Source organism: Aeromonas allosaccharophila, assembly GCF_000819685.1.
In the GTDB taxonomy this organism is placed as follows: domain Bacteria; phylum Pseudomonadota; class Gammaproteobacteria; order Enterobacterales; family Aeromonadaceae; genus Aeromonas; species Aeromonas allosaccharophila.
The window spans coordinates 1-57,671 of record NZ_CDBR01000019.1 but is presented as its reverse complement, the minus strand read 5'-3'; the positions used below and the strand labels follow the sequence as shown (position 1 = coordinate 57,671).

The window sequence follows — 57,671 nt, the reverse complement described above, 5'->3', positions numbered from 1 at the left end:
GGAGAGGGCCAGCACGGCAAGGCGGCCAAGGTGTGGGAGGCCCGTCACTACCGCAACTTCAGCGACGACTCGCCGCTTGGCCAGCGCGCTATCCAGCTGGCACTGCGCAAACTCAGGCGCTGGGTGCGCAAGGGCAATCCCGACGAGCTGGATCTCGACGACACCATCAGCAGCTCTGCCCGCCAGGGCTGGCTCGATGTGAAGCTGCGGCCCGAGCGCCACAACGGGGTCAAGCTATTGGTCTTTTTCGATGTAGGGGGCTCCATGGATGCCCACGTGGCCAAGGTGCAGCGCCTCTTCTCGGCCCTGCGCCACGAGTTCAAGCATCTGGAGTACTTCTATTTTCACAACTGCCTCTACGACTTCGTCTGGAAGGATAACGAGCGCCGCGTTGAAGAGCGGTTCGATACCCTGCGCCTGCTGCGCACCTACGGCAGCGACTACCGGGTGATTTTTGTGGGGGATGCCACCATGGGCCCCTACGAGATCACCTGGCCGGGCGGCAGTGTCGAGCAGTGGAACGAGGAGTCAGGTCAGGTGTGGCTTACCCGCTTGCAGCAACACTTTCCCAAACTGGTGTGGATCAACCCCACCCCGCGCCGGGAGTGGCTCTGGCACCCCTCGATAAAATTGATGAATGATGTGGTTGGCGGGCGGATGCATCCGCTGACCCTGGCGGGTCTCGCTGCGGCGATCGACCAGCTATAACCTTCTCACCCCTATAAACCGACAAGCCGGGAACGCACCCGGCGAGGAGCAAAGATGACCTCTATCGTGATCAGTGGCTCAGGCCTCTATACCCCACCCTTTGCCGTCAGCAATGAAGAGCTGGTGGCCGCCTTCAACCAGTATGTGGATCTCTACAACGAGGAGAACGCCTCCGCCATCGACGCCGGCCAGCTCTCCGCCAAGCAGCATTCCAGCTGCGAGTTCATCGAAAAGGCCTCCGGCATCAAGAGCCGTTATCTGGTGAGCCGCGAAGGGGGGCTCAACCCAGACATCATGCAACCACTGCTGGCGGAGCGGCCCGATGAGATGCCCTCCATCATGGTGGAGATGGCGGTGGCCGCCGCCGAGCAGGCGCTGATCGCCGCCGGTCGCGAGCCGGGGGAGATCGATCTGGTCATCGTCGCGGCGTCCAACATGCCGCGTCCCTATCCGGCGCTGGCCATCGAGCTGCAGCACTATCTGGGGGCGAGCGGCATGGCGTTCGACATGAACGTGGCCTGCTCGTCTGCCACCTTCGGCATCAAGACAGCCGCAGACATGCTGGCGGCAGGCACCGCCCGACTGGCCCTGGTGGTGAATCCCGAGATCTGCTCGGGGCACCTCAATTTTCGCGATCGGGATAGCCACTTTATCTTTGGCGATGCCTGCACCGCGGTGCTGCTGGAGCGGGAAGCCGATTGCAAGGTGGCCAATCCGTGGCAACTGGTGGCCAGCAAGCTGGTGACCCAGTACTCCAACAACATCCGCAACAACTTCGGCTTTCTGAACCGGCTCAGCCCGCGTACCCGCTACAGCGACGACAAGCTGTTTCGCCAGCAGGGGCGCAAGGTGTTCAAGGAGGTGTTGCCGCTGGTGTGCGACCAGATTGCCAGCCAGCTCGATGAGCAGGGCTGGGCCGCTGACTCCCTGAACCGGCTCTGGCTCCATCAGGCCAACCTCACCATGAACCAGTTCATCGGTCGCAAGCTGCTGGGCCACGATGCCAGCCAGCAGGAGGCGCCGGTCATTCTTGATAGCTATGGTAATACCAGCTCGGCGGGTTCCATCATCGCGTTTCATCTGTACAATCGCGACCTTCCTGCGGGAGCCCGCGGCGTACTTTGCTCATTTGGTGCTGGCTACTCCATCGGTAGTCTGCTGCTGCGGCGCCTGTAATGGCGGGCCTCCCGCCGACATAACAATAACCAGCAACATGGGTGGGAATATGCAGAGGATCACGGGGCGCTGCGCCCTGCACTACGGGGTAACCCTGTCACTATTTTGTCTCTATGGCTGGCAGGTCTGCCCGTTTCTCGAGAGTCTCACCCTGCCCCAGTTGCTGGGGCCGACCCTGGTGACGTTCGCCATCATGTTCGCCGTGCGCAATTGGCTGCTCTCAAGGCGGCCCCTGCCGCGCAACGAGCTGAACAGGTTCGGCCTGGAGGTCGGTTTCTACCTGCTGGGGGCGCTGCTGCTCTCGTGCTACAACGCCCTGACCCACGACTTTCCGCTGGAGAGCCACCTCAAGGTGCTGCTGGGGATGACCACCCTCGGCTTTCTGGTGGCCGCCGATCTGACCCTGGAACGGGGCTGGCATCGGGCCAGAGCGCGGCAAACCGAGCTGAGTCTGGCGCTGAGCCACCCGCTGGCCATGCCGCTGCCACGCAAGTTCACCCTCTTTACTCTGGCGACCCTCACCCTGCTGGGAAGCGTCTTCTTCTTGCTGTTCAACAAGGATCTGGAGTGGCTAGTGACGGTGGAGCGCAGCCTGCCGAGGGTCGATGCCCAGCACTACATCCTGTGGGAGATCGCCTTCGTAATGACGGTGACCTTCTGCTATCTCGCCCTCATCATCCACGGTTATGGCCGCAATCTCGGCCTCTCCCTGCGCCAGCAGACCCGCACCATGGCCAGAGTGCAGTGCGGTGACTTCGACGCCAGGGTGCCGGTCACCCGGGATGACGAGTTCGGCCTGATTGCCGCCAGCACCAATCAGATGATCGGCGAGCTGAAATCCCGCAGCGACGAGCTCAACCTGACCCGTGATGTGGCCATCCTCGGCCTCGCCTCGCTGGCGGAGACCCGGGACAACGAGACCGGCGCCCATATCATCCGCACCCAGCACTACGTGAAGGCACTGGCGCAATATCTCAGTCGCAACGACCGGGATCGCTACCCGCTCGATGACGCCACCATCGACCTGCTGTTCAAATCGGCGCCCCTGCACGATGTGGGCAAGGTGGGCATTCCAGACGCCATCCTGCTCAAACCGGGCAAGCTGACCGACGAGGAGTTCGCCATCATGAAGCGCCACCCGCAGATAGGCGCCGATGCGCTGGCCAGTGCCGAGGCGCAGCTGGGCTCCAACTCCTTCCTGCGGCTGGCCCGGGAGATCTCCCTCACCCATCACGAAAAGTGGGATGGCAGCGGCTATCCGGCAGGGCTGGCGGCGGAGGATATTCCTCTCTCCGGGCGCTTGATGGCGGTGGCGGATGTCTACGATGCGCTCATCTCGAAGCGGGTCTACAAACCCGCCTTCAGCCATGAGGAGGCGAAGGAGATCATCGTGAAGGGGAGCGGCAGCCATTTTGATCCCGGCATCGTCGCGGCTTTTCTCGCCTGCGAGACGCAGTTCAGGGAGATTGCCGCACAGTTTCAGGATCACCACTGAGCAGGGGCATCCCGACCCGTTGCCGTGATCGCTGACAGGGCAAAAGTGTCATAAACATGCGCGCAAGCGGCATGTGCTACATCGGGCCGATATTGATATTTCCCTTTATTTACAGATGTTTTTTGTCATTTTGTGATCCGGGTTCGTACCGATGACGCAACCGGGATCACAAGATGGCAGTAAAAGGCCGCAATTTGCCCTCCTGCGCCAATGATGGCTTCCAATGAAAGCGAGGTTTGCTATCATCCGGAGACATTTTTCATCTGTCGCCGGCTACAAAAGAATACCCTCATGTACACACAGTTCTTCGGCCTCTCGGAACATCCGTTTTCCATCTCGCCCAATCCCAAATACCTCTATATGAGCGAGCGCCACGGCGAAGCCCTTGCTCATCTCAACTATGGATTGCAGGATGGCGGCGGCTTTGTGCTGCTGACCGGCGAAGTGGGCACCGGCAAGACCACCGTCTCCCGCTGCCTGCTGCAACAGCTGCCCGCCGAGACCGAGATCGCCTACATCCTCAACCCCTCCCTGACCGAACGGGATCTGCTGGCCGCCATCTGCGACGAGTTTCAACTCCCCTATCCCGAAGATGCCGGGATCAAGCGGCTGTTCGACCTTATTCGCGATCACCTGCTGGCCAACCTGGCGGCAGGCAAGCGCAGCGTGGTACTGGTGGATGAGGCGCAGCACCTGCTGCCCGGCGTACTGGAGCAGCTGCGTCTGCTCACCAACCTCGAAACCGACGAGCGAAAACTGCTGCAAGTGGTGCTGATCGGTCAGCCCGAGCTGCAACAGATGCTGCGCCAACCCCTGCTGCGTCAGCTGGCCCAGCGCATTACCGCCCGCTATCACCTGCTGCCGCTCTCCCACAGCGACGTGGATGCCTACGTCCGCTTCCGGCTGCAGGTCGCAGGCTGCGTGCAACCCATCTTTACCCCTCGCGCCATCAAGACGCTCCATCGCCTGAGCGGCGGCATCCCCCGTTTCATCAACCTCATTTGCGACCGCGCCCTGATCGCCGCCTTCGCCCGTGGCAGCTACAAGGTGGTCCACGGCGATATCAGCCAGGCCGCCTTCGAGGTCAATGGCGTTCGTGACGAGGGGAGCTGGGTCTCCGGTCTGGTGGTGACGCTGGCAGGCGCCCTGCTGGTGGCTGCTGGCTGGTGGGGCTGGCAATTTTTCGGCGTGTTCCCCACCCGCCCGGTGGTCAAGGTTGAGGTGCCGGTCACCATCGACGAAACCGACGAACAGACAGAGCAACTGACCGAGGCGATCAATCAGGCCCTCGACCCCGACAGCGCCATGCAGAATCTCTACAAGGTATGGGGCTACGAGGCCGAGCCGTTCGAGGCAACCTGCGACAACGCGCCCCGCGCCGGCCTGCGCTGTCAGGAGGGAGAGGCGAGCCTCGACGAGCTGCGCGCCCTGCAGCATCCCGCCATGATCACCCTAACCGACGACACCGGCGGCCTCTACTACGCGACCCTGGTCAATCTGGGGCCGGGCAAGGCCAGCCTGATGATCGGCGACCAGAGCTGGCAGGTGGATCGTCAGTGGCTCAGCGACAACTGGGGCGGCAGCTACACCCTGCTCTGGCGCATGCCGAAAGGGGGCGTCAGCCTGATCGCCAGCAATGCCGGTCAGACCCAGATCCAGTGGCTCGACAACGCCCTGAGCCGTGCGCTGCAACAACCCGAGCGCAAGGTGCGCCGTTTCGATGACCAGCTCAAACACAAGCTGCGCCAGTTCCAGCAAGACCAAGGCCTGACCCCTGATGGCATCGCTGGCAGCAACACCCTGCTGCGTCTCAACGCCCTCTCCGGTGAACCCATGCCCAGACTGGAGGAGGCCTCCTGATGTCTACCCTGCTAAAAGCGCTGCACCGAGCGCAGCAACCGCAACAGAGCGCCCATATCCCGGCCATGGGCTTGCCCATGCCCCGGGAAGAGGCGCGTACCTCCCGCCGCATCGGCTGGCTGCTGGCCCCTCTGGCCCTGCTGCTGGGGGCGGGCGCCAACTATGGTTGGCACCTGATCCACCTTCGCCCCATCGAGGAGAAGGTGGAGATAAAAGAGGTGATCACCCCGCCCTTCGTGCGGGTCGAACCCAGGGCGATGGTGACTCGCCCGCTGCCCCCGCCCCTGCCGGAGCCGGTGGTACAACCCAGAGCCGTGGCCAGAAACGAAGGGGCCAGCCAGGGGAATCCCCCCGATCTGAGTCTGGCCGAGCAGCTGATGCGGGCACTCAATGAAACGCCATTGCAGGAGACGCCGAACGCCGCCAGCCAGAACGTGCAACCGGCCCAGTTAATGGCGCTGGGTGCCGCTCCGCAGTCGGTGCGCCAACAGGTGCCGCAACTGAGCTACGGTTCTCATGTTTTCTCCTCCAACCCCGCCAAGCGGGGCGTGGTGCTCAATGGCCGCGAATACCGGGAGGGGAGCGAGATCGCCCCCGGGGTGTGGCTCACCAGCATAGAGCAGCAATCTATCGTGCTGCAGGTCGCCGGGCAGAGTGTGGCCCTCAAGGCGTTGCAGGATTGGACCCCGTGAGCCATCACCGGCAAGGCTGCCCTGTCGGATGCCGCATAAACAATCACCACACAGTGCGGTTATGACCAGTGCCGCGACTGAGGGTTGCTACTTTTGTCAGCACTCATTCAGTCCAGATGTGATGAAATATGCATTTTTGCGCATTGGAGTGCCCGGAGCCGTTGTATCGCGGCAAACCGCCGTACACAATACGCAGCCGCACCAGAACCTGGAATTTGTTGATTAATATGACATTACGATTCAGGGATGACATTTTGACCACGCTGCTGGCCCAGTGCCGGCGGCTACCCATGACCAGAGTGACTCAGGTGCTCTTTCTGGCGCTGCTGATCATGCTGGCGCAGCAGAGCGCCGCGCTCACCTGGCGTCTGCTCACTCTGGCAAGCCCGCCAACCAGCCAACCGTGGCAACCGTCCGCCGTGGCGGCCAGCAGCCAAGGCAACCCGCGCATTGAACTGGGCGAGGTGACCCGGCTGGGGCTGTTTGGCAAGGCGATCCCCAAGGCGCAGGCCAAAGCCGCCGCCGTGGCCGCCAATGCCCCGCGCACCCAGCTCAATGCCCAGCTCAACGGGGTGTTGGCCAGCTCAGATCCCGCCAAATCCATCGCCATCATCGCCATGTCCGGCATTCAGAACTCCTACGGGGTCGGTGACATGATTGACGGCACCCAGGCGCGGATCCGACAGGTCTATCCGGATCGGGTGATCATCGAACGGGATGGCCGCGACGAGACCCTGATGCTGGACGGCGAGGAGTATGGCAAACCGCTGCCGCAAACCGCCAACGCAGCCCCCCTTGGTTCCCTGCGCAGCGAGCTGATGGCCGATCCGGGCAAGATCACCGATTACCTCAATATTTCACCGGTTCAGGTGGATGGCCGCATGACCGGCTATCGCCTCAATCCGGGCAGCAATCCTGAGTTTTTCAACCAGAGCGGGCTGCAGGCCAATGACCTGGCCATCAGCATCAACGGGCTGGATTTACGGGACAACATGCAAGCCATGCAGGCGATGCAGCAGATGGCTGGCGCAACGGAAATGACAGTGACCGTCGAGCGACAGGGCGAACAGTTCGACATCTATGTGCGCTTGTCAGAATAATGATTTGGAGTCGTACCAATAATGACAACTAAAGGGAAAGGCTGGCGTCTAGCCACTGTCGCAGCGGCACTGATGATGGCGGGCTCAGCCTGGGCCACCGAATATTCAGCCAGTTTCAAGAACGCCGAGATTGAAGAGTTCATCAATACGGTGGGCAAGAACCTCAATAAAACCATCATCATAGAGCCCTCGGTGCGCGGCAAGATCAACGTGCGCAGCTACGACCTGCTCAATGAGGAGCAGTACTACCAGTTCTTCCTGAGCGTGCTCGACGTCTACGGCTTTGCCGTGGTGCCGATGGACAACGGGGTGCTCAAGGTGTTGCGCTCGCGGGATGCCAAGACCTCAGCCATTCCGGTGGTGGATGGCAGCAACCCGGGCATGGGCGACGAGATGGTGACTAGAGTAGTGCCGGTGCGCAACGTCTCGGTCCGTGAACTGGCGCCGCTGCTGCGCCAGCTCAACGACAACGCCGGTGGTGGCAACGTGGTGCACTACGAGCCCTCCAACGTGCTGCTGATCACTGGCCGCGCCGCCGTGGTCAACCGTCTGGTGGAAGTGGTGAACCGGGTCGACCGCGCAGGCGATCAGGATGTGGACATCATCAAGCTCAAGTTCGCCTCGGCGGGTGAAATGGTGCGGCTGGTGACCAACCTCAACAAGGATGGCAACCCACAGGGCGGTACCGCCTCCCTGCTGCTCTCCCCCAAGGTAGTGGCCGACGAGCGCACCAACTCGGTGGTGGTGAGTGGTGAGCCCAAAGCGCGCGCCCGCATCATCCAGATGGTGCGCCAGCTCGACCGCGACCTGCAGAGCCAGGGCAACACCCGGGTCTTCTACCTCAAATATGGCAAGGCCAAAGATATGGTCGAGGTGCTCAAGGGGGTCAGCTCCAGCATCGAGGCCGACAAGAAGGGCGGCGGCGCAACCACAGGTGGCGCCAGCATCGGCGGTGGCAAGCTGGCCATCTCCGCCGACGAGACCACCAACGCACTGGTCATCACCGCCCAGCCGGATGTGATGTCCGAACTGGAGCAGGTGGTGGCCAAGCTCGATATCCGCCGCGCCCAGGTACTGGTGGAGGCGATCATCGTCGAGATGCAGGATGGCGATGGCCTTAACTTCGGCGTCCAGTGGGGCAATGCCAACGGCGGCGGTACCCAGTTCACCAACACTGGTGTCCCCATCACCGGTGCTATCGCTGCGGGTAAGGATTACCAGAATGGCAAGACCGACAGTGCCGCCAAATTGCTAGAGAGCTTTAACGGGATGGCAGCCGGTTTCTATCACGGCGACTGGGCCATGCTGGCCACAGCGCTGGCCTCCAATACCAAGAACGATATTCTCTCCACCCCGAGTATCGTCACCATGGACAACAAGGAGGCCTCCTTCAACGTCGGTCAGGAGGTCCCGGTCCAGAGCGGCTCACAGACCTCCACCACCAGCGATCAGGTGTTCAGCACCATCGAACGCAAGACGGTGGGCACTAAGCTGACGGTCACGCCGCAGATCAACGAAGGGGATTCGGTGCTGCTCAACATCGAGCAGGAGGTCTCGAGCGTGGGTAAACAGGCGACAGGAACAGACGGTCTGGGACCCACCTTCGATACCCGCACCGTCAAGAACTCAGTGCTGGTAAAGAGTGGCGAAACCGTGGTGCTGGGCGGCCTGATGGATGAGCAGACCAAGGAGGAGATCTCCAAGGTACCGCTGCTAGGTGATATCCCGGTACTGGGCTATCTGTTCCGCTCTACCGCCAATAGTACCTCCAAGCGCAACCTGATGGTCTTTATCCGGCCCACCATCTTGCGCGATGCAGACGTCTACTCTGGCATCTCCAGTAACAAGTACAGTCTGTTCCGCGCCGAGCAGCTCAATGCCGCCTCGCAGGAGGGGTATCTCACCTCCCCCGCCCGTCAGGTATTGCCTGCCTATGGTCAGGATGTGATGGTGTCGCCCGAGCTGCAAAAAGAGATCCAGAAGCAGATCAGCGAGATGCAGAGCAGACAGCAGAACACTGTCGAGACCACCACTCCGTTTGTGCAGAGTAAACCCTGATGAGTGCCTACCATCTGGATGGAAGCGTCGGGCCTGCGCAACTGCCCGAGCTCCCCTTTGTCTTTGCCCGCAACTTCGGGGTGATCCTGATTGAGCGGGACGGTGCCCCCGTGCTGCAGTGTCGCCCCGGCGTCACCCCGCAGGCCCTGCTGGAAGTGCGGCGGGTAGCCGGTTGCAGCTTCGCGGTGGAGCAGCTCGACAACGACGCCTTCGAAGAGCTGCTGATGGCCCACTACCAGCGCGACTCCTCCGAGGCGCGCCAGCTGATGGAAGATCTCGGCAACGAGATGGACTTCTTCGCGCTGGCCGAAGAGCTGCCGCAGAGCGAAGATCTGCTGGATGCCGATGACGACGCCCCCATCATTCGTCTCATCAACGCCATGTTGAGTGAGGCGATCAAGGAGGAGGCCTCCGATATCCATATCGAGACCTTCGAACGGGCACTGGTGATCCGTTTTCGCATCGATGGGGTGCTGCGGGAGATCCTGCGCCCCCATCGCAAACTGGCCTCGCTCTTGGTCTCGCGGATCAAGGTCATGTCACGGATGGACATCGCCGAGAAGCGGGTGCCGCAGGATGGTCGAATCTCCTTGCGTATCGGTGGCCGTGCCGTCGACGTGCGGGTCTCCACCATGCCGTCCAGCTACGGCGAGCGAGTGGTATTGCGTCTGCTCGACAAGAACAACGTGCGCCTCGAGCTCAAGCAGCTCGGCATGACCAAAGCCAATCGCACCATCATCAGCGAGCTCATTCGCAAGCCCCACGGCATCATACTGGTGACCGGCCCGACCGGTTCAGGTAAATCCACCACCCTCTATGCGGCGCTCTCCGAGATCAACTCGCGGGATCGCAACATCCTGACCGTCGAAGACCCCATCGAATATGACCTCGAAGGGGTGGGCCAGACCCAGGTCAACACCAAGGTGGACATGACCTTCGCCCGCGGCCTGCGCGCCATTCTGCGTCAGGATCCGGATGTGGTGATGGTGGGGGAAATCCGTGACCTCGAGACCGCTCAGATCGCGGTGCAGGCGTCCCTCACCGGTCATCTGGTGATGTCGACCCTTCACACCAACACCGCCATCGGTGCCATCACCCGGATGCGGGACATGGGGATCGAGCCCTTCCTGCTCTCCTCGTCCTTGCTGGCGGTGCTGGCCCAGCGGCTGGTGCGCACCCTCTGCCCCGATTGCCGCGCCCCGCGCCCCATTACCGAGCAGGAGCGGCTGGCCATGGGCATCGAACTGGCCCCCGATCAGCAGGTGTGGCGCCCGGTGGGCTGCGAACAGTGCAACCACACCGGCTACCGCGGTCGAACCGGCATCCACGAGCTGGTGGTGATCGACGAAGCGGTGCGTGAAGCCATTCACAGTGCCAGCGGCGAGCTCGCCATCGAGCGGCTGATCCGCGGCCACACCCCCAGCATCCGCCGTGACGGCATCGACAAGGTGCTCAAGGGGCAGACCAGCCTCGAAGAGGTGCTGCGCGTGACCCGGGAAGATTGAAATGGCGGCATTCGAATACAAGGCCCTCGACAACAAGGGGCGCAGCAAGAGCGGCGTGATGGAGGGCGACTCGGCCCGTCAGGTACGCCAGCTGCTGCGCGAACAGGGGCTCACCCCCCTCGAGGTGAACGAGACCACCGAGAAGGCCAAACGGGAGGCGACCCGCTTCGCCCTGTTTCGTCGCGGTGCCTCCACTGCAGAGCTGGCCCTGATCACTCGCCAGCTGGCAACGCTGGTGGGGGCTGGTCTCACCATCGAAGAGGCACTCAAGGCGGTGGCCGAGCAGTGCGAAAAGGCCCACTTGCGCTCTCTGGTGGCGACCGTGCGCAGCAAGGTGGTGGAAGGTTATTCGCTGGCCGACTCGCTGGGTGCCTTCCCCCATGTGTTCGACCAGCTGTTTCGCTCCATGGTGGCGGCCGGTGAAAAGTCGGGTCATCTGGAGAAGGTGCTCAACCGCCTCGCCGACTACACCGAGCAGCGCCAGCACATGCGCACCAAGCTGCTGCAGGCGATGATCTACCCCATCGTGCTCACCTGTGTCGCCATCGGGGTCATCTCGATCCTGCTTACCGCCGTGGTGCCCAAGGTGGTGGCCCAGTTTGAACACATGGGCCAGCAGTTGCCGGGCACCACCCGCTTTCTCATCGGCACCAGCGAGCTGATGCAGGCCTATGGCCTCTGGTTCCTGCTGCTGATCTTCCTCGGCAGCTTTGTCTGGCGCTGGTGGCTCACCGATGAAAAACGCCGCCGACGCTGGCATCAAGTGTTGCTCGGCCTGCCGGTGATTGGCCGGGTCAGCCGCGGCCTCAACACCGCCCGTTTCGCCCGTACTCTAAGCATCCTCAACGCCAGTGCGGTACCGCTACTGGAGGGGATGAAGATCTCCGGCGAAGTGCTCTCCAACGACTTTGCCAGAATGCGCATTCTCGAGGCCGCCGAACGGGTACGCGAGGGGACCAGTCTGCGCAAGTCGCTGACCGAGACCAAAATTTTCCCGCCCATGATGCTGCACATGATCGCCTCCGGCGAGCAGAGCGGCGAGCTCGACAGCATGCTGGAGCGGGCAGCGGACAACCAGGATCGGGAGTTTGAATCCCAGGTCAATATCGCCCTCGGGGTGTTCGAACCCATGCTGGTGGTCTCCATGGCCGGGGTGGTGCTGTTTATCGTGATGTCGATCCTGCAGCCGATCCTCGAGCTCAACAATATGGTGAATATGTAAGGTTCGGACGTCCGAATACGCGACCCTATTAGAACCTGCCAATCCAATCGATCCCGCAGGTTCGCTTAGCCGACAGGCGTCATCGAACGATTGCGGTTTAACAATTTATCGTTGATGGTTCATGCCATCTCATTTCGTTAGGGAGTAACTCATGCAAAAGCGTCGTCAATCCGGTTTTACCCTGCTGGAAGTCATGGTGGTCATCGTGATCCTCGGCATTCTGGCCAGTCTGGTGGTGCCCAACCTGATGGGCAACAAGGAGAAAGCTGACCAGCAGAAAGCGGTCTCCGATATCGTGGCACTGGAAAACGCCCTCGACATGTACAAGCTGGACAACAACCGCTACCCGACCACCGAACAGGGTCTGGATGCACTGGTGACCAAGCCCTCCATCGATCCGGCGCCGCGCAGCTACCGCGATGGCGGCTACATCAAGCGCCTGCCGCAAGATCCCTGGGGCAACCCGTACCAGCTGCTGAGCCCGGGCCAGTTCGGCAAGATCGACATCTTCTCCATGGGTCTGGATGGTGAAGCCGGTACCGATGATGACATCGGCAACTGGAACCTGAAGGATTTCCAATAAGTGATGTGCCACCAGCGCATTCACTCCGCCTTGCTGGAGCAGCCTGAATGAGGGCTGCGCCATCTGCTCATCGCCAATCCGGCTTTACCCTGCTGGAGGTGCTGCTGGTTGCCATGTTGATGGGTCGGCTTGAGGCTACCGCTATGCAGTTGAGGCTGGCGCCATGAAACAGAGTCGCCAAGCCGGTTTTACTCTGCTGGAGGTGCTGCTCGTCGCCATGCTGATGGGACTGGTAGCCACCGCTGTCACCCTCAGCATGGGAGGCGCCAGAGGGGATCGGGAGCTGGACAAGCAGGCGCGTCGCCTGATGGCGACCCTGCAGCTGGCGCAGGAGTATGCGGTGATGGATGGTCGGCTGGTGGGCATTCGCATCGAGGATAACGGCTGGCAGTTTATGCAGCGTCAGGCCAAGGATCGCAAGTGGCTGGCCCTGACTGGCGACAAGCAGCTGGGGCCGGTGCAACTGGCCGAGAACATGACGCTGGCACTGGAGCTGGAAGGCTTTGGCTGGCAGCCCGATCCCGACGAGAAAACCGAACAGAAGCGCGACGAGAAGGAGCGCACGCCACAGTTGCTTATCTTCCCGGGCGGCGAGCTGAGCCCGTTCGTGCTCACCTTCACCCAGCAGGATGACGATGCCCGCTACACCCGCATCGTCAAGGGGGACGAGTTCGGCCGCCTCACCCTGCTCACCGGCGATGAAGATGAAGAGGTGAGCGAATGAACGCCCGTGGCATGACCTTGTTTGAGAAAGGAGTCATGGTGGCGCTACTTCTGTGCCAACCACACCCTCAGCAGGCGGCACTATGAACGCACGTGGCATGACACTACTCGAAGTGATGGTAGCGCTGGCGGTCTTTGCCATCGCCGGTCTCGCGGTAATGAAAACCGCCAGCGAACACCTCTCCGCCCTCAACTATTTGGAGCAGAAGACCCTGGCCACCTGGGTGGTGGAGAACCAGCTGGTGCAGCAAAAGCTCGAGAACAAGTGGCCCGGCGACAGCTGGGTGGAAGGGGACGAGCAGATGGCCGGGCAGACCTGGTACTGGCGCTATCGCGGTGTCGCCACCGCCGACAACAACTTCCGGGCACTCGATATGGAAGTGCGCACCGAGGCCAAGGCCGAGAACCCGGTCGCCATGATGCGGACCTTTATCAGCCGATGACCCAGCTCTCCGTCCGCACGCCTCACCCTGTCCGTCACGCCGGTTTTACTCTGCTAGAAATGCTGGTGGCCATCGCCATCTTCGCCAGCCTCAGCATGGGCGCCTATCAGGTGCTGCAGGGGGTGCTCACCAGCGACGAGGTGGCCAAGCGAAAAGAGGCCCGCCTCAACGAATTGCAGCTCGCCTTTACCCTGCTGGAGCGAGACGTCACCCAGATGGTGCCGCGCAGCGGTCGCATCGAGGGGGAGAACAACAAGGTGCTGCTGGCGGCCTCCCGTTTCGGCCAGCAGAGCGATGACTGGGGCATGGCCTTTATGCGCAGCGGCTGGCTTAACCCGGACGGCATGCTGCCCCGCTCCCATCTGCAGCGGGTCGGCTGGCGCCTCAAGGATCAGAAGCTGGAGCGCCTGAGCTACCTCTATCCGGATCCGGTGATCGGCACAGAGCCGCGCATTCAACCGGTGCTGGCAGGGGTCACGGCGTTTCGCCTCTACTTCTTCGACAAGGGCAACTGGAAGGAGGAGTGGAGCCAGCGCAGCGTGCTGCCCCACGGACTGGCGGTAGAGCTGGATCTGGACGATTACGGCACCATTCGCCGTCAGTTCCTGATTGGTGCAGGAGGCCAGCGCGCCGAAGAGAACAGCCAGAGCAGCAACCCCGACCAAGGGGGTGGCAGCGACAGCAATAACGGGAACAACGGCGGCAACAACAATACCAACGGCGGTAATGGTGACAGCCAGAACGGCGGGGGTGCCAATGCGGGCTAATCTCACCGCTCCCGGTCGCCAGCGCGGCATGGCGCTGCTGGTGGTGCTGCTGATCCTCTCGGTGATGGTGATCATCGCCAGCAACATGAGCGGCCGCCTGCAGCTTGAGCTGCGCCGCACCGCCAACATCACCACCGGCAAACAGGCGTGGTGGTATGCCCTCTCGGCGGAAGCGCTGGTGAGCAAGGTGCTGACACAGGATTTCAAGGACAACCCCGAGGTGGTCAACCTCAGCCAGAACTGGGCCCGCAAGAACACAGTGTTTCCGGTGGACGATGGCCAGCTCAAGGGCGAGGTGACCGACCTGCAATCCTGCTTCAACCTCAACAGCCTGAGCGTGGCCTCCAAGGCGGGGAGCGGCGAGGAGCTGGAACAGCAACCCTATCCGGTGCAGGTGTTTCGCGAACTGCTCAAGCAGCTGGCGATGGATGATTACGAGGCTGCCCAGCTAACCGACGCCATCCGTGACTGGACCGACAAGGATACGGTGCTGGTCTCCAGCCTTGGCGCAGAGGACGCCTATTACGAGGGGCTCAAGCCACCCTACCTCACCGCCAACCAGTGGATGCTGGGCAAGGATGAGCTGCGGGCGGTGCGCGGGGTGACAGCCAGGGTCTATGCCAAGCTGGCCCCCTACGTCTGCGCCCTGCCCAACGACAAGTTGAAGATCAATATCAATACCCTGGCGCCCGAGCGCCCCGAGCTGCTGGTTGCCCTCTATCTGGGCAAGATAGGGCAGGATGATGCCAAACGGGTATTGAACGAACGACCGCAGAAAGGGTGGAAAGAGAGCAAGCTGATGACGGACTTGCTCGCCCCGCCCGATACGGTCAAAGGACTGAAAGAGGCGCTGGTGGTGAAAAGCGACTTCTTCGAAGCCCGCATGGTGGCGGAAGTGGGCGATAACCGGGCCTGGCTCGAGACCCTGTTCCAGCGGGGCAAGGACAATAAACTGGTCATGCTGCGCCGCCTCAGTAGCGGCGCCGAATAAACAGCGCACCTGCGAGCCCTACGCCCGCGGGTACGAGAGATGTTGGATGCAGCCTGCGGGCTGCGCACCGGTTGCCAAGGCGCACAACGCCCTTTGCAAACCGGTATCGCAGGAGAGAGATGCGTGAGCGAAAGTCTGGTCATCCGACTGGGGACCAATAAACAACAACCCGTGGCCTGGCTGGTCTGGTCCGGTCAGGAGCAGGAGATCATCGCCTCCGGCACCCTGCCCTCGGCCGATGCCCTGGGCGAGCTGCAGGAGCGGGCCGGTGGCCGCCCCGTGGTCACGCTGGTGCCGGGCAGCGATCTGATCTTCCGGCGCGTCACCCTGCCGGGTCGCTACAACCGCCAGTCGGCGGCGGCCCTCCCCTACCTGCTGGAGGAGCAGATCGCCTCCGATGTGGACGAGCTCCATCTGGTGGTGCTGGCCCACGAGGGTCAGCAGGTGGATCTGATGGCGGTGGATCGGCAGAAGATGGGCGAGTGGCTCGGCTGGCTCGATGCCGCTGGCCTCAAGAGCCTGCAACTGCTGCCCGATGTGCTGGCGCTGCCACAGGCCGCAGATGGCTGGTCTGCCCTGCAACTCGGCAACGAGTGGCTGGTGCGCCAGGGCCCCTGTCAGGGGATCGTCGCCGACGAACCGCTGCTGGCCATGTTGCTGGCAACCGAAGCCGAGCCGGTCACCATCCACAGCCACACTCCGGTGCCCGCCATTGCGGCCGCCAACTGGCAGGCGGCGGAGCCCGAGCTGCCCATGCTGCTGCTGGCCAAAGGGGCGCTCAACTGTCGCGCCAACCTGCTGACCGGCCCCTACCGGCCGCAGACCGAGTATGCCCGCTACTGGCTGCAGTGGCGCAAAGTGGTCATCACTGCAGGGCTGTTGCTGCTGGTGGCGCTTACCCAGCGCGGGGTGCAGCTCTATCAGCTCACCGAGCAGGACAAGGCGCTGAAAGCGGAGATCCGTGCCGTCTATACCCGCATCTTCCCGGGCGAGAGCCGCATCGTGAACGTACGCAGCCAGATGAACCAGCATCTGCAACAGATGGGACAAACCCCGCAAAACGGGGTGCTGCTGATGCTGACCGAACTGGCCCCCACCTTTGCCGAAATACCCGGCCTCAAGCCGCAGGTGATGCGCTTTGATGCCAGTCGCCGCGAGCTGCGGCTGCAGGTGACCGCCCCCGGCTTTGCCGAGATCGAGCGGTTCCGCGAGCTGGCAGGCAAGCAATTCGAGGTACAACAGGGCGAGGTGCGCAGCACCGAGGGCAAGGTAGAGGGCGCACTGGTGCTCAAGGGTAAATCATCATGATGGAAAAATTGCAGCGCTGGTGGCACGGCATCACCGCACGGGAACAGCGGCTGGTGGTCGCGGGTGGCGCCCTGTTGCTGGTCGGTCTCTTCTACTGGAGCGTCTGGCAACCGATCAATAATCGCATTGCCGAGCGAGAGCGGCAGGTGCAGAACCAGCAGCAGACCCTCGCCTGGCTCAAGGAGAAGGGTGAAGAGGTGCTGGCCATGCAGGGTGGCTCGGGTCGCCAGATCGACACCAGCGGCACCCTGGAAGGGGTGGTCAACCGCACCGCCTTCAATCACAAGATCAAGATTGCCCGGCTGCAACCCCAGGCGCAGGAACTGCAAGTGTGGATCGACACGGTCCAGTTCGATGACTTGCTGCTCTGGCTCTCCACCCTGGTGGAGCAGCACGGCATTCAGGTGCAAATCATCGAGATCGCCCGCGAGGATCTGGCACCGGGTCTGGTCAAGGTCAGACGTTTGCAGTTGAGTCGTCCTCAATGAAACATCCCATGGTCACACCCCGCCGGTTGCGGCTCTCTCACCGCCATGGAGCAGGTGCGCCGGGCCGGGTTTCTCTCTTGCAGTTGAGTCGTTTCCTATGAAAAAGCGCATCCTGATTGCCAGCCTGTTTCTGGCCGCCTATCTGGTCTTCCTGCTGGCCACCCTGCCTGCGGCGCTGGTGGCACGCTATCTGCCGCTGCCTGCCAACGTCGCTAATCTGTTGAAACTGGAAGGGGTGAGTGGCACCCTCTGGAACGGCCAGATCGCCCGGCTGCAATATGCCAGCGAATCGGTGAGCCAGCTGCGCTGGGATCTCAACGGCTGGTCGCTGCTGCGCTTCGCCCCCGAAGTGGCCATTCGCTTTGGCGATCGCAACGGCCTCAATGGTCAGGGCGTTGTCGGCTGGAATGGCGCCGCCTTCGGCCGGGATCTGACCCTCAACGCCCCCGCCCCCTGGTTGCTGAGCCGGGTGCCGATGCGCATGCCGATCCCGCTCACCGTCACCGGCCAGCTGCAGCTTAAAGTGGAGCAATTTGCCCAAGGCAACCCCTGGTGTGACAACCTCTACGGCAACCTCGACTGGTACAACGCCAGCGCCGATACTCCGGCGGGCAAGCTGGATCTGGCCGACCCCGAGCTGAAACTCACCTGCCTCGACTCCAGACTGGTGGCCGAACTCAAGCAGGGCTCAGATGCGGTGCAGACCATGGGTCGCCTCGAGCTGCAAGCCAATGGCCAGTACCTGTTCCAGGGCACCCTGAAGCCGGGCCCCGAACTGCCGCCGCAGATGCAGCAAGGGCTCCCCTTCCTCGGCCAGCCCGACAGTCAGGGCCGCTTCCCCCTGCGCTATCAGGGGCGGATCTGACGCCATCCCCCACCGACCCCGGAGCCACTCCGGGGTCGGTTTTTCCCCCTTTGTGCGCTCTCCCCTCACTGCACTGACTCCCTCAGCCCTCACTCACTTAGCGCAATAACCTTTGCAAGGTGCCTGCTCCCGCTCGCCACCAACCCGCTCAGCGCGGAAAAAGCCCGCCTCCCTCGTCAATCCATTTGTCGTCAATGGTCAATGAGCGCGCACCATGTCGAGAAACGCGGCAGCTCATCCCCGCCATTATGAATATCAATCAGGTTGCATTCTTTATGAAATGTGAGCTACCACCCGTTATTGATCTTTTTCAGCCAGATTGCAGCAACCTTTAAGGCAACAAAAATAACCAACTGAAAAATAAAGATTAATTCAAGAAAAACATCCTCCTTGCGCCCCATCTCATCTCATTTCCGCTGCGCCTGCCCATCAAAAATGTGAGCAACGGCAAAAACCATGGTCAACCAAAGACTATTGATATAAATATCGAAATACCAGATGAAACCCATGGGTAGATACAATGAGGTCAACTGGAGATGATTGATTTGTCTTGCTAGCACGACAGACACACATCTCGACCGATCTGTTCATTTGGTTTTCAAGCGTTGAGGGAAGGGTTATGGAAAAGAAGCGTATCTACCTGTTTTGCTCTGCCGGGATGTCCACTTCACTGCTGGTTTCAAAGATGAAGGCGCAGGCGGAAAAATATGATGTGCCGGTGCTGATCGATGCCTATCCGGAGACCCTGGCCGGCGAGAAGGGACAGGATGCCGATCTGGTACTGCTGGGCCCGCAAATTGCCTACATGCTGCCGGAGATCCAGCAGCAGCTGCCGGGCAAGCCGGTTGAAGTGATCGATACCCTGCTCTACGGCAAGGTCGACGGGCTGGGCGTGCTGAAAGCCGCCGTCGCCTCCATCAAGAAGAGCCTCGCATAGGTAAGGAGATCCCTGTGAGCAACATCATCGCATCGTTGGAGAAGGTCATACTGCCCATTGCCGTCAAGCTGGGCAAACAGCCTCATGTCAACGCCATCAAGAACGGCTTTATCAAGATGATGCCCCTGACGCTGGTCGGGGCCATGTTCGTTCTCATCAACAACGTCTTCCTGAGCTTTGGCGAAGGATCCTTCTTCTACTCCATCGGTGTGCGGCTCGATCCTGCCACCATCGCCACCCTGGATGGCCTCAAGAGCATCGGCGGCAACGTCTATAACGGCACTCTAGGGATCATGTCGCTGATGGCCCCCTTCTTTATTGGTCTGGCACTGGCCGAAGAGCGCAAGACAGATCCCCTGGCCTCCGGTCTGCTGGCGGTGGCAGCCTTTATGACGGTCACACCATTCAGCGTGGGTGAGTCCTATGCGATTGGCGCCAACTGGCTGGGCGGTGCCAACATCATCTCCGGCATGCTGATCGGCATCGCCGTGGCCGAGATGTTCGCCTTTATCGTCCGTCGCAACTGGGTCATCACCCTGCCGGACAGCGTACCGGCCTCGGTCTCCCGCTCCTTCTCGGCGCTGATCCCGGGCTTCATCATACTCTCCATCATGGGGGTCATCTCCTATCTGCTGAGCGATGCGGGCACCAACTTCCACCAGCTGATCATGGACAGCATCGCCAAGCCGCTGTCCAATATGAGCGGGCTGGTAGGCTGGGTCTATGTGGTCTTCTCCTCCTTCCTCTGGTTCTTCGGGGTACACGGCATGCTGGCGCTCACCGCGCTGGAATCAGGCATTCTGTTCCCGTTTGCCCTGGAAAACGTCGCCCTCTACAACCAGTACGGCTCGGTTGAAGCGGCCATCGCGGCAGGCAAAGAGTTCCACTTCTGGGCCAAGCCGATCACCGACTCCTTCGTCTTCCTCGGCGGTACCGGTGCCACCCTGGGCCTCATCCTGGCCATCTTTATGGTCTCCCGCCGCGATGACTACCGTCAGGTGGCCAAGCTGGGTCTGCCCTCCGGCCTGTTCCAAATCAACGAGCCCATCCTGTTTGGCTTGCCGGTCATCATGAACCCCATTCTGGTGGTGCCCTTCATTCTGGTGCACCCGGTACTGATGGGGATCACCATGGCGGCCTACTACGCCGGGATCATCCCGCCCATCACCAACATAGCGCCATGGACCATGCCAACCGGCCTGGGTGCCTTCTTCAACACCAACGGCAGCGTGGCCGCCTTCTGTCTGGCGATATTCAACCTGGGGGTCGCGACCATGATGTATATCCCCTTCGTGCTGATTGCCAACAAGGCGCAGAACGTCATCGATGAAGAAGAGGAGAGCGAAGAGGATATCGCTCTGGCCCTGAAGTTCTGATGACCCGTGTTCTGATGACCAAAGCTTCGATCACAACAGGGGAGGAGCAAGGCTCCTCCCCCACCAGCCTGGAGAAATCACCCATGCAGTATCGTTTTCCGGATAACTTCTGGTGGGGCAGCGCCAGCTCGGCCCCGCAGATGGAAGGCGCCGCCAACCGCGGCGGCAAGTCCGCCAATATCTTTGACTACTGGTTCTCCATCGAGCCGCAGCGTTTTCACAACGGGGTCGGCCCGACCGACACCTCCACCTTCTATGACAACTTCGAGAGTGACATCAAGCTGCTCAAGCAGTTGGGGCATAACAGCTTTCGCACCTCCATCTCCTGGTCACGGCTGATCCCGGACGGGGTGGGCGAAATCAACCAGGAGGCGGTCAGCTTCTACAACGCCGTCTTCGATCGGCTGCTGGCCGAGGGGATCACCCCGCTTATCAACCTCTACCACTTCGACATGCCGATGTGCATGCAGGAGCGCGGCGGCTGGGAGAGCCGGGAAGTGGTGGCCGCCTATGTGCGCTACGCCACCCGCTGTTTCGATCTGTTTGGTGGTCGCATCAAGCACTGGTTCACCTTCAACGAGCCGATTGTGCCGGTCGAGTGCGGCTACCTTGGCCACTACCACTACCCCTGCGTGGTCGATTTTGGCCGGGCGGCCACCGTCGCCTACCACACCGCGCTGGCCCATGCCGGTGTCGTGCAGGCCTATCGCGCCTGCCAGCATGATGGCGAGATCGGCATCATCCTAAACCTGAGCCCGACCTATCCCCGCTCGCAGGATCCGGCTGATATCGCCGCCTCCCGCATCGCGGATCTGCTGCTCAACAAGAGCTTCCTCGATCCGGCCATGAAGGGGAGCTACGACCCCGAGCTGGTCGCTCTGCTGGCGCAGTATGACTTGCTGCCGCAAATCGAAGAGGGTGACAAGGCACTGCTCGCCGCCGGCAAGGTGGATATCCTCGGCATCAACTACTACCAGCCGCGCCGGGTCAAGGCCAAAGAGGTGGCGTGGCAGGGTGCTCCGCGTACGCCGGAAGATCTGTTCGACTACTACGAGATGCCGGGTCGCAAGATGAACCCCCACCGCGGCTGGGAGATTTACGAAAAAGGGATCTACGACATCCTCACCGACCTGCGGGTCAACTACGGCAACCTGCCCTGCTACATCTCGGAGAACGGCATGGGGGTCGAGGGGGAAGAGCGCTTTATCGGTCCCGAGGGACGGGTGGAGGACGACTACCGCATCCAGTTCATTCGCGAGCACCTCGAGTGGCTGCATCTTGCCCTGGAAGAGGGCAGCGCCTGCCGCGGCTATCACCTGTGGACCTTTATCGACAACTGGTCCTGGCTCAACGCCTACAAGAACCGTTACGGCTTCGTCCGTCTCGATCTGGAGAGCCAGCAGCGCACCATCAAGAAGAGCGGCTACTGGTTTGCCGAGGTCGCACGCAACCATGGTTTCAATTAACGGCTTCGACTAACGGTTTCAATCAACGCATTCACGTAAGGAACGACACATGTTCGATCTGGACAACATCACTGAAGAGGCCGCCACCTGCAACGATCTGGAAGAGGTGGTGATGGGGCTCATCATCAACTCCGGGCAGGCCCGCAGTCTCGCCTACACCGCCCTGAAAAAAGCCAAGGAGGGGGATCTGGCCGCCGCCCACCAGCTGATGGCCCAATCCCGCGAGGCGCTCAATGCCGCCCATCTGGTGCAGACCCAGCTGATCGAGGACGATCAGGGCGAAGGCAAGATCCCGGTCACCCTGGTGCTGGTCCATGCCCAGGATCACCTGATGACCTCCATGCTGGCCCGTGAGCTGATCAGCGAGCTGATCGAGCTGCACGAAAAGCTGCAGAGCAAGTAACCTCCGGACGGGGCGAGAGGCCCCGTCATCGGCCCGCAGATCAGGAAATAACTCATGAGCGTCAAAACAATCCGGGAAACCGAACTGTTTAACAACAAACCGTTCCACATGTTCATCTACAACAAGCAGGTGAGCGGAACCGGTTTGCACCAGCATGACTACTACGAGTTCACCCTGGTACTGACCGGTCGCTACTATCAGGAGGTCAACGGCAAGCGGGTGCTGCTGGAGCGGGGGGATCTGGTGTTTATCCCGCTCGGCTCGCGCCATCAGAGCTTCTACGAGTTCGGCACCACCCGCATCTTCAACGTCGGGATCACCCGCACCTATTTCGACGAGCACTTCAAATACCTGCTGCCGGAGCACTTCGTCGCCTCACAGGCCTATGCGCTCAAGAGCGAGTTCCTCAGCTACATCGAGTCGGTGCTGGTCTCACCGGGATTTCGGGAAGAAGCGCTGACCGAATTTCTCGAAGTGGTGACCTACGCGGTGATGAACCGGCTGCGTCACTACAAGGACACCTCTGCCAGCGACGATCTTCCGCTCTGGCTGCACGAAACCGTGGAGCGGATGCACGATCGCCCCCTCTTTGCCGAGGATGCGCTGGCCAACATGGTCTCCCTCTGTGGCAAGAGCCAGGAGTATCTGACCCGGGCCACCCGGCGCTACTACAACAAGACGCCGATGCAGATCATCAACGAAATCCGGATCAACTACGCCAAGATGCAGCTGGAGGTGACCAACAACTCGGTGGCCGATATCGCCTTCGAGACCGGCTACAACGACGTCAGCCTCTTTATCAAAAACTTCAAGAAGCTCACCTCGTTTACCCCGGGCAGTTACCGCAAATATCTCTACCCGAAATTTGAAAGCCCGGCCTGATGCCGGCCCTTAACTCCATGTAAATAGAACAGATTGCAATACAGAGCACCGAACATGATCAGCCCCTGCCACAGGCGGCTGCGGCCGCTCCCACCCTGACGACAGAGCGGCCACCATCAAACCGATAGAGATCGATGAAAGAGGGATTTATGAGCGAGAAGATCAAGGTAGTCACCATAGGCGGCGGCAGCAGCTACACCCCCGAGCTGGTCGATGGATTCATCAAGCGGTATGCCGAGCTGCCCATCAGCGAGCTGTGGCTGGTGGATATTCCCGCTGGCGAAGAGAAACTGAACATCATCTTCGACCTCTGCCAGCGGATGATCCGCCAGGCGGGTATCCCCATGACCCTGCACAAGACCCTGGATCGCCGCGAGGCACTGGTGGGCGCCCACTTCGTCACCACCCAGCTGCGGGTCGGCCAGTTGCAGGCGCGGGAGAAGGATGAGCGAATCCCCTTGAGCCACGGCATGCTGGGGCAGGAGACCAACGGCGCAGGCGGGCTGTTCAAGGGGCTGCGCACCATTCCGGTCATCTTCGACATCATCCGCGATGTGGAGGAACTTTGCCCGGATGCCTGGCTGATTAACTTCACCAATCCGGCCGGCATGGTGACCGAAGCGGTGCGCCGTCATACCAACTTCCGCCGCTTTATCGGGGTGTGCAACATTCCGGTCGGCATGCAGATGTTTGTGCGCGACGCCCTCCAGCTCACCGAGCGGGATCACCTCTCGATGGACCTGTTCGGCCTCAACCATCTGGTCTTTATCGGTGATGTGCTGGTCAACGGCGAATCCCGCTTTGACGAGCTGCTGGAAGGGGTCGCCGATGGCAGCCTCACCCGCGCCAGCTCGGTCAAAAACATCTTCGATCTGCCGTTCGATCCCGGTTTTATCCGTGGTCTGCGCCTGCTCCCCTGCTCCTACTTGCGTTACTACTTCAAGGAGAAAGAGATGCTGGGGATCGAGATGGGCGAGTTCTACAAAGGCGGCGCCCGGGCTCAAGTCGTGCAGCAGGTCGAGAAGAAGCTGTTCGAGCTCTACCAGAACCCCGCGCTGTGCGAAAAGCCCAAGGAGCTGGAGCTGCGTGGCGGCGCCTACTACTCCGATGCAGCCTGCGAGGTGATCAGCGCCATCCATAACGACAAGCAGAGCGAGCACTACGTCATCGTGCCCCATCAGGGTCATGTCACCAATATCCCGGCCGACTGGACGGTGGAGATGAGCTGCCTGATCGGGCGTGACGGCGCCATCCCCCATCCGCGCCTCACCCGCTTTGACGACAAGGTGAACGGGCTGGTGCACCTCATCAAGAGCTTCGAGATCGCCGCCGCCAAGGCCGCCATCAGTGGCAACTTCGATGACCTGCTGCTGGCGATGAACCTCAACCCGCTGATCCACTCCGACAACGATGCCCGCATCGTCGCCCGCGAGCTGCTGCTGGCCCACCGCGAACACCTGCCCAACTTCGCCGCCGCCATCGATGCCCTCGCCTGAGGCCAGCACGCCCCGCCCGCACCGGCGGGGCGCTTAACCGCAAGGGAACCCTCATGAGCAAGAGATTGATCATCAACGCCGACGACTTCGGCCTCTGTCGCGCCCAGAACTACGGCATCGTGGAGGCATTCAAGCACGGGGTCGTCAGCTCCACCACCGCGATTGTCACCTCCCCCGCCATCGAACACGCCGCCTGGCTGGCCGAACGCTTCCCCGAATTGCCAGTCGGGCTGCACTTTATGCTCAGCTTGGGGAAGCCGCTCACCCCGCTCACCTCCTTGGTGAACGAACAGGGCGATCTCAACAAGGGGATCTGGCACAAGAGCGAGGCGGGAGAGCTGGATCTGGCCGAGATATCCTGCGAGCTGGCGAGTCAGTATCAGCGCTTTGTCGCGATCTTCGGCCAGCAGCCGACCCATATCGATAGCCACCACCATGTTCATATGTTGCCGACCATCTACCCGCTGGTGGAGGCTTTCGCCAAGAAGCATGACCTGCCCCTGCGCATCGATCGGGGCGAAATCGCCCGCCATGGCCTCACCGTCAACCACCTGCAGAGCTGCGATCGGTTCGACGACCGCTTCTACGGCGCGCAGCTGACCTGGGCCGACCTGCTGCAACTGCTCGATGAGGCCAGTGCACAGGGTGCCCATTCGCTTGAGATCATGTGCCACCCCTCCTTTATCGATCTGGAGATGCAAGGCAGCTCCTACTGCCAGCCCCGTCTCAACGAACTGGCGATCCTGACCGACCCGTCCCTGCCCGCCCTTATCGCCGAGCGCGGCTACCGCCTTACCAGCTATCGGGAGTGGCGGTCTGACACGAAATAGAGTGAAACAACCAAAACAATGCCGGTGGAAGAAAGCAGAGCAGTGAACAGGGATGAGGCTGGCAGGCAAGAGAACATGAGAGAAGAAATAGGATGGCGGCACCGGGACCGCCATCCTGATCCTGTTACCAATATTTGTTTATCTCGCGGCGCAACGCTTCGGCAGTTGCCTGGCCGCTTTGTGAGGCCAGTGCCCGTCCGGCAATAAAGGTCTTGGCCCGGATCCCTTCAAACAGATGGATATCTTCCGGCACGATACCGCCGGTGATCGACAGCTCCAGCCCCAGCTCGGAGAGTGCCCGCATCTTGCTCAAATCGGCTTGGGTCCAGCTGACCCCGGCCAGCTCGGCATCCCGCGAGCGGTGATAGATAGCCTGGGTGATCCCCATATCGGCCCACTGTTTGGCATCATCCAGCGTCCAGTTGCCGTAAATCTCGATCTGGATCTCCCCACCAAACTCATCCGCGACTTTCTTGCAGGCAGCAATGGTAGCGACGTGCGCAGCGGCCGATACCGTGATCCAGTCAGCCCCGGCCGAGAAGGCCATGCGAGCCAGAATGGCACCACCGTCTGTGGTCTTCATATCACACACGATAATGTGATCAGGATGACGCTCGCGCATGGTGCGTACCGCAGACATGCCTTCAGCAAAGGCGAGAATAGTGCCGACCTCAATGACCTCGACATAACCGGCGACTCGATCGGCAATATCCACGGCGGTAGCAAGATCGGTAGAATCCAGAGCAATCTGTAACATTGGCTTGGTCATAATATATTTCCTTAATTTAAATTGTTGGCAGGATACACAGGGCCATTGATTTAAAGTCGAAAAGAGGCCGTAACCTGAAGTCACTAAAAAATAGAATTAAAATTTAACGTATATGGTGACTAATTAACGCTGACCATAATAAGCATTGGCACCGTGTTTCCTGAAATAGTGTTTGTCAGACAACTCCTGCGCAATATGGATGGCCGGATTCAATGCTCTGGTTGCCAATGCCATTGTTGCAACCTCTTCCAGAACCAGCGCATTGTGCACCGCATCCACCGCACTCTTGCCCCAGCAAAATGGGGCATGGCCGGTAATGACCACGCCTGGCAAGGCCTGCGGATCCAGGTCCCGACGCTGAAACTCTTCGACAATGACCTTGCCGGTATTTTTTTCATAATCAACGTGGATTTCATCTTCGGTCAGCGGACGCGTACAGGGAATATCGCCATAAAAATAATCGGCGTGGGTCGTTCCCAATGCAGGAATATCCATGCCTGCTTGCGCCCAAATTGTGCCATGACGTGAATGGGTGTGCACAATACCAGAAATACCTTTGAACGCTTTATATAAAACCAGATGGGTTGCGGTATCACTGGATGGAGATAAATGCCCGTCAACAACGAGCCCATCCATATTAACGACCACGATATCGTCAACGGTCATATTGTCGTAAGAGACCCCGGATGGCTTGATGGCCACCACGCCCCGATTGCGATCAATCTGGGACACATTGCCCCAGGTCAGGGTAACCAGACCGTACCGGGGCAACAGCAGGTTGGCCTCCAGTACCGCCTCTTTCAATGAGTTGTACATTCCGTTCTCCTGGGCCCCTTGCGGGGCCGCTTTGGGTGCCTCAGGCCACTTGAGCCAGCGCCTGGTCAATGACGTTGAATACATCTGCCGTGCTCTGGCATGCTCGCAGCTTGTCGAGGTTAATCCCGCTCTCGCTGTGTTCATCCTCCAGCACCTGAGTGACCTCCATCAGCCCCTCCATGTGTTCATCCGAGGTGCTGCCCGCCAGCGTCACCAGCACATCCACCGGCTCCTCTTCCCCTTCAAACTTCACCGGCGTGGTCAGGGTGACCAGTGCAAACGCCGTACGATTGACCCCATCTTCCGGTCTCGCATGGGGCATTGCGAACTGGGGGGCAATCACGATATAGGGCCCCATCTTTTCAATGCTGCCGATGATCGCATCGTGGTAGCGAGGCTCCACGGCACCGGAGCGGATCAGCATGTCAGTGCCCAGCTTGATGGCGCCGCGCCAGTCGCTGGCGGCCGCGTTAAGCAATACAGAGTTGTTTTCCATCAGAGATTGTTTGAATTTCATCTTGTTCTCCTTGCCCGCTGCCGAGTGCAGCGAGGATCATCGGCTTAATTTGCAAAGTTGTTCTTGATGATGCCCAGCAGTTCATCACCAAACGAATTGGGATTGAGCATGTTCTGCACCCCCAGCACAAATTTGCCCTCACCGGGGCTCATCTCGCCGGCCAGATGCTTGGAAGAGACGATGATGTCGGTGGTCTGCAGCTTGGTTTTGTAATCGGCCACGGCGCAGGAGTCCATGACATGGGGCACACCACGCTGCTCGAGAAACTTGCCGATCTTCATCTTCATCATCATGGATGAGCCCTGTCCATTGCCACATACCGCCAGGATCCGCACTGCACTTCCCCCTTTGGCACTCTCGGCTGGCAAGGCAGGCAGATCGGTCTTATCTTCTGCCGCGGCGGCACTCGGGACGGCCATGTCCTCTTCCATCCGCAGGGTGCGGGAAGCGAAGTACATATAGAGCCCGGCGCCGGCCAGCAACACCACGAAGAACAGGGAAGAGAAGGAGAGCCCCTGCATGATCACCGGGAACACCAGCGCCCAGTCAGCCATGCCCATCCAGCCATTGAAGCTGGTGCCATTGACCGCGAACAGATGGATAGCCCAGGCAGAGCCTAACACCTCGATGATCCCCATCACGAAGCAAATCTTCATCACCGCACGCCAGCCGCCAAAGTGGTTGGCGAACACCCCTATGGTGGCGTTGGAGAAGAACATGGGAATGAAGCCCGGGATAATCATGATGGGCGCCTGGAATGCCAGCAGGGCAAGCACAGCAAGGAACTGACCGATGGCCCCCCACATGAAGCCAAAGACCATGGCATTCGGCGAGTAGGCGTAGATAGCAGCGCAATCGATTGCCAGGACGGCGTTGGGAATGACCCGTTCGGAGATCCCCTTGAAGGCCTCGGAGAGTTCGGCTACGAACATCCGCACCCCCACCACGATGACCTGAATGGCAACCGCAAACTTGAGACCGGTCTCGAGAATGTAGATAGACCAGTGGGTCTGACCCGCCATCTGTTGCAGATTATCGAGGCCAAACGAGAGCAGGATGATGCCGAAGAAGATGGTCATCACGATGGCGGTCGCCGTGATGCTGTCGTGGAAGATGTGCAGCCACTTTGGCAGCTTCAGGTGGTCGACGCTCTCTTCCTTATTGCCCAGTTTCGGCGCCACCTTGGTGGCAATCCAGGAGGCTACCTGTTGCTGGTGGCCGATGGAGAACCCAGCCCCGCCAGTCACTTCCTGAGTTGGCTTGAACATGATGTTGGAGGAGATCCCCCAATAGAGCGCCATGATGACGGCGGAATAGAGGATGGTTTCCCACATCGAGGCGCCCATCACCATATAGAAGACCGCGATCAGGCCCACCTGCTGAAACATGATGTGACCGGTCAGCATGATGGTGCGGATCCCGGTATAGCGCCGCAGCAATACCAGCAGAATATTGAGGGCAAGGGCCAGCAATACCGCATAGCCGACCCAGGAGTAGTTCTCCCCCATGGTCTCCATGGTCGCCATCATGGTGGTGTAGGGGTCAATCACTGAACCGGTGAGGTGATGATATTCCGCAATCTTGTCCACCACCGGCTTGAAGCCGGCCACCAGCGTACTGGCGCCCACCTGCACCAGCATGAAACCGACGATGGTCTTCACGGTGCCCTTGACGACCGTCGTGCCATCCTGCTTGAGCAACAGGTAGCCAATACAGGTCACCAGCCCCAACAGCAGGGGTGCCTTGGTCATCACCTGACTGTAAAAGATGTAAAAAGCGTTGTAGAGGGTTTCCATATTTATGCTCCGTCCAGATGAGGACAACTCATTGCTATTGGATTGGTGCAGACATCTCACCATTCATATGGGCATTGCTTTACCTGACGCCCCGCGAGCAGATTCAACTGTCACCACTCACTGTGAAATCTAAAATAATCATACATAGTCATCACGTGATTTATTGTGATGAAGATCTAGGTCGAGAGAATCTCTTTTTTCCACCATCAGGATGTGAAATTCCGGTTAAAAGGGCCATAAAAACCGCCTAAAAGGATTCAAAAAATCCCTATCAATACGTACCTAATCAGTAAATCCAATAAATACAGATACTTAAAGACATACTCATCTCTTGATTGTGATATGCCGCAATTAATCTCACAAAACAATCATCACAATCATTGATAATCACAAAAGGCATGGATATAGTCACAGCAAATCAAAACAAATCACTAGCTCGCAACCATGCAAGCCATGTCATCACCCGATGAATCACCACTGCGTGAACCATCCAAACCAGAAAAGGTATGTCAGATGAGCAAGATTGAAGAAATCACCCGTGAGTCATGGATCCTCAGCACCTTCCCCGAGTGGGGCACCTGGCTGAATGAAGAGATTGAGCAGGAAGAGGTCAAGCCGAACACCTTCGCCATGTGGTGGCTGGGTTGCACCGGTATCTGGCTGAAGTCTGCCGGCAATACCAACATCTCCATCGACTTCTGGTGCGGCACGGGCAAGCGAACCCATGGCAATCCCTATATGAACAAGCAGCACCAGATGATGCGGATGGGGGGCGTGCGCAAGCTGCAACCCAACCTGAGAACCTCACCTTTCGTGCTCGATCCTTTCGGGATTAAAGATATCGATGCAGTGCTCGCCACCCACGATCATGCCGACCATATCGACGTCAATGTGGCGGCTGCCGTGCTGCAAAACTGTGGGGAGCATGTGAAGTTCATCGGTCCCAAGGCCTGTGTTGACCTCTGGCTGCGCTGGGGTGTGCCTGCCGAGCGTTGTGTGGTGGCCCGCGTGGGTGACGAGATCCCGGTGGGTGACATCGTGATCCAGGTGCTCGATGCCTTTGACCGTACCGCGCTGGTTACCCTGCCGGCAGGTGTCTCCTCCACCGACAAGAGCATTCTGGATGGTATGGATGATCGGGCGGTAAACTATCTGGTCAAGACATCCGGCGGCAACCTCTACCACTCGGGTGACTCCCACTACTCCAACTACTACGCCAAGCACGGCAATGACTACCAGATCGATGTGGCGCTGCTCTCTTATGGCGAAAACCCGCGCGGCGTGACCGACAAGATGACCTCATCAGACATCTTGCGGGCCGGGGAGTCCCTCAACACCAAGGTAGTGATCCCGTTCCACCACGATATCTGGGCCAACTTCCAAAGCGATCCCCGCGAGATCGAAGTGCTCTGGAACATGAAAAAAGATCGCCTCGGCTATCGCTTCAGCCCCTTCTTCTGGCAAGTCGGTGGCAAATACACCTTCCCGACCGACCAGAGCAAACTGCACTACCAACACCCGCGCGGATTCGATGACATCTTCATCGACGAGCCGGAGTTGCCTTACAAATCCTTCCTGTAAGCACAGCCTGTCGTACATCGGGTAATTCGAGGGATGGTGATTGAGTTGGGCCAGCAAGGCGTCATCTCAATCACCTCCTCTATTGCCCACTCCCTCACCAGATAACAAGAAGATCAGACGATGCGCTATCACGCCCTGGCCCTCGATCTCGATGGCACCACCCTGACCAGTGCTCACACCATCATGCCGGCCGTCAAAGAGGCCATCATGAGGATCAAGGAGCAGGCCACCATCATGCTGGTCACCGGCAGACACCACACTGCCGCCCACCCCTATCACCACGAACTGGCGCTGACCACTCCCATCATCTGTTGCAACGGCACCTACGTTTACGACTACGACCAACGTGCTGTGCTGGCAGAGAACGCCATTCCCCATGCGCTGGCACAACGCTTTATCGCGCTGGCAAGGGAGCACCGGCTCAACCTCGTCATGTATGTCACTGACCGCATGGTCTACTCCGCTCATCAGCCGGTGCACTACATGACTGCTCTGCAGCAGTGGGCCAACGGCTTTACGCCACCGGTCCAGCCGCAGGTGGCCAGTGTTCACTCGTTTGAAGAGGAGCTGGCAACCAGCAGCCATGTCTGGAAGTTCGTGGCCGAGGGAGAGATCGCCGCCATTCAGGCCTTTTCAAACCATCCTTGGGTACGCGAGCACTTCAGTGGCGAGCAGTCCTGGTCCAACCGGGTTGATTTTGCCCGCCGCGGCAACAGCAAGGGGGCGCGACTGCAGGAGTATCTGGACCAGCAAGGGATCAGCCCGGCACGACTGGTCGCCATCGGCGACAACCACAACGACACCTCCATGATCTGCCTCGCGGGGATGGGCATCGCCATGGCCAATGCCGAGCCGGAGGTCAAGCAGATAGCCAACCGGGTCACCCGCGAGAGCAACGACGAGGGCGGGATCCTCGAGGTATTGAACCGCTATTTTCCTATCTGAATGCAGGAGCTTGTATGCATCACTTTGACCATGCCTTTCGCCTTGGCCTTTATGAAAAAGCGATGCCCTCCGACCTGGAGTGGCAAGATAAAATTCTGTCGGCCAAGGAGCTTGGCTTTGATTTCATCGAGATATCCATTGATGAGTCTGATGAAAAACTGCAGCGACTCGATTGGTCAGATAGCGAAATCTATCGGCTCAGACGCCTGTGCGAGCAGCACAGCCTCCCGCTCCACTCCATGTGCCTGAGCGCCCATCGCCGCTTTCCGTTTGGTTCGCACGATCCTGCCATCCGCGCGCAGGCGGCCATCATCATGGAAAAAGCGATCAATCTGGCCTACAAGCTCGGCATTCGCTGCATCCAGCTGGCAGGCTATGACGTCTATTACGAACCGCAAAGCGACGAGACCCACCGCCACTTCATCGACGGGATGAAGGCGGCAGCCAAAATGGCAGAACGGGCAGGCATCATGCTGGGTGTGGAGATCATGGATACCCCCTACCTCAACTCCCTCAGCAAATTCGAGGTGCTGAAAAAGCAGATCCCCTCCCCCTACTTCATGGCCTACCCAGATGTCGGCAATATCACCGGCTGGAACTATGACACCTGCACCGAGCTGCAATTAAGTGCAGACCATATCGTGCAGATCCACCTCAAAGACACCCGCAAGGTAACGGCCAGTTGCAGCGGGCAGTTCCGTGATCTGGTCATTGGCGAAGGAGAGGTCGACTTTGCCGCCATTTTCCATACTCTGGCAAAAATCGGTTACAATGGCCCCCTGGTGCTGGAGATGTGGGCCAAGGATGAAGAGTGGGCCAGCAACCTGAAAACGGCCAAGGGGCGACTAGTCGAACACGCTCGGCAAGCCGGTCTGGCGATCGCCTGAACGCCCGTTATCAGAAGAGTTAACAAGGTTGCTGTCATCCACACATATGCGCGATATAATCACCACCCAATCAGATTCAATCATCATCAGGCATGATATGACAGAAGCACATCGCCATAACGCCATTTTGGAACTGCTCAATCAGAAACGTCATCTGTCGGTCAACAGCATAATGCAAGCCTTTGATATTTCTCCGGCTACTGCTCGCCGGGATATCAACAAGCTCAATGACTCCGGCAAGCTGCGCAAGGTGCGCAACGGGGCCGAAGCCTTGATGCAGGCTAGAAAGGTCCACTGGTCTCCTCTCGACAGCAACGAAAGCCTCAATCACAGCGAAAAAGTGCGCATCGCCCAGGCGGCGGCAGCGCTGATCAAACCGGGCGAAAGCGCGGTCATCAACTGTGGCTCCACCGCCTTCGTGCTGGGTCAGGAGATCTGCGGGCAGGATGTTCAGGTCATCACCAACTACTTCCCGCTCGCCAACTACCTGATCGAAAATGACCATGACGGCGTGGTGATCATCGGAGGTCAATACAACAAGTCGCAATCCATCACCTTGGCACCACAGGACGAGATCTCATCCCTCTATGCCGGACACTGGATGTTTACCAGCGGCAAGGGTGTCACCGCAGATGGTCTCTACAAGATGGATATGCTGACCGCCATGGCGGAGCAAAAGATGCTCAACCACGTCGGCCGACTGGTGGTACTGGCCGACAGCAGCAAGGTGGGACAACGGGCAGGCATGCTGTTTTGCGCCGCCAGCAAGATCGACATTCTGATCACCGGCAAGGCTGCAGACAAAGAGGTCATCGAACAGATCAAAGCCAAGGATGTGCAGGTCATTCTGGTTTGACCGCCTTAGGAGCGGGAGAGGCATGATTCACCGCGCCTCTCCCACCAAAACCGCAGATACGAAAAAGCCCAAGCGATTGAATCGCTTGGGCTTTCTCTTAATATGGCGGAGGAGGTGGGATTTGAACCCACGGATGGTCGCCCATCGCCGGTTTTCAAGACCGGTGCATTCAGCCGCTCTGCCACCCCTCCGAACGGCGTGCATACTACGCTAAGCCCTTGTTCATATGCAATACATATTTCCTGTGGGATAGTGTGCGGGAGCAAAATGGCAGGTGGCTTGAAATTGTTCCTCGTCATCCCTATTTGTTCTACATACAATGCGTAAACATGCAGTAACAAACAGCGATCACGAGGCGGCTGCTCGCCGTCTCACCCGGACATCAAGAGGACACCCAAGATGGATACCCGTTCTATCTACACTGGCACCCAAAGTGCCGTACGCGATACCAACAAGGTGCTGCGTAACACCTATATGCTGCTCTCCCTCACTCTGGGCTTCTCTGCCGTGGTGGCGGGCATCGCTACCGTGATGAACATGCCGCCGCTGCACTGGGCCGTGTTCCTGATCGGCGTCTACGGTCTGATGTTCCTGACCGAGAAGAATCGCAACAACGGCATGGGGCTGGTATTCACCTTTGCCCTGACCGGTTTGCTGGGCTATAGCCTGGGCCCCATCATCAACATGTACATGAACAATGGTGGTGGCGAGATCGTGATGACTGCCCTTGGTGGCACCGCGCTCACCTTCTTCGGTCTGTCGGCCTATGCCCTGACCACCAAGCGTGACCTCTCTTTCATCGGCGGCATGCTGTTCGTCGGTTTCTGGGTACTGCTGGTGGCCATGGTAGCCAACATCTTCCTGCAGATGAGCGCCCTGAGCCTGGCCCTGTCCGCCATGTTCATGCTGTTCTCTTCCGGCGCCATCCTGCTGACGACCCAGCAGATCGTGCGCGGCGGTGAGACCAACTACATCTCTGCGACCGTCACCCTGTATGTCTCCATCTACAACATCTTCCTGAGCTTGCTGAGCCTGCTTGGCGGCAACCGCAACTAATCAGAAACCCCGCTTCGGCGGGGTTTTTATTGGCTCCTCTTTCTGTCAGGATAAGTTGTAAATCAAGGATATGAAGCGAAGTGGCCCTGATTTGGATCAGGGCCACTTCGCGCTTAGCGGGTTACTATCTCGCTCTCGTTTCGATCAAGGGTTTCACCTGTCTCATGCCGATGGATCTCTCTGGCCTGCTGCGCCGACTGCTGACTGATAGTCACATCGATTTTGCTTCGCTCAAGGGTGGTGCCTAGCATGCCCATGGACTTCTCCGGTTTGTTACGCCGACTGCTGACCGATAGCCATATCTATTTCGCCCTCAAGGTGCTGCTGGCCATTCTCGGTCTGCTCGCTTTCACCCTAGCCACCGGCAATATCCAGCTCACCGTGCTGCTCTCCCTCGGGGTGGTGGCAGGCGCCATCGCCGAAACCGACGACAGCCTGTGGGGACGCCTGAAAAACCTCGCCATGACGCTGATTTGCTTCATGTTTGCGTCGCTGTGCGTGCAGTATCTCTACCCCACCCCCTGGCTGTTTGCCATCGGGCTCGCCAGCTCCACCTTTATCTTCGTGATGGTGGGGGCGCTCGGCGCCCGCTACGCCACCATCAGTTTTGGCTCGCTGCTGATCGCCATCTACACCATGCTGGGCGCCGCCAAGGCGCCAGATCTCTTCTACCAACCGCTGGCCCTCGGCGCGGGCGCCCTCTGGTACGGGCTGGTCTCGTTTATCTGGCTCTGGCTGCTGCCCTACAAGACCCTGCACGAGCAGCTGGCCCAGAGCTACTTCGCACTTGGCCGCTACCTGCTGGAAAAATCCCGCTTCTTCCCGGCGGACGAGCACGGCGCCCAGGCCATTCGCCACAATCTGGCCCAGCTCAACATCAATCTGGTGAGTGCGCTGACCCTCACCAAGTCGGCCCTCAATGCCCGCCTGAGCCGCCGCCACCCGGCCAGCCCCGAACTTGCCAGCCTGCTGCGCCTCTACCTGCTGGCGCTGGAAATTCACGAGCGCGCCACCTCCAGCCACTACCCCTACAGCCGACTGGAAGCGGAGCTCAAACAGGGCATCGTGCTGGAAGGATTTCAGGAGCTGTTCCTGCAACTCTCCGAGGCGTGCCAGAGCTTGGGCTACGCCATTTTGGTGCACAAGCCCTACAGCCATAACAAGCGCATTCACTGGACACTGCAGGCCCTCGGCGATCAGCTGGAGTTTACCAATCTCAAGCAGCACTACCCGAAAACCCTGCTGACGCCGATGAAGTTCCTGCGCCGCAATCTGGCCAGCATCAACCAGCTGCTGGGCAGCGCCGAAGTGCTGCAAAACCCCGAGCAGCCGCAGCAAGAGCTGCCCGCGCTGGCCAAGCCGCCCCGCCTGCCACTGCTGACCCAGCTCAAACAGCACCTCACCTTGCACTCCATGGTGTTTCGTCATGCGCTGCGCCTCTCCTTGGGGCTGGTGATTGGCTACGGCATATTGCAAGCCTTTGATATGGATAAGGGCTACTGGATTTTGCTCACCGTGCTGTTTGTCTGCCAGCCCAGCTACAGCGCCACCCGTCGCCGACTGGTGCAACGGATGCTCGGCACCTTCGCCGGTATTCTGGTGGGCATTCCGGTGCTCTGGCTGTTCCCCGAGCTGCACATCCAACTGGTGGTGATGGGGCTCGCTGCCTTCCTCTTCTTCACCCAGGTGCGCAACAACTACAGCGCCGCGGTCTGCTTTATCACCCTTTACGTGCTGATGGCGTTCAACCTGCTCGATGGCATCGGCTTCGCCATTCTGGGGCCGCGTCTGCTCGATACCCTGCTCGGCTGCCTGATCTCCTATGGGCTGGTGGCCTGGCTGTGGCCGGACTGGCAATACAAGCGGCTGCCGACGCTTATCGCCAATTCGCTGTCGGCCAACGCCCGCTACCTCTCGGCGGTGCTGGCGAGCCTCACCCAACAGCGGGACGAGTCCATCGACTATCGGGTAGCGCGCAAGAGCGCCCATCTGGCAGACAGCGAGCTGGCGACCGCCTGGCAGAGCATGCTGGTGGAGCCGCAAAAGCGCCGCCGCTTCCTCGATCTCTGCTTTACCCTCACCTGGCGCAACCACGCCCTGCTCTCCTACATCTCGGCGCTGGGGGCCCATCGCGACAAGCTGGAGGCCGTCCACGGGCTGGATGAGATGCGCCACCATATCTGCCACACCCTGGAGCAGGCCGCCGGTCATCTGGCGGGCACCCCCTCCAGCTCCATCGGCAGCAAAAACCTGCTGCTCAACACGGATGGCGATAACGAGTGCAGCGAGGAGCAGCTGATGCTGACCCAGCAGCTCAACCTGATCAGCGAGCTGGCGGATCAGTTGCTGCATCTGGCCAACGAGAGCCGGTTGCTCACCGGGGATCAAGGCGCTACCATGCCCGCCCAATCCTGATAGCCCCATTAGCGAGGAGCCCCATGTCTGCGTCCGAACAACATCAGCTGGAATTCAACGGCCAACTCATAAAGACCGATGCCAAGGGCTACCTGCTCAACAGCAACGACTGGAGCGAGGAGCTGGCGCTGGTGCTGGCTGCGCAGGAAGGGATCGAGCTGGAGGAGCCGCACTGGGAAGTGGTGCGCTTTGTGCGCGCTTTCTATCTGGAGTTCAACACCTCCCCCGCCATCCGCGCGCTGGTCAAGGCGATGGAGAAGCAGTACGGCCCCGAGAAGGGTAACAGCCGCTACCTCTACAAGCTGTTCCCGGAAGGGCCCGCCAAGCAGGCGACCAAGATTGGCGGCCTGCCCAAGCCGGTGAAATGTATCTGATCCCATAAAACAGGGGCCGCAGCTGCGGCCCCTGTTGTTTTTAGGTGCGCCTTGCTCACGCACCTCGTATTCATATCCCTCGCACTGCCAGCCAACGTTATCCCTGCTCTTCAGCCTGCGCGACCAATAGCTCCGCCAACCGGTGACCGTGCAGGTAGGAGGCGATCAGCTCGCTATCTGCCTTGCCGATTTCAATCTGCTGATACCAGTGCTCCAGCATGGCGGCAAAACCGCGCAGGGCCAACACCGGCTGCCAGTCGTTGGGGGCCAGCATCTCGGCCTGCTTGTCGCGGGCGATGATGCCGCGGGTGCAGTTCTCAAGGTGCAGCGAGAGGTTGTCGCCGTAGGCATCGATGCGCTCCTCGGTGATCCCGGCGCTGCGGTTCATGCTGCCACTGATGGCGCGATCCCCGCGTTGCCAGCTGACGCTTACTCCGGCTAGCAGACGCTTGTCCTGCGCACAGGGCCGCAATACTGCATGGAAATCCCCCTGTGGCACGCCGCCATAGAAGCAGAGGCTGTCGAGCACATGGATAAAGTCGTCGAACAGAAAATCCCGCGCCTTGCCCGGCAGGGCGAAGCGGTGTTTCTGCCAGTTGAGTTCGGTGAGCGGCTGGGCACGGGCAGCAGCCATGGCGGGCAGATAGCGGCGGTTGAAGCCGACAAACAGCGCACAATCCTGCGCCATGGCGAGGTTGGCCAGCGCTTCGGCCTCGGCCAGATTGTCGCACAGGGGCTTGTCGACAAAGGTGGGGATACCCGCTCGCAGGCACTGCTCGGCCAGCTCACGATGGACGGCGGTAACGGCGTGGATCATCACGGCGTCGGGGCGACTGGCCAGCAAGGCCGCCACATCGGTAAAGCACTCGGCGACCCGATACTGGCGGGCGAGCTTCTCCAGCACCGCTGGACTGCGGGTGCAGAGCAGCGGCGTGACCCGCTCATCGCTCGCCAGCAGCGGCAGATAGGCTTTCTGGGCGATATCCCCCAGACCAATCATGGCAATGCGCATCTCAACTCCTTTTCACTCGATAACGGGACAAGCGGATAACTGCCCGCACCATCGCAGGATTTCCCCCGCAGATCCAGCCTGCCGTTAGCGTACTGGCTGGTAACGGCTTGTCTCTGCAATCCAAAAGTTAGATATCCCGTACAAGGAGTTTCCCCGAAAGCGCTCTGCTCTCGGGACTTTTTGTATGGCGGGAGCCAGAGCAGCGACAGATTGTGATTTCATTTCGAAGGCGGCCCACAGATTTATGCCATCCGGGTCACTGTCACAGCAGCTTCGTTTGGCTTACTATTGCCCTCTTATCCCTGTTGCAAAGCATGGGATAGTCTATTTCAGACTATTCGCCGGACTTTATTGCTGCTGTCTAAAGCCATAGCCACAACCATATTTGGCAGCTGCCATTTATTGGCGGCAACCATGATTGCCTGTGCGCTATCGGCGCCTATAAAACGCGTTATTTATGGATGTATAACGATGAAATCATCAATTGCACTCAAAGCCTTGTCACCCTATATATTCGCAATATTGTCAGTTGGGCTGATATCCAGCGGATACCATGCGCTGCCGATCTATTGCGGCCTGGCCATTGTCGTCTATCCGGTGCTGGTTGCCATGCTGGCAAACGATTGGGAAAAACAGGGGCTGGTCTATCGCGAATCGACCCAGGTCGAGGTTGATGTCAATGTGCGCGGGATCCTTATCAAGGAGCAGAGGCGGCATCTGGAGAACCTCTATTTTGTCTCGCCGGAAATAATGCAGACCAAACTCACCAGCCTCGCCCGCCTCAAACTGCTGCTCTGCGGCGCAATGTTTGCCGTGTCGCTCTATGAATTCGCGCAGCAGGCAGAGACACAGTTTTCCCTACCCGCCGTCAATCTGATGGATATCAATCTGCTGGATATATCCGGCCTGATGATCGGCCTTGGTGGGGTACTGTTTCTCGGCCACTGTGCGAGAAAAAGCCTGTCCCTCTATGGAGCCTGTCGCCATAAAAACTATCTGGTGCAGAGTCATAACGAACCCGGTGTCCAGCTCTATAGCGCCGCAATTCCTGCCAAGGCATCGAATCTGCAGGTGACCCATACCCGCATGTTTGATGCTCTGCTGGCATGGTATTGAGCGAGGCGTCAGAGCGGGATCAGGCACCGGATGGCATGGGACGACAAGGCCGACGGGCACAACAGATCATTAAATCGGATCCGGCAAACAGAGTGAGAAGGAGGTTTGGCATGATGATATTCAGCGTCTTTGGCCGACTGGTCGGGGTGAAACGGGAGGGGGAGCAGTGGCTGCTATTTAACGTCAGCCTGCCCGAGCGCAAATACTCGCGCATCCGCGATGTGATTATTCCCGACTTTCTGACCGAAGATGAGATCCAGCGCTGGCTTGACGATATCTATCACGAAGCCGCCAGCGCCGCCCACCCCGATGTGGTGCGTATCGAGTAAACCGCCCGCTTGCGGCCTTGTCAGTCATGTCGTAGCACCGGATCGGAGGGCGGCCTTCAATTAGCCTTCAATTAGGACACCCACCTTTTGGAGCAAGCCACTATCAGGCAGTTGCAGGCACCATAAGGGTATATTCATCCGAACTGATGCCGATTCAGCCTGTAAAAGTCGGCTGGTGAGAGAGATTTTAAGGTTTAGAAAGCTCAAATTTTGACACCCACCTTTTGGAACAACCCACTATCGCGCAGCTGCAGGCACCATAAGGGTGAATGCATTCGAGCTGATGCCTGCAAAAGTTGGCTAGTGAGAGAAATTTTCAGGTTTAGAAAGCAGCAGCCCCTGCACAGCCATTCACTGAACTGTGTGCAATACCCGGAGCTATCGGCAGGGTGGACGCGAAGCAATCAAAGCAGTGGTTGATGGCATCGCCGCTGGCCACAGTGGTGGGCAAACTGCTGGCATTGATCTCTGTCTCCCACCACTCTGATCCCTTGTCGCCTGAACAGCGTCACCTGCTTCAACCAGCGAACACCATCAAGACCCAACCGTTCCAGAATGGGTTCAAGTTGGGCCGGAATATGACCCTGCTTGTCGGGCCGAATAGCACGGCCTGTCCAATCAACCAGCATCAGGTAATCGGTGAAGGCATAGGGCAATTCTTCAGGCTTCCCCTGGCTGGCAAACGGCAGCAACAGTGGTGGCAAAACCTCAGGGGCAGCAGGCTCGTCAAGGCGCTGTTTGATACTGGTGTAGTCACTCTGCTCTGGCCGATCGGTCAACGCGGCTCGTATCGGATTGAGGTCAACATACGCCATACAGGCCAACAAGGCTGATTTGGTGAGCAAAGCCTGACTCTTGAAGCGGCCCTCCCAGAAATGGCCCTTGCAACCATCTTCCTGATTGGCCTGACGGGCCAGATTTTCATTGAGTAGCCGAATAAACCAGCTGATGGAGTGAAGCCGCTCCCGCCATTGGGCCAGCAATTGCTGCACGACAGCCAGTTCAGGCTCGATCAACATCTCCCCTTGATACCAACGCCTGACCAACAGCGGCCACTGGAAAAGCGCCGCCCAGCGCTCAGCCACTTCTCGCTCACTCCAGTTGGCTGCGGTGTCGGGCTCCACCTTGAGCACCAGATGATAGTGATTGCTCATCACCGCATAGGCACAGATGCCGATTGCAAACAGTCGCGACAGTTGCCCCAACTTGTCGACCACCCACTGACGCCGATGCTCGTAACTCTGGCCTGAATGGGCATCGTCACCACACAGAAAGGCTCGCCGCACACAGCGGCTGACCACGTGGTAGTAAGGCGTATCCTGCAAACTGATTTGACGTGAACGGGCAATGGTCATGGCGCATCCCTCAACGGTGACCTCTCAAGTCAAGACCAGCACTACGCCTCTGTCAAAAAGGTGGGTGTCCCAGATTTCGGTCATACCGCCAATATCCAGTGGGATATCTACCAGAACGGGCAGCGGCAGGTGCTGGTCAAGATGCTCTACAACGAAAAGGAGATCGCCTTTAAAACCGGCTGCCAACCCTACCAAAGCGGCAGCCACTACTACTACTTCGAGGAGCTCAAACGCTGCTACGGCTATAACGGCTAACCCTTCGCGCGCCGGATATGGCAATCACAAGGGGCGACCAGCAGGTCTCCCCTATTCACTCCCCTTCCCTGCTTGCCAAAGCGGGATATGGCAATAAAGCCGCCTTCCAGTTCCATTTGCTGATCAAGCTAAAAAAACGATTAATTTCTGATAGTTAAGTCACTTTAAGGCTCGCTTCGGCAGTTTCGTTTGGCTTACCATGGCCAATCAGAACCTGTTGAGCTGCGATGGGTTGCTGCCAGCGCGGGTCAATGGAGCATATTGGAAGCTGTAATCCACGGCGGTGGCGCGGGATTTGGCTGTACTGTGCCTTGTTAAGAGAGGTAGGTGCCCAAGATTCCTTCCACTACAGCGTCATTGATTTCTTGATTTTCTATCTCCATCTCTTAGCTGAAACCATCGATATTTTCATTAAATGTGATACAGCTAATGGTGTTGCACCAGCATCATATAGCATTTTCACACACCTGATACCACTATCACTTAATGTACCATTTCCTTTGTAATGCTTTGGATGATGCAGTTGAGCTTCATTAATTACTTGTATTGGTATTTTTTGAATTGATTTATTTGCCTCATCATATATGGCATTTAATTTATCGATCTGATTTGAGATTTTATTTTTCAATTTTTTAATTTCTTTCAGATACGTTTTCTCGGCAGAATCGAACATTAAAATATCAAAACTCGAAAGCGTAACAAATTGTTCACCAATCGCAACTTGAATATCCTTTCTCATCTTAATAACTCGTTCAAGCATTGTCTTATCGTAACCTGATGGTTGTTTTTTCCCTATTGTGGTTAATGGCTGCAAGTTATCATAAGCACCAACGTCTACAGTTAGATAGTGTGGAGCATGGCCAATAGTATTTCTGTAATTAACTAGCCTGTTAAATTCTATCCGTTGCTCATGAGTAATAATCCCTTCATCTAACAATATCCTAGTGGCCTTTCTTAGTATTTTTGATGATGATTTATCTAATTCTTCATCATCCTGTAATTCGAGCCTTTTGGTTTGGCGAAGTTTATCTGTTGCTTTAATTGAGCCAATAATAAATCTGCGTAGACTCTCCATGTAGAAGATTATTAAAATCATCTCAAAGGATCTTAATTTAAGAATGTTTGACTCCAAAGCTGATGGTGCTAAACCATATGGTCTATGACTTCTCATTATAAAATACCCTTACAAGAAAAAACCATTATAAAAATGCAAGCTTGAGTGTGTCAATTTAATCTTAAATTACCAAAATAAATTCACCATGAATCAGATAATAACAATTTTGACATAGTCCAATTAACACACTGGCATTATTCTATATCGAAACGAAAAAGGGTAACCATCTGGTTACCCTTTTTATTTGTGCCCCTTCCCTATCACTGGAATATCAGCGCGCCGGTCTCTTGGCACCATTGCCTTTGGCAGCAGGCTTGCCGCCTTGAGCAGCGGGTTTGGTGCCCGGCTTGGCAGAGCCAGCGCGGGTCGGCGCTTTGCCCTTATGGGCGGGTTTGCCGGCAGGTTTGCTTTTACCCGCATTCTGGCCAGCATTCTTGCCTTCGCCCTGTGCGGCCGGTTTGCCATTAGCCGCCCCTTTCTGCAGCTGGGAACCCACCGGCTTGCCGCCAGTGGCCTTGCTGCCTGCGCCATTGCCGCGCTGATGGGCAATGTTACTGTGGCGAGTCAGGGCCGGTTTCATCCCCTTGCCACTGGCGGCGCGCTCGTTGCGACCTTCCGGCGGCACCAGACACCCCGGGCCGTTGCCAATCAGGTGACCTTTGCCCATGGCGAGCAGGGCTTCGCGGATCATCGGCCAGCCAGCGGGATCGTGGTAGCGCAGCAGCGCCTTGTGCAGGCGGCGACGGCGCTCGCCCTTGGCGACAAACACATCGCCACCGGTGCGGCTCACCTTGTTTAACGGGTTTTTCTCCGTGTAATACATGGTGGTGGCGTTGGCGAGCGGCGACGGGTAGAAGTTCTGCACCTGATCGAGCTTGAAGCGGTTCTCTTTGACCCAGAGCGCCAGATTGATCATGTCTTCATCGGTGGTGCCCGGGTGGGCGGAGATAAAGTAGGGGATCAGGTACTGCTGCTTGCCCGCCTCTTTGGAGTATTTGTCGAACAGCTCCTTGAACTGGTAGTAGCTACCCATGCCCGGCTTCATCATCTTGGAGAGCGGCCCCTCCTCGGTGTGTTCCGGCGCGATCTTGAGGTAGCCGCCGACGTGGTACTTGGCCAGCTCCTTGATATAGCGGGGATCTTCGACCGCGATGTCGTAACGCACGCCGGAGGCGATGAGGATCTTCTTGATCCCCTTGAGGTCGCGCGCCTTGCGATAGAGGTTGATGGTCGGGCTGTGGTCGGTATCCATGTGCGGGCAGATGGTGGGCCAGACACAGGAAGCGCGACGGCAGGTCTGCTCGGCCTTGGGGCTCTTGCAGCGCAGCTTGTACATGTTGGCGGTAGGGCCGCCGAGATCCGAGATGACGCCGGTAAAGCCCGGCACCTTGTCGCGGATATCTTCGATTTCTTTGAGGATCGACTCTTCCGAGCGGCTCTGGATGATGCGCCCTTCGTGCTCGGTGATGGAGCAGAAGGAGCAGCCGCCAAAGCAGCCGCGCATGATGTTGACCGAGGTCTTGATCATCTCGAAGGCGGGGATCTTCTCATTGCCATAGGCCGGGTGCGGCACCCGCTGGTAGGGCAGGCCGAAGACGCCGTCCATCTCCTCGGTTTCAAGCGGGAAGGCGGGCGGGTTGACCCAGACGATGCGATCGCCGTGAGCCTGCGACAGGGCGCGGGCACAGCCGGGGTTGGTCTCGTGGTGCAGAATGCGCGAGGCGTGGGCGTAGAGCACCTTGTCCTCTTTCACCCGCTCGAACGCCGGCAGCTTCACATAGGTTTTTTCCCACGGCTTGGGTTTGGCCGGCTGCACCAGCACAGGCTGGGCCTCCTGCGCGGCAGGGGCCGCTTCGGTGGCATCGTCCGAGCATGGGGCCCCTTCCATATAGGGGTTCATGATGGGATCGATGCGGCCAATCTGGTCGAGCTTGCTCGAATCCACCCCTTTCCAGCCCGGCAGCGGCTCCTTGCGGATAACGGCGGTGCCGCGAATATCCTGCATGGTATCGATGGTCTCCCCCGCTGCGATGCGGTGGGCCACTTCCACCAGCGGCCGCTCGGCGTTGCCGTAGATCAGGATATCGGCCTTGGCATCGAGCAGGATGGAGCGACGGATGGTCTCGGACCAGTAGTCGTAGTGGGCGATGCGGCGCAGGGATGCCTCAATGCCGCCGATAACCACCGGCACCTCCTTGAAGGCCTCCTTGCAGCGCTGGGTATAGACCAGGGTGGCGCGATCCGGCCGCTTGCCGCCCACATCCCCCGGGGTGTAGGCGTCGTCGTGGCGCAGCTTTTTATCGGAGGTGTAGCGGTTGATCATGGAGTCCATGTTGCCCGCGGTCACCCCGAAGAAGAGGTTCGGTTTGCCCAGACGCATAAAGTCATCCTTCGATGACCAGTCCGGCTGGGCGATGATGCCGACCCGAAAACCCTGCGCCTCCAGCATGCGGCCGATGACAGCCATGCCGAAGCTCGGGTGATCCACATAGGCATCCCCCGTCACCAGAATGACGTCGCAGCTGTCCCAACCGAGCTTGTCCATCTCTTTGCGGGACATGGGCAGGAAGGGCGCCGTGCCGTAGCACTCGGCCCAATAGCGGGGATAGGAGAAAAGGTTGGGTACCGGCTGCATTTTGAACACCTGGAAAAATTCGGGTCGCGCATTATACCGGTTGCGGCCAAGGGGAGCGATGGCTTTTTGTCCCTATAGATCCCGCGGAATAGGCCGCCACCCGCAATAGCAAGGGCGCCCGCAGGCGCCCTTGTGATGATGGAGGCTGATAACTGGCCCCCGCTAGGGTTCAAGTCAGAGTTCAGGCCAAGGTGCTGTTCAGAGCGCCGGAGGGTGCGACTCCCCTGCCCCCTTGGCGGCCAGTGCTTCGTCTACCTGTTGATCCCGCGCCCCTGTCATGCCGGCGTGGCGGGCGATCAGATGGTAGATGGCGGGCACCACCAGCAGGGTAACCAGGGTTGCCAGCGACAACCCGAAGAAGACCACAGTCCCCACCGCCATCCGGCTCTCGTAGCCTGCCCCCATGGAGAGCATCAGCGGCACCGCGCCGATAATGGCGGTCAGCGAAGTCATCAGGATGGGGCGCAAGCGGCGCACCGAGCCTGCGATGATCGCTTCCTCGAACCCTTCGCCGCGCTGGCGCAGCTGGTTGATGAACTCGACGATCAGGATGCCGTTCTTGGTCACCATGCCAATCAGCATGATCATGCCGATCTGGCTGTAGATGCTCATCTCCTGCCCCGTCAGCCAGAGGCCAAGCAGACCACCGAAGATGCCGAGTGGCACCGTCACCATCACCACCGCCGGGGTCAGGGTGCTCTCGAACTGGGCCACCAGCACCAGATAGACCACCAGCAGGGCGAGGCCAAAGACCAGCACCATCTCCCCCTGATTGTCGCGGTAATCCTTGGAATCACCGGCGTAATCCACCGTCATGCCGGTGGGCAGATTGGCGTTGGCCCAGCCATCGAGGAAATCGAGGGCCTCACCCAGGGTGTGGTCAGGATGCACGTCGGCTGTCAGGGTGATCGCTTTTTGCCGCTGGTAGTGGTTGAGGCGGTTTGCGGTCGCTACCTGCTTGACGGTGGCCAGAGTCGAGAGACTGACCATCTCGCCGTTGGCGGCTTTTAGATAGATGCGACCGAGATCCGAGATGCCGTTGAACTCGGTCTGGTTGCCGCGCAGGTAGACATCATACTCCTCGCCCCTGTCCACATAGGTGGTCTTGCTCGCCCCGCCCAGCAGGGTCTGCAAACTGTTGGCCACGGTGGAGACCGGAATGCCAAGCTGGCTGGCGCTGTCGCGATTGATGGTCACCTGCAGCTCGGGGGTCTTCTCGGCGTAGTCGAGATCCGGGCTCAACATCAGGCCGCTGCCCTGCGCCGCCTGTTGCAGCGCCAACCCTTGCTGATAGAGCTCGGCATAGTCGTTACCCTGTAGCACGAACTGCACCGGCGCGGTGGAGCCGCCTCGGAAACCGGGCTGGAAGGTGCGGATCATCACATCGGGAATGCCGGAGAGCTTGGCACCCAGAGATCGGGAGAACTCGGTGGCAGTGACGTCGCGCTCGGCCCAGTCGGTGAGCTGGATGATCACCATACCGGTCTGATCGCCGCCACGGCCAAAGGCGGGGGTACTGAAGCTCAGCGCCTGCACCACCCCTTTGCCGAGCATCGGCATGATGGCGGACTCCACCTGCTGCATGTTGCGCTTCATCCGCTCGATGCTGGTCCCCTCTGCCCCCTTGACGAAGACATAGATGACGCCGCGATCCTCGGTCGGGGTGAGGCTGGTCGGCAGCTGGGTAAACAGGGCACCGATACCGCCCAGACAGAGCAGCAGCACCAGCGGCGTCCAGCGGGAGCGACGCAGCACCCACGCCAGCAGGTGGCGATAGTGCCCCTCCAGCCAGCCGAGCCCGCGATCGAGCCCGGCAGTCAGCCGGTTCGGTTTATCCAGCGGGCGCATCAGCCAGGAGCCCATGGCCGGAGTCAGGGTCAGTGCCACCAGCGAGGAGCAGAGCACCGCGAGCGAGAGCAATATCGCAAACTCGGTAAAGAGCCGCCCCACCATGCCATCCATAAAGGCGATGGGGACAAACACCATCACCAGCACGGCAGTGGTGGCGATGACCGCAAAGCCCACCTCGCGGGTGCCGTGCCATGCCGCCAGCAGCGGCGGCTCACCGCGCTGCAGATGGTGGTGGATGTTCTCCACCACCACGATGGCGTCATCCACCACCAAGCCGATGGCGAGGATCAGCGCCAGCAAGGTGATGAGGTTGATGGAAAAGCCGAAATACCAGGCGCCAATAAAGGCGGAGATGAGCGACACCGGCACCGTAATGGCCGGAATCAGCGTGGTACGCCCCTGCCCGAGGAACAGATAGAGCACCGCCACCACCAACACGGCGCAGATGGCCAGGGTTTCATACACCTCGTCGATGGCCTGCTTGATAAAGATGGTGGAGTCGTAATCCACCTCGAGCTTGGCCCCCTCCGGCAGGAAGCGCTGCATCTCGCCGAGCTTCTTCTCGATCCCCTGCGCCACCGCCAGCGGGTTGGCGGTGGACTGGGCGACGATACCGATACCCAGACTCTCTTTGCCGTTGCGCTGATAGGCACTGTCTTCGTTCTTGGCCCCCACCTCCACATCGGCGATATCAGCCAGATAGACGCTCTGGCCGTTGGCGGCGGTGGTGACTTGCAGTTGCTGGAAATCTTCCGCAGTGTGGTAAAGTCGGGCGATCTGCACCGCCATGGTCATGGAGTTGTTGCGGATCTCGCCGCCCGGCAGCTCGATGTTCTCCCTCTTTAGGGCCTCTTCCACATCGCTCACCGTGATGCCACGGGCCGCCATGTCGGCAGGGCGCAGCCGCACATACATCACCTGGGTCAGATCGCCGGAGAGCGCCACTTCGCTCACGCCGTCCACCAGACTCAGGGGGTCGACCAGCACGCGGTTGGCGTAGTCGGTCATGGCGGTGCGATCCATCTGGCTGCTGCTGAAGTTGAGCCAGATCGCCACATCGCCGTTGCCGCTGTCCTTGGTCACCAGCGGCTCGTCCACCTCATCGGGCAGCCGTGGCCGCGCGCGGGAGAGCGCATCGCGCACATCGGAGATCCCCTCCACCATGTTCCAGCCGAGCTTGAACTCGACGGTGATCATCGAGCGCCCCTTGCGAGTCATGGAGTTGATGTTCTTGATGCCGCTGATGCCGGAGAGCTGATCCTCGATGGGCTTGGTGACCTGACTCTCCATCACCGAGGGGGCAGCCCCCTCATAGGTGGTGCTGATGGAGACCGACGGGATCTGCACATCGGGCATCTCCCGCACTGTCAATTTGCTGAAGGCGACCAGACCAAACACGGTGAGCAGGGCGCTGAGCACCACCGCCACCAGCGGGCGGCGTACTGAGATATCGGAGAGCCACATCAGCCATTCACCTCGGCCAGATCACGCACCTGCACCCCATCACGCAGATTGACCAGCCCCTCGACCACGATGCGATCGCCGACCTTCAGCCCCTCTGTGACCCAGACGGTCTCCCCTTCGGTCTCGCCGAGTACCACTGGCACCCGCTTGACCCGGCCATCGGCCTCGAGACGGTAAACAAAGCGCTGCTCACCGGCGTACTCCACCGACTGGGCAGGGATCAGGGTGAGCTGCTGGGCCGGCAGCGCCAGCTCCACATTGAGCAACATGCCCGGGCGCAACTGGCCGTTGCCATTGGGGATCATCACCCGCGCCTTGATGTTCTGGGTATCGTTGGAGACGCGGCTGTCGAGGGTGGTCAGGGTGCCGTTGAATTGCTGATCCGGCCAGGCAGTACTGGTGGCGGTGACCGCCATGCCCGGGCGCAGCAGGGAGAGGTAACGCTCCGGCACCGCCAGATCGAGGCGCAGTTTGTCGAGTTCATCCAGATGCAGCAAGGTATCGCCGCTGTTGACCAGTGCCCCTTCGCTCAAGTCAATCAGGCTCACGGTACCGGCAAAGGGTGCCTGCAAGGTACGCAGGGAGAGCTCGTAACGGGCGGCATCGAGGCGCGCCTGCACCTGGGCCACGGTGGCCTCCTGCCCCTCCAGCTCGGATTGGGTCACGGCGCCACGGGCCACCAGCTTGCGCATATCCCCCAGCTTGCGGTTCTCGTCGCGCAGACTGGCGCTCTGCTCGGCCAGCTCAGCCTGCTGTTTGCCCGCATCCAGCGCGATCAGGGTCTCCCCCTTCGCCACGCTCTGGCCCGACTGCACCGCAATTTTGACGATGCGGCCGGTCACTTCGGGGCTGATGATGACGGAGCGATTGGCTGCCAGCTTGCCCACCAGCTTGAGGGTCGGCTCGGCCAGACTCTGTTTGACGGTTTGAGTGCGGATATTGACCTGTCTGGTCGGTGCTTTGGCGGCGGGTTCGCTGTGACGCAGCGCCCAGACGCCGGCACCCACGATTAGAAGAAGGCCCAAGCCGAGCCAGATACGCATTTTCATCGAACAGTCCATGAAGAGTGAGAAAGAAAAACCAGATTGGGGCCATTTTAGCCCCAGACTATGCCGTGACTATGTATAAATGTGACAAAACGTAACAGGAAGGGGGCAAGATCACTCCATTTGGCATGGTTCGATTCTTTTCCCACCCTCTTCGCTTACACTCACGACACTCTCTTTTCCATGCCCGATCGTTGCCTATGCCCAATGTGTCAGCCACCCCTTTTCTCACCCGCCTGACCTGGCTGCTGTTTGCTCTGGTCATTCTGCTGGTTGGTCTGACCCTGCGGCAAAGCCTGAAACAGATAGAACGCCTCTACCAGAGCGATACCCTCAACAGCGCCATCTACCTGCGGGATCAGTTCAAGCAGATTGAGGTCTTTCTGGAGGCGATGCGCGGTCAGGCCGAGGAGCGACTGCGCAGCGACCCCCAATCGGTGCTGACCCGCCAACTCTATGGCCACATCGAGGCACTGCCGGATGGGCTGGCACTGGACACGCTCCCCGCAACCCTGCCCGCAGGGCTGGCAGGCAACCTCACCGGAGCGGGGCCACTGCCGCCACCGGGCAGCGAGCGGGAGGCGCGCATACATCTGGCCCTGAGTCTCTCCCCGCTGCTGGCCACCGCCAGCGAACATCTGGCCAAGGAGATCGCCTGGGTCTACTTCATCGGGGTGGACAACTTTATCTACCTCTACCCCTGGCAGCCCTCCAGCCGGTTTCGCTTCTACCCTGCCCTTTACCAGAAGTACTTCTGGCAAGATGCGCTGACGACCCGCACGCCGGACAAGGGGACGGTTCTCTCCCGCCCTTATGAAGACTTTCTCGGACTCGGCACCATGATCACCATGTCGCAACCCCTCTACAAGGACGGCACCCTGGTGGGGATGATCAGCATGGATGTGCTGCTCGCCCGCCTGCAACAGCAGCTCAATCAGCTGACGCCGGCGTTGGGGGAGTATCTGCTGCTCAATCAGTATCATCAGGTGCTGGCCAGCAGTGCGCGCCAACCGGTGATCCCGCAAGACCCCGCGCCCACCGGTGAGTACCGCTGGCGACAGGGGCGATTGCAACTGACGATGGCGATCCCCGATACCCCGTTGCGACTGGTACACAACGTCACTCTGCTACCGCTGGCGTGGGCCATGCTCTGCCAATCCGCACCGACCCTGCTCGCCATCCTCTTTATGCTGCTGGCGGCCCTCTCCAACCTGAGGTCCCACCGTCTCAACCTGCGACTCAACTACCTCTCCTGTCACGATGCCCTCACCGGCGCTTTCAATCGCCACTATCTGGAGCGCCTGGAGCAAGGGGGCGAGCTGGCGCGACTGCAAGCCGGGATCCTGATGTTCGATGCGGATCACTTCAAACGGGTCAACGACACCTTCGGCCATGCCGTTGGCGATATGGTGCTGATCCGGCTGGTGCAGCTCTGCCAGCAGCAGCTCGGCCCGTCGGACAAATTAATCCGCTGGGGTGGCGAGGAGTTTCTGCTGCTGATTGGCCACAGTGATGCCTCCCGCCTCGGCGAGCTGGCAGAGCAAATCCGACTCGCCGTAGCCGATCATCACTGGACCGCTATCGAGCCCGATCTGGTGGTCACCATCAGCCTCGGCTATCACCCCCACGAGGCGGGTATCCCGCTCCATGAAGCGGTGCGCCGTGCCGATGTGGCGCTCTATCAGGCCAAAGCCAACGGGCGCAACCGCAGCGAAAGATGGCAGGGTGACGCATCCGGACTTGCGGAGTAAGCTGGTCGCTCCAACCCCTTTTTGGAGGAACGTCGTGCCACGTAAACCCCGCGTAGGGCTCGCTCTCGGGAGCGGTGCCGCCAGAGGATGGGCCCATATCGGCGTCATCCGCGCCCTTGAACGACTGGGCATCAAGCCCGACCTCATCGCCGGCTGCTCCATCGGCAGCTTTGTTGGCGCCGCCTATGCCGCCGGTGAGCTGGACCGGCTGGAGTCGTGGGTGCGCGGCTTTACCCGCCTGCAGGTGGTCAGCCTGCTCGACCCGGCCCTCTCCGGCGGTCTGTTTCGTGGCGAGAAGGTGTTTGGCCTCGCCGCCAACCACCTGGGCAATCCTGAGCTGGAGAGCCTGCCCATCCCCTTCGCCTGTGTCGCCACCGAACTCGATACCGGCCGCGAAATCTGGCTGCAACAGGGGCCGCTGCGCCAGTCGGTGCGCGCTTCCTGTGGCATGCCGGGGATCCTCACGCCGACCCGGGTCAACGATCGCTGGCTGGTCGATGGCGCCGTGGTCAATCCGGTGCCCATCTCGCTGGCCCGCGCCATGGGGGCCGAGGTGGTGATCGCCGTCAACCTCAATACCGACTTGCACCAGCCCTGGACCGACGAGCCGGATCAACCGGGCAGCATGGGCCTGCTCAGCCAGTGGCTCAATCGCGGTGAATCCGCGCCTGCCACCCCGGGTCTGTGGAGCGTGATGAGCGGCTCCATCAACATCATGCAGGAGCGCATTACCCGCGCCCGGATGGCGGGCGATCCGCCGCAAATCCAGCTCTGCCCGCGCCTTGGCAGCTTCTCCATTATGGATTTTCATCGCGCCAGCGACGCCATCAACGAGGGGGAAGCCTGCGTCGAGCGCAACCTCGATCAACTCAAGGATGAACTGTCTCGTCTTGGCTTGTTGTAACTCCGCCATCGTTGCCGACACCAACAAAAAGAGCGCCTTGCGGCGCTCTTTTGCTATCACAAAACCCTCGGCTTAGAACAGCCCCAGCCCCTTGAGCATCACGATCAGGATCAGCAGCGGTGAGACATAGCGGATGATGAAGAACAGTGGCTTGAGAATGGGCAGAACCAGCTCGCCGCCATTGGTCAGGGCATCGCGCATCTTCTCCTCGCCCCATACCCAGCCTACAAACAGGCAGAGGAAGATACCGCCGAGCGGCATCAGGATGTTGGAGGAGAGGTAGTCGAACAGATCGAAGAAGGTCTTGCCCGCAATCTGCACATCCGCCATGGCGCTGTTGGAGAGCGCGCAGGTGGAACCCACAGCCCCCAGCACCAGCAGGTTGATCAGGGTCGCCTTGGGGCGGCTCATCTTGAAGCGCTCGGAGAGCACCGAGACCGGCACTTCCAGAATGGAGAGCATGGCACCGGTGGCCGCGATGGCCGACAGCACGAAGAAGAGCACCATGAAAACATGGCCAAACGGGATGCTGGCAAACACTGCCGGAATGGTGATGAACAGCAGCGAAGGACCGGCGGTCGGCTCGAACCCGAAGGCAAACACCGCCGGGAAGATGGCGATACCGGCCAGCATGGAGACGAACAGGTCGGCGCACATCACCCGAAATGCGGTGAGCGGAATGTTCTGGTCATCACGGAAGTAGCTGCCGTAGGTCATCATGCAGCCCATACCGATGGAGAGCTTGAAGAAGGCCAGCCCCATGGCGGTCAGCACCACGGCCCCGGTGATCTTGGAGAAATCTGGCGAGAAGAGGAAGGAGAGACCTTCACTCGCCCCAGGCAACGTCAGACTGCGGATACCGATCACCAGCAGCAGGATAAAGAGCACCGGCATCAGCTTCTTGGTGACCGCTTCGATCCCCTTTGAGACCCCCATCAGCAGGATGCCCCCCATCAGGGCCAGCACCAGCCACTGCCACAGCAGGCTCTGCAGCGGGTTGCTGATCAGCGCGCCAAATGCCGCACCGGTCACCTCGGGATCGGTGGAGAGAATGGAGCCGTCGATCGCCTTGAAGATATAGGCAAACACCCAGGCCGCCACTTCCGAGTAGAAGGACATGATCAGGAAGGCCGCCAGCACCCCCATCACCGCAATCAGCCACCAGGGTTGCCCTTTCGGAGCGAGATTGCTCAGGGTGGTGACCGCATCGGTTTTGCTTTTGCGGCCCAGCATGATCTCGGAAATCATCACCGGCAAACCGACCAGCAGGGTGGCGATCACATAGACCAGCAAAAAGCCGGCACCACCGTTTTCACCGGTCAGGTAGGGGAATTTCCAGATATTGCCGAGGCCGACGGCTGAACCAAGGGTGGCGGCAAGGACGCCGAACTTACTGGTAAAGCCGTCGCGGGCCTTGGGGGGTGTTTGACTCATGCTTGTATCACTTATTTCGCATCATGCGAGATGAACCGGGTTTTGAGGGTCGGAATTTTCTGAGGTTTATGGTGGTTTGCCAAGATGTTTTGAGCAAAAGCCCTATATAGAGCACAGATAAGAAAAAAGCGGCAATCAGGGCTCTGATTTGCAGGCAAAAAAATACCGCCCGAAGGCGGCATTTCTATTCACATCGATGATCACACCTTGGCGAGATCATCCGGTCCAATCTGACCGATTTCGGCGACTTTTTTGTCTGCCAGCAGCCAGAGGGTGAACTTGTGCAGATCCGGGTGGTGCGCCAGGGCAACCAGGAAGGCGCCCCCGACTTCACGATAGCCCAGCTCGTAGTTTTTCAGTGTGGTGGGAGGAACACCGAGCAAATCTGCAAACTTCGGACGGCTCAAACCGACCGCTTCACGGATCTGACGGATCTTCTTGCCAACAGTGACGATATTTGAATTCATAATGTTCCATACTCCGTTCGGCGGATTTACTCCGCCTTTATTTTTCGCGACGACTCGTAGTCAAGTGTATCAGTTTTGTACGGACTCGTTATGGTCGAGCCTCTATCTTTATGAGCGCCTTTCGGCGACAACCCTTACTTTCATCGGGGATGGTAATCGCTCAGCCGTCTCAGGTAAACAGTCTCGAAAAGAAACCTTTATTGTTGCCGCCAGAATAACTCGTATAATTCGCCAGCTACCCAATAAGAGGAATAAGTATGGCGTTTCCCGGCATTATCTCTCGCCTGCACCCCGTATCCAGCCCTGCAGAACTGGCACAACAGCGTCTGCAAGGTGAACAATATCGCGCCGAAGCATTCTGGCTTCCGGCATCGATGCACAACCATGCCAGCGAGATCCTGGCCGCCCTGCCGGACAGCTGCAGCCTGTTTCTTGAACAGGAAGCTGCGGGCCTGGCCCTGCGCAGCCACGACGGCACCCTGCATAACAATGAACAGCTCATCACGGTAAACGGGCAGAGCATTACCCTGGCAACGACCCCGGGTGATGGCGGTCTGGTACCCGAATCCGGCATGTGCGAGATGGCTGACTGGCTGGACACCGGACACAGCCATTTCATCTGTTCAGCTGCGGTTCAGCCTGTGGCGCGGGCCATCCTCAATATCTGGCCCCTTGACCCCTATCTGGCCCGACATTTCTTGATGACATTTACCCCCCTGCTGCAGTGTGCAAGCGAGGCAGATTACCTCGCGGTCTTTGCTGCCAGAGCACATCCTGCCAACCCGCATTCCGACTGGGTTCAGGCCTATATGAAACTTGAAAAGAAACTGCACAGGGCCTATCTGGATCACTAATTAATCTGGATAAACAGCCATTTAACGACACGACACAATTTGCCATAAGGCTCATTTGTGAGCTTGATCATGTTTTAAAATCGGCATAGAGTGCGCCTCGTCATCGGAATGACATCAGTTGCCTGGCAGTGGTTTCTCACGCATTGCGTGCCATGCCAGCGCACTCGACACACCAGGAGAGTGTGCAACCCGGTTCTGCCGGGTCATCTGCCAGACTCGACGCCAGCCGTACGGCGGAGCCTGCAGCTTACATAAATTAAAAAGTGTGAAGCACGTGAATAACGTGCGATCTCAACGAGGATTTTTTTATGATGAAAATGGCTCCTTCCATGATCGCCATCGCCATGGCTGCTCTGGGTGCTACCGCTGCTCACGCCGCTGACGACATCTACTTCGGTGCCGGTGTCGGTGCTGCTCACTTCAACGGTCTGAACAAGATCGAAAGCACCAACGTAGGTCAAGAAGATGCAGCTGCAGCCAACGCCTTCGTTGGTTACAACTTCACCGAAAACTTCGGTACCGAATTCGGTTACCAGTATGCCGGTCGTGGTAACACCGACGGCAACCGTTACGAAAACCAGGGTGCCACCCTGTCCGGTATCGCTCGTCTGCCGGTTGGCAACGACTTCTCCCTGTTCGCTGAAGGCGGCGCCTACTGGGCTCACACCGACGGTCTGGGTGTAAGCGACACTAAAGTTTCCCCGCTGGCCGGTGCCGGTGTGACTTACAAAGTAAGTGACGCGCTGGATCTGCAAGCTCGCTACCGCTACATGTGGGACGTAGCTGACCTGCACGCCGACAACGGTGACCGTTACAAGTCCAACCAGAGCGTTGCTACTCTGGAAGCGGTATACCACCCGTTCCGTACTTCCTATGTAGCTCCGGTAGCTGCTCCGGTTGTTGAAGAAGCCCCTGCTCCTGCTCCGCAAGTGGTAGAGAAGAACTTCGCCCTGAACTCAGACGTGCTGTTTGCCTTTGGCAAAGACACCCTGAAGCCGGAAGGCGTTGCGGCCCTGAACGGTCTGTATCAGCAAATCGTTGAATTCCAGCCGAAAGATGGCAACGCTGTTGTTGTTGGTTACACCGACCGTATCGGTTCCGACGCTTACAACCAGAAGCTGTCTGAAGCCCGTGCCCGTACCGTTGCCAACTTCCTGGTGAGCAAAGGTATGGCTGCCAGCAAGGTTGCCATTGAAGGTCGTGGCGAAGCCAACCCGGTTACCGGCACCAAGTGCAACGGCGTAACCGCTAAAGCTCAGCTGATCTCCTGCCTGGCTCCGGATCGTCGCGTAGAAGTTCGCGTATCTGGCGTACAAGAAGTTCAGCAATAATCTGACCTCGTTCAGATAGTGCGAAAAAAAGGGATGCTGCGGCATCCCTTTTTGTTTGTCTCATTCTCGCTTGCATCCCTCAGTTCCCCCTCCCTGCGCTTGCCTGCCCCGCCCCGAAAGCATAAAGTAGTTGCGCCTGTAAGGTATTGGATAAGCACTAAAAAGCGCTTCTTGTCCGGTCTGTTGTCCATGACGCCACTGCATCATGAGAGTCCAAAGCCTTCGCTATCCACTTTGCTGGCGATTTTTCGCAGCAATAAAAACAAGTGCATTGCCCGACCCGGGCTAACACAACGAGGATAAACCGATGAAACTCAAAATGGCTCCGACCCTGATTGCTCTGGCGCTGGCCGCCGCTGGCACCACGGCTCAGGCTGCTGGCGATGGCTGGTATGGTGGTATCGGTGCAGGTTGGGCATATGCTCATAACCTTGACGATGTACAAGGTCTGGATACAGACAAAGATGCCACCGCACTGAGCATGTTCGGCGGTTACAACTTCAACGACTACTACTCAGCCGAACTGGGCTACCTCTACGCCGGTAAAGCGGGCGTTGACGGCAGCGATTTCAAGACCCAGGGTGCAACCCTGTCCGGTATCGCCCGCCTGCCGCTGGGCGACATCTTCTCGGTGTTTGCTGAAGGTGGTGCCTACTTCAATCACGTCAACGGCAATGGCAACAGCGACAACGGCACTGCGCCGCTGGCCGGTCTGGGCCTGACCGCCAAGGTCTCCGACCTTATCGATGTGCAAGCCCGCTACCGCTACCTGTGGAGTCTGGGTGACGAGCAGAAAACCTGGGAGAGCGACATGAGCGTCGCGACCCTGGAGCTGGTGATGCACCCGAATCGCACCTCCTATGTAGCCCCGGTTGCTGCCCCCGCCCCTGAACCGGTTCCCGAGCCGGTACTGGTCGACAAGAACTTCGCCCTGAGCTCTGACGTGCTGTTTGCCTTTGGCAAATCCACCCTCAAGCCAGAAGGTGTCGCAGCGCTCAACACCCTGTATCAGCAGATCGTTGACGTTCAGCCGAAAGATGGCAGTGCCGTGGTCGTCGGTTACACCGACCGTATCGGCTCTGATGCCTACAACCAGAAACTCTCCGAAGCCCGTGCTCGTACCGTGGCCGACTTCCTGGTTGGCAAAGGTCTGCCGGCTGGCAAGGTTGCTATCGAAGGTCGCGGTGAAGCCAATCCGGTCACTGGCACCCAGTGCAACAGCGTCAAGGGCAAGGCTCAGCTGATCTCCTGCCTGGCACCGGATCGCCGCGTCGAAGTGCGCGTCACCGGCGTGCAGCAAGTCACACAGTAATCCTGCAGTCCGACATAACAAGGAGGCCACATGGCCTAATGCCGATCAGTTAAGG

General features: G+C 59.2%; 50 protein-coding genes, 1 tRNA gene and 2 pseudogenes (1 of these 53 running past the window's edge). 40 read left to right on the top strand and 13 right to left on the bottom strand.

Annotated elements, in window-relative coordinates:
• The 25 genes and pseudogenes from BN1115_RS04065 to chbG all read left to right on the top strand — a co-directional run.
• Positions 1-708: the 3' portion of a vWA domain-containing protein gene (locus BN1115_RS04065; RefSeq protein WP_042656171.1), read on the top strand. The gene continues 456 nt to the left of window position 1, outside the view; 708 of the gene's 1,164 nt are visible here — the last part of the coding sequence; the start codon falls outside the window, past its left edge; the stop codon is at positions 706-708.
• A 54-nt stretch (positions 709-762) separates the two neighbouring features.
• Positions 763-1,884, top strand: a complete 1,122-nt coding sequence (locus BN1115_RS04060) for a beta-ketoacyl-ACP synthase III (RefSeq protein WP_042656170.1) — start codon at positions 763-765, stop codon at positions 1,882-1,884.
• Between the two features lie 49 nt (positions 1,885-1,933).
• A complete protein-coding gene (locus BN1115_RS04055; RefSeq protein WP_042656169.1) occupies positions 1,934-3,379 on the top strand; it encodes an HD domain-containing phosphohydrolase in 1,446 nt (481 codons plus the stop codon).
• Positions 3,380-3,670: 291 nt separating this feature from the next.
• A complete protein-coding gene (locus BN1115_RS04050) occupies positions 3,671-5,239 on the top strand; it encodes an ExeA family protein (protein ID WP_042656168.1) in 1,569 nt (522 codons plus the stop codon).
• Positions 5,239-5,931: a GspB family T2SS assembly factor variant ExeB gene (exeB, locus tag BN1115_RS04045; protein WP_042656167.1), complete on the top strand. Its 693-nt coding sequence runs from the start codon at positions 5,239-5,241 to the stop codon at positions 5,929-5,931. The genes BN1115_RS04050 and exeB overlap by 1 nt, the downstream gene beginning before the upstream one ends.
• A 254-nt stretch (positions 5,932-6,185) precedes the next feature.
• On the top strand, positions 6,186-7,031 hold the full coding sequence (gene exeC, locus BN1115_RS04040; RefSeq protein ID WP_128821646.1) for a GspC family type II secretion system variant ExeC: 846 nt from the start codon (positions 6,186-6,188) through the stop codon (positions 7,029-7,031).
• Positions 7,032-7,052: 21 nt separating this feature from the next.
• Positions 7,053-9,089: a GspD family T2SS secretin variant ExeD gene (gene exeD, locus BN1115_RS04035; protein WP_042656165.1), complete on the top strand. Its 2,037-nt coding sequence runs from the start codon at positions 7,053-7,055 to the stop codon at positions 9,087-9,089.
• Entirely contained in the window at positions 9,089-10,594 is a 1,506-nt protein-coding gene (gene exeE / locus BN1115_RS04030) for a GspE family T2SS ATPase variant ExeE (RefSeq protein WP_042061948.1), read from the top strand. Before exeD ends, exeE begins: the two co-directional genes overlap by 1 nt.
• 1 nt (position 10,595) lies before the next feature.
• On the top strand, positions 10,596-11,816 hold the full coding sequence (exeF, locus tag BN1115_RS04025) for a GspF family T2SS innner membrane protein variant ExeF (RefSeq protein WP_005338296.1): 1,221 nt from the start codon (positions 10,596-10,598) through the stop codon (positions 11,814-11,816).
• 151 nt (positions 11,817-11,967) lie between these two features.
• Complete coding sequence (exeG, locus tag BN1115_RS04020; RefSeq protein ID WP_042061950.1) at positions 11,968-12,399, top strand: GspG family T2SS major pseudopilin variant ExeG; 432 nt, start codon at positions 11,968-11,970, stop codon at positions 12,397-12,399.
• Positions 12,400-12,446: 47 nt separating this feature from the next.
• Entirely contained in the window at positions 12,447-12,566 is a 120-nt protein-coding gene (locus BN1115_RS21525) for a prepilin-type N-terminal cleavage/methylation domain-containing protein (protein WP_082034792.1), read from the top strand.
• A complete protein-coding gene (exeH, locus tag BN1115_RS04015) occupies positions 12,563-13,123 on the top strand; it encodes a GspH family T2SS minor pseudopilin variant ExeH (RefSeq protein WP_042656164.1) in 561 nt (186 codons plus the stop codon). The genes BN1115_RS21525 and exeH overlap by 4 nt, the downstream gene beginning before the upstream one ends.
• An 82-nt stretch (positions 13,124-13,205) precedes the next feature.
• Positions 13,206-13,565, top strand: a complete 360-nt coding sequence (gene exeI, locus BN1115_RS04010; RefSeq protein WP_042656163.1) for a GspI family T2SS minor pseudopilin variant ExeI — start codon at positions 13,206-13,208, stop codon at positions 13,563-13,565.
• Positions 13,562-14,209, top strand: a pseudogene (gspJ, locus tag BN1115_RS04005) (type II secretion system minor pseudopilin GspJ); the annotation flags it as partial. The gene exeI and the pseudogene gspJ, both read left to right, overlap by 4 nt.
• Positions 14,210-14,321: 112 nt before the next feature.
• Positions 14,322-15,323, top strand: a complete 1,002-nt coding sequence (gene exeK, locus BN1115_RS04000) for a GspK family T2SS minor pseudopilin variant ExeK (RefSeq protein WP_082034791.1) — start codon at positions 14,322-14,324, stop codon at positions 15,321-15,323.
• A gap of 123 nt (positions 15,324-15,446) precedes the next feature.
• A complete protein-coding gene (gene exeL, locus BN1115_RS03995) occupies positions 15,447-16,631 on the top strand; it encodes a GspL family type II secretion system protein ExeL (protein WP_042656161.1) in 1,185 nt (394 codons plus the stop codon).
• The gene (gene exeM, locus BN1115_RS03990) at positions 16,628-17,119 is read left to right on the top strand and encodes a GspM family type II secretion system protein ExeM (RefSeq protein ID WP_042656160.1); all 492 of its coding nucleotides are present in this window, start codon (positions 16,628-16,630) and stop codon (positions 17,117-17,119) included. Before exeL ends, exeM begins: the two co-directional genes overlap by 4 nt.
• 97 nt (positions 17,120-17,216) lie before the next feature.
• Positions 17,217-17,984, top strand: a complete 768-nt coding sequence (gene exeN, locus BN1115_RS03985; RefSeq protein ID WP_042656159.1) for a GspN family type II secretion system protein ExeN — start codon at positions 17,217-17,219, stop codon at positions 17,982-17,984.
• Between the two features lie 619 nt (positions 17,985-18,603).
• Positions 18,604-18,921 carry a PTS sugar transporter subunit IIB gene (locus tag BN1115_RS03980; RefSeq protein WP_033135185.1) on the top strand — a complete coding sequence of 106 codons (318 nt, stop codon included), beginning with the start codon at positions 18,604-18,606 and terminating at the stop codon, positions 18,919-18,921.
• Positions 18,922-18,935: 14 nt separating this feature from the next.
• Entirely contained in the window at positions 18,936-20,297 is a 1,362-nt protein-coding gene (chbC, locus tag BN1115_RS03975) for a PTS N,N'-diacetylchitobiose transporter subunit IIC (RefSeq protein ID WP_042656158.1), read from the top strand.
• Between the two features lie 83 nt (positions 20,298-20,380).
• On the top strand, positions 20,381-21,763 hold the full coding sequence (locus tag BN1115_RS03970) for a glycoside hydrolase family 1 protein (RefSeq protein WP_042656179.1): 1,383 nt from the start codon (positions 20,381-20,383) through the stop codon (positions 21,761-21,763).
• Positions 21,764-21,812: 49 nt separating this feature from the next.
• Positions 21,813-22,166: a PTS N,N'-diacetylchitobiose transporter subunit IIA gene (chbA, locus tag BN1115_RS03965; RefSeq protein WP_042061963.1), complete on the top strand. Its 354-nt coding sequence runs from the start codon at positions 21,813-21,815 to the stop codon at positions 22,164-22,166.
• A 54-nt stretch (positions 22,167-22,220) separates the two neighbouring features.
• Complete coding sequence (gene chbR, locus BN1115_RS03960; RefSeq protein ID WP_042656157.1) at positions 22,221-23,048, top strand: transcriptional regulator ChbR; 828 nt, start codon at positions 22,221-22,223, stop codon at positions 23,046-23,048.
• A 149-nt stretch (positions 23,049-23,197) separates the two neighbouring features.
• Positions 23,198-24,544 (top strand): 6-phospho-beta-glucosidase, encoded by a 1,347-nt coding sequence (locus BN1115_RS03955; protein ID WP_042656156.1) that lies wholly within the window; start codon positions 23,198-23,200, stop codon positions 24,542-24,544.
• Between the two features lie 53 nt (positions 24,545-24,597).
• Positions 24,598-25,374, top strand: a complete 777-nt coding sequence (gene chbG / locus BN1115_RS03950) for a chitin disaccharide deacetylase (RefSeq protein WP_042656155.1) — start codon at positions 24,598-24,600, stop codon at positions 25,372-25,374.
• A 124-nt stretch (positions 25,375-25,498) separates the two neighbouring features.
• Here the strand turns inward: chbG and BN1115_RS03945 are convergent, their stop codons facing one another.
• The 4 genes from BN1115_RS03945 to BN1115_RS03930 all read right to left on the bottom strand — a co-directional run bounded on the left by BN1115_RS03945 (position 25,499) and on the right by BN1115_RS03930 (position 29,272).
• Positions 25,499-26,143, bottom strand: coding sequence for a 3-keto-L-gulonate-6-phosphate decarboxylase UlaD (locus BN1115_RS03945; protein WP_042656154.1), 645 nt, complete (start codon positions 26,141-26,143; stop codon positions 25,499-25,501).
• A 123-nt stretch (positions 26,144-26,266) separates the two neighbouring features.
• Positions 26,267-26,959 (bottom strand): L-ribulose-5-phosphate 4-epimerase, encoded by a 693-nt coding sequence (locus tag BN1115_RS03940; protein ID WP_042656153.1) that lies wholly within the window; start codon positions 26,957-26,959, stop codon positions 26,267-26,269.
• A gap of 40 nt (positions 26,960-26,999) precedes the next feature.
• Positions 27,000-27,476, bottom strand: a complete 477-nt coding sequence (locus BN1115_RS03935; RefSeq protein WP_042061971.1) for a PTS sugar transporter subunit IIA — start codon at positions 27,474-27,476, stop codon at positions 27,000-27,002.
• A 44-nt stretch (positions 27,477-27,520) separates the two neighbouring features.
• The gene (locus BN1115_RS03930) at positions 27,521-29,272 is read right to left on the bottom strand and encodes a PTS ascorbate-specific subunit IIBC (RefSeq protein ID WP_042656152.1); all 1,752 of its coding nucleotides are present in this window, start codon (positions 29,270-29,272) and stop codon (positions 27,521-27,523) included.
• Positions 29,273-29,785: 513 nt separating this feature from the next.
• On the opposite strand from BN1115_RS03930, the gene ulaG reads away from it, so the two are divergent.
• From ulaG to ulaR, 4 genes are all read left to right on the top strand, one after another.
• Positions 29,786-30,853 carry an L-ascorbate 6-phosphate lactonase gene (gene ulaG, locus BN1115_RS03925; RefSeq protein WP_021229099.1) on the top strand — a complete coding sequence of 356 codons (1,068 nt, stop codon included), beginning with the start codon at positions 29,786-29,788 and terminating at the stop codon, positions 30,851-30,853.
• Between the two features lie 120 nt (positions 30,854-30,973).
• Positions 30,974-31,798 (top strand): Cof-type HAD-IIB family hydrolase, encoded by an 825-nt coding sequence (locus BN1115_RS03920; RefSeq protein ID WP_042656151.1) that lies wholly within the window; start codon positions 30,974-30,976, stop codon positions 31,796-31,798.
• Between the two features lie 14 nt (positions 31,799-31,812).
• Positions 31,813-32,685, top strand: a complete 873-nt coding sequence (locus BN1115_RS03915) for an L-ribulose-5-phosphate 3-epimerase (protein ID WP_042656150.1) — start codon at positions 31,813-31,815, stop codon at positions 32,683-32,685.
• Between the two features lie 97 nt (positions 32,686-32,782).
• On the top strand, positions 32,783-33,541 hold the full coding sequence (gene ulaR, locus BN1115_RS03910) for an HTH-type transcriptional regulator UlaR (protein WP_042656178.1): 759 nt from the start codon (positions 32,783-32,785) through the stop codon (positions 33,539-33,541).
• A 103-nt stretch (positions 33,542-33,644) separates the two neighbouring features.
• Here ulaR and BN1115_RS03905 read toward each other — a convergent pair.
• Positions 33,645-33,732 (bottom strand) — tRNA-Ser (locus BN1115_RS03905).
• 208 nt (positions 33,733-33,940) lie between these two features.
• On the opposite strand from BN1115_RS03905, the gene BN1115_RS03900 reads away from it, so the two are divergent.
• From BN1115_RS03900 to BN1115_RS03890, 3 genes are all read left to right on the top strand, one after another.
• Complete coding sequence (locus BN1115_RS03900) at positions 33,941-34,597, top strand: Bax inhibitor-1/YccA family protein (protein WP_042061979.1); 657 nt, start codon at positions 33,941-33,943, stop codon at positions 34,595-34,597.
• Between the two features lie 249 nt (positions 34,598-34,846).
• Positions 34,847-37,012 carry a YccS family putative transporter gene (gene yccS, locus BN1115_RS03895; RefSeq protein ID WP_042656149.1) on the top strand — a complete coding sequence of 722 codons (2,166 nt, stop codon included), beginning with the start codon at positions 34,847-34,849 and terminating at the stop codon, positions 37,010-37,012.
• Positions 37,013-37,035: 23 nt separating this feature from the next.
• The gene (locus tag BN1115_RS03890) at positions 37,036-37,386 is read left to right on the top strand and encodes a TusE/DsrC/DsvC family sulfur relay protein (protein ID WP_042656148.1); all 351 of its coding nucleotides are present in this window, start codon (positions 37,036-37,038) and stop codon (positions 37,384-37,386) included.
• 97 nt (positions 37,387-37,483) lie between these two features.
• On the opposite strand, the gene BN1115_RS03885 is transcribed toward BN1115_RS03890, so the two are convergent.
• Positions 37,484-38,398, bottom strand: coding sequence for a Gfo/Idh/MocA family protein (locus BN1115_RS03885; RefSeq protein WP_042656147.1), 915 nt, complete (start codon positions 38,396-38,398; stop codon positions 37,484-37,486).
• Positions 38,399-38,749: 351 nt separating this feature from the next.
• On the opposite strand from BN1115_RS03885, the gene BN1115_RS03880 reads away from it, so the two are divergent.
• Both BN1115_RS03880 and BN1115_RS03875 read left to right on the top strand, forming a co-directional pair.
• A complete protein-coding gene (locus BN1115_RS03880) occupies positions 38,750-39,514 on the top strand; it encodes a hypothetical protein (protein ID WP_244152209.1) in 765 nt (254 codons plus the stop codon).
• A 110-nt stretch (positions 39,515-39,624) separates the two neighbouring features.
• Positions 39,625-39,843, top strand: a complete 219-nt coding sequence (locus BN1115_RS03875) for a DUF7661 family protein (RefSeq protein WP_042656146.1) — start codon at positions 39,625-39,627, stop codon at positions 39,841-39,843.
• 404 nt (positions 39,844-40,247) lie between these two features.
• Here the strand turns inward: BN1115_RS03875 and BN1115_RS03870 are convergent, their stop codons facing one another.
• Positions 40,248-41,198, bottom strand: a complete 951-nt coding sequence (locus BN1115_RS03870) for a transposase (protein ID WP_042656145.1) — start codon at positions 41,196-41,198, stop codon at positions 40,248-40,250.
• Positions 41,199-41,279: 81 nt separating this feature from the next.
• On the opposite strand from BN1115_RS03870, the pseudogene BN1115_RS03865 reads away from it, so the two are divergent.
• Positions 41,280-41,453: pseudogene (locus tag BN1115_RS03865) on the top strand (histidine-type phosphatase); the annotation flags it as partial.
• A gap of 373 nt (positions 41,454-41,826) precedes the next feature.
• Here the strand turns inward: BN1115_RS03865 and BN1115_RS03860 are convergent.
• From BN1115_RS03860 to BN1115_RS03845, 4 genes are all read right to left on the bottom strand, one after another.
• The gene (locus tag BN1115_RS03860) at positions 41,827-42,624 is read right to left on the bottom strand and encodes a hypothetical protein (protein ID WP_128821647.1); all 798 of its coding nucleotides are present in this window, start codon (positions 42,622-42,624) and stop codon (positions 41,827-41,829) included.
• A 214-nt stretch (positions 42,625-42,838) separates the two neighbouring features.
• On the bottom strand, positions 42,839-45,202 hold the full coding sequence (locus BN1115_RS03855; protein WP_042656142.1) for a YgiQ family radical SAM protein: 2,364 nt from the start codon (positions 45,200-45,202) through the stop codon (positions 42,839-42,841).
• 198 nt (positions 45,203-45,400) lie between these two features.
• A complete protein-coding gene (locus tag BN1115_RS03850) occupies positions 45,401-48,517 on the bottom strand; it encodes an efflux RND transporter permease subunit (RefSeq protein WP_042656141.1) in 3,117 nt (1,038 codons plus the stop codon).
• The gene (locus BN1115_RS03845) at positions 48,517-49,566 is read right to left on the bottom strand and encodes an efflux RND transporter periplasmic adaptor subunit (protein WP_042656140.1); all 1,050 of its coding nucleotides are present in this window, start codon (positions 49,564-49,566) and stop codon (positions 48,517-48,519) included. The genes BN1115_RS03850 and BN1115_RS03845 overlap by 1 nt, the downstream gene beginning before the upstream one ends.
• Positions 49,567-49,763: 197 nt before the next feature.
• Between BN1115_RS03845 and BN1115_RS03840 the strand changes: the two genes are divergently transcribed.
• Positions 49,764-51,314, top strand: a complete 1,551-nt coding sequence (locus BN1115_RS03840) for a sensor domain-containing diguanylate cyclase (protein ID WP_042656139.1) — start codon at positions 49,764-49,766, stop codon at positions 51,312-51,314.
• 34 nt (positions 51,315-51,348) lie between these two features.
• Positions 51,349-52,218 (top strand): patatin-like phospholipase family protein, encoded by an 870-nt coding sequence (locus tag BN1115_RS03835; RefSeq protein ID WP_042656138.1) that lies wholly within the window; start codon positions 51,349-51,351, stop codon positions 52,216-52,218.
• Between the two features lie 72 nt (positions 52,219-52,290).
• Here BN1115_RS03835 and BN1115_RS03830 read toward each other — a convergent pair whose 3' ends face one another.
• Together BN1115_RS03830 and BN1115_RS03825 are read right to left on the bottom strand one after the other, a co-directional pair.
• The gene (locus BN1115_RS03830; protein ID WP_042656137.1) at positions 52,291-53,652 is read right to left on the bottom strand and encodes a sodium-dependent transporter; all 1,362 of its coding nucleotides are present in this window, start codon (positions 53,650-53,652) and stop codon (positions 52,291-52,293) included.
• 200 nt (positions 53,653-53,852) lie between these two features.
• A complete protein-coding gene (locus tag BN1115_RS03825) occupies positions 53,853-54,119 on the bottom strand; it encodes a helix-turn-helix domain-containing protein (RefSeq protein WP_040094449.1) in 267 nt (88 codons plus the stop codon).
• A gap of 257 nt (positions 54,120-54,376) precedes the next feature.
• On the opposite strand from BN1115_RS03825, the gene BN1115_RS03820 reads away from it, so the two are divergent.
• From BN1115_RS03820 to ompA, 3 genes are all read left to right on the top strand, one after another.
• A complete protein-coding gene (locus tag BN1115_RS03820) occupies positions 54,377-54,973 on the top strand; it encodes a hypothetical protein (RefSeq protein WP_042656136.1) in 597 nt (198 codons plus the stop codon).
• 308 nt (positions 54,974-55,281) lie between these two features.
• The gene (locus BN1115_RS03815) at positions 55,282-56,304 is read left to right on the top strand and encodes a porin OmpA (protein ID WP_042656135.1); all 1,023 of its coding nucleotides are present in this window, start codon (positions 55,282-55,284) and stop codon (positions 56,302-56,304) included.
• 307 nt (positions 56,305-56,611) lie between these two features.
• Positions 56,612-57,616 (top strand): porin OmpA, encoded by a 1,005-nt coding sequence (gene ompA / locus BN1115_RS03805; protein ID WP_042656133.1) that lies wholly within the window; start codon positions 56,612-56,614, stop codon positions 57,614-57,616.
• The last annotated feature ends 55 nt before the right edge of the window (positions 57,617-57,671 follow it).

Coding starts and splice junctions, on each gene's coding strand:
- BN1115_RS04060 (WP_042656170.1), top strand. CDS start 763: ATGACCTCTATCGTGATCAGTGGCTCAGGCCTCTATACCCCACCCTTT.
- BN1115_RS04055 (WP_042656169.1), top strand. CDS start 1,934: ATGCAGAGGATCACGGGGCGCTGCGCCCTGCACTACGGGGTAACCCTG.
- BN1115_RS04050 (WP_042656168.1), top strand. CDS start 3,671: ATGTACACACAGTTCTTCGGCCTCTCGGAACATCCGTTTTCCATCTCG.
- exeB (WP_042656167.1), top strand. CDS start 5,239: ATGTCTACCCTGCTAAAAGCGCTGCACCGAGCGCAGCAACCGCAACAG.
- exeD (WP_042656165.1), top strand. CDS start 7,053: ATGACAACTAAAGGGAAAGGCTGGCGTCTAGCCACTGTCGCAGCGGCA.
- exeE (WP_042061948.1), top strand. CDS start 9,089: ATGAGTGCCTACCATCTGGATGGAAGCGTCGGGCCTGCGCAACTGCCC.
- exeF (WP_005338296.1), top strand. CDS start 10,596: ATGGCGGCATTCGAATACAAGGCCCTCGACAACAAGGGGCGCAGCAAG.
- exeG (WP_042061950.1), top strand. CDS start 11,968: ATGCAAAAGCGTCGTCAATCCGGTTTTACCCTGCTGGAAGTCATGGTG.
- BN1115_RS21525 (WP_082034792.1), top strand. CDS start 12,447: ATGAGGGCTGCGCCATCTGCTCATCGCCAATCCGGCTTTACCCTGCTG.
- exeH (WP_042656164.1), top strand. CDS start 12,563: ATGAAACAGAGTCGCCAAGCCGGTTTTACTCTGCTGGAGGTGCTGCTC.
- exeI (WP_042656163.1), top strand. CDS start 13,206: ATGAACGCACGTGGCATGACACTACTCGAAGTGATGGTAGCGCTGGCG.
- exeK (WP_082034791.1), top strand. CDS start 14,322: ATGCGGGCTAATCTCACCGCTCCCGGTCGCCAGCGCGGCATGGCGCTG.
- exeM (WP_042656160.1), top strand. CDS start 16,628: ATGATGGAAAAATTGCAGCGCTGGTGGCACGGCATCACCGCACGGGAA.
- exeN (WP_042656159.1), top strand. CDS start 17,217: ATGAAAAAGCGCATCCTGATTGCCAGCCTGTTTCTGGCCGCCTATCTG.
- BN1115_RS03980 (WP_033135185.1), top strand. CDS start 18,604: ATGGAAAAGAAGCGTATCTACCTGTTTTGCTCTGCCGGGATGTCCACT.
- BN1115_RS03970 (WP_042656179.1), top strand. CDS start 20,381: ATGCAGTATCGTTTTCCGGATAACTTCTGGTGGGGCAGCGCCAGCTCG.
- chbA (WP_042061963.1), top strand. CDS start 21,813: ATGTTCGATCTGGACAACATCACTGAAGAGGCCGCCACCTGCAACGAT.
- chbR (WP_042656157.1), top strand. CDS start 22,221: ATGAGCGTCAAAACAATCCGGGAAACCGAACTGTTTAACAACAAACCG.
- BN1115_RS03955 (WP_042656156.1), top strand. CDS start 23,198: ATGAGCGAGAAGATCAAGGTAGTCACCATAGGCGGCGGCAGCAGCTAC.
- chbG (WP_042656155.1), top strand. CDS start 24,598: ATGAGCAAGAGATTGATCATCAACGCCGACGACTTCGGCCTCTGTCGC.
- BN1115_RS03945 (WP_042656154.1), bottom strand. CDS start 26,143: ATGACCAAGCCAATGTTACAGATTGCTCTGGATTCTACCGATCTTGCT.
- BN1115_RS03940 (WP_042656153.1), bottom strand. CDS start 26,959: ATGTACAACTCATTGAAAGAGGCGGTACTGGAGGCCAACCTGCTGTTG.
- BN1115_RS03935 (WP_042061971.1), bottom strand. CDS start 27,476: ATGAAATTCAAACAATCTCTGATGGAAAACAACTCTGTATTGCTTAAC.
- BN1115_RS03930 (WP_042656152.1), bottom strand. CDS start 29,272: ATGGAAACCCTCTACAACGCTTTTTACATCTTTTACAGTCAGGTGATG.
- ulaG (WP_021229099.1), top strand. CDS start 29,786: ATGAGCAAGATTGAAGAAATCACCCGTGAGTCATGGATCCTCAGCACC.
- BN1115_RS03920 (WP_042656151.1), top strand. CDS start 30,974: ATGCGCTATCACGCCCTGGCCCTCGATCTCGATGGCACCACCCTGACC.
- BN1115_RS03915 (WP_042656150.1), top strand. CDS start 31,813: ATGCATCACTTTGACCATGCCTTTCGCCTTGGCCTTTATGAAAAAGCG.
- ulaR (WP_042656178.1), top strand. CDS start 32,783: ATGACAGAAGCACATCGCCATAACGCCATTTTGGAACTGCTCAATCAG.
- BN1115_RS03900 (WP_042061979.1), top strand. CDS start 33,941: ATGGATACCCGTTCTATCTACACTGGCACCCAAAGTGCCGTACGCGAT.
- yccS (WP_042656149.1), top strand. CDS start 34,847: ATGCCCATGGACTTCTCCGGTTTGTTACGCCGACTGCTGACCGATAGC.
- BN1115_RS03890 (WP_042656148.1), top strand. CDS start 37,036: ATGTCTGCGTCCGAACAACATCAGCTGGAATTCAACGGCCAACTCATA.
- BN1115_RS03885 (WP_042656147.1), bottom strand. CDS start 38,398: ATGCGCATTGCCATGATTGGTCTGGGGGATATCGCCCAGAAAGCCTAT.
- BN1115_RS03875 (WP_042656146.1), top strand. CDS start 39,625: ATGATGATATTCAGCGTCTTTGGCCGACTGGTCGGGGTGAAACGGGAG.
- BN1115_RS03870 (WP_042656145.1), bottom strand. CDS start 41,198: ATGACCATTGCCCGTTCACGTCAAATCAGTTTGCAGGATACGCCTTAC.
- BN1115_RS03860 (WP_128821647.1), bottom strand. CDS start 42,624: ATGAGAAGTCATAGACCATATGGTTTAGCACCATCAGCTTTGGAGTCA.
- BN1115_RS03855 (WP_042656142.1), bottom strand. CDS start 45,202: ATGCAGCCGGTACCCAACCTTTTCTCCTATCCCCGCTATTGGGCCGAG.
- BN1115_RS03850 (WP_042656141.1), bottom strand. CDS start 48,517: ATGTGGCTCTCCGATATCTCAGTACGCCGCCCGCTGGTGGCGGTGGTG.
- BN1115_RS03845 (WP_042656140.1), bottom strand. CDS start 49,566: ATGAAAATGCGTATCTGGCTCGGCTTGGGCCTTCTTCTAATCGTGGGT.
- BN1115_RS03840 (WP_042656139.1), top strand. CDS start 49,764: ATGCCCAATGTGTCAGCCACCCCTTTTCTCACCCGCCTGACCTGGCTG.
- BN1115_RS03830 (WP_042656137.1), bottom strand. CDS start 53,652: ATGAGTCAAACACCCCCCAAGGCCCGCGACGGCTTTACCAGTAAGTTC.
- BN1115_RS03825 (WP_040094449.1), bottom strand. CDS start 54,119: ATGAATTCAAATATCGTCACTGTTGGCAAGAAGATCCGTCAGATCCGT.
- BN1115_RS03820 (WP_042656136.1), top strand. CDS start 54,377: ATGGCGTTTCCCGGCATTATCTCTCGCCTGCACCCCGTATCCAGCCCT.
- BN1115_RS03815 (WP_042656135.1), top strand. CDS start 55,282: ATGATGAAAATGGCTCCTTCCATGATCGCCATCGCCATGGCTGCTCTG.
- ompA (WP_042656133.1), top strand. CDS start 56,612: ATGAAACTCAAAATGGCTCCGACCCTGATTGCTCTGGCGCTGGCCGCC.